44 protein-coding genes (2 of these 44 only partly in view) are annotated in these 57,671 nt (G+C 43.9%); 22 read left to right on the plus strand and 22 right to left on the minus strand.

Features of this window, described 5'->3' with window-relative positions; translation table 11 throughout:
* The 9 genes in view from MUY27_RS02550 to MUY27_RS02590 are tightly spaced (at most 19 nt apart) and all read left to right on the plus strand, a layout consistent with a single transcriptional unit that may run on beyond the window.
* Positions 1-343 carry the 3' end of a glycosyltransferase family 2 protein gene (locus MUY27_RS02550; protein ID WP_245128399.1) on the plus strand. 476 nt of this gene lie to the left of the window's left edge, so 343 of the gene's 819 nt are visible here — the last part of the coding sequence; its start codon lies beyond the left edge, outside the window; it ends in the stop codon at positions 341-343.
* 19 nt (positions 344-362) lie between these two features.
* Positions 363-1,241: a glycosyltransferase family 2 protein gene (locus tag MUY27_RS02555; protein ID WP_262918270.1), complete on the plus strand. Its 879-nt coding sequence runs from the start codon at positions 363-365 to the stop codon at positions 1,239-1,241.
* Positions 1,242-2,288 (plus strand): glycosyltransferase family 4 protein, encoded by a 1,047-nt coding sequence (locus tag MUY27_RS02560; protein WP_245128401.1) that lies wholly within the window; start codon positions 1,242-1,244, stop codon positions 2,286-2,288. It begins immediately after the preceding gene.
* 2 nt (positions 2,289-2,290) lie between these two features.
* Positions 2,291-3,334 carry a polysaccharide biosynthesis protein gene (locus MUY27_RS02565; protein WP_245128402.1) on the plus strand — a complete coding sequence of 348 codons (1,044 nt, stop codon included), beginning with the start codon at positions 2,291-2,293 and terminating at the stop codon, positions 3,332-3,334.
* A 5-nt stretch (positions 3,335-3,339) separates the two neighbouring features.
* Positions 3,340-3,771 carry a cupin domain-containing protein gene (locus MUY27_RS02570; protein ID WP_245128403.1) on the plus strand — a complete coding sequence of 144 codons (432 nt, stop codon included), beginning with the start codon at positions 3,340-3,342 and terminating at the stop codon, positions 3,769-3,771.
* Between the two features lie 17 nt (positions 3,772-3,788).
* The gene (wecB, locus tag MUY27_RS02575) at positions 3,789-4,913 is read left to right on the plus strand and encodes a non-hydrolyzing UDP-N-acetylglucosamine 2-epimerase (RefSeq protein WP_245128404.1); all 1,125 of its coding nucleotides are present in this window, start codon (positions 3,789-3,791) and stop codon (positions 4,911-4,913) included.
* Complete coding sequence (locus MUY27_RS02580) at positions 4,901-5,770, plus strand: dTDP-4-dehydrorhamnose reductase family protein (protein ID WP_245128405.1); 870 nt, start codon at positions 4,901-4,903, stop codon at positions 5,768-5,770. Before wecB ends, MUY27_RS02580 begins: the two co-directional genes overlap by 13 nt.
* A gap of 3 nt (positions 5,771-5,773) precedes the next feature.
* A complete protein-coding gene (locus MUY27_RS02585) occupies positions 5,774-6,985 on the plus strand; it encodes a glycosyltransferase family 4 protein (RefSeq protein ID WP_245128406.1) in 1,212 nt (403 codons plus the stop codon).
* Positions 6,982-7,884: an NAD-dependent epimerase/dehydratase family protein gene (locus MUY27_RS02590; RefSeq protein ID WP_245128407.1), complete on the plus strand. Its 903-nt coding sequence runs from the start codon at positions 6,982-6,984 to the stop codon at positions 7,882-7,884. Before MUY27_RS02585 ends, MUY27_RS02590 begins: the two co-directional genes overlap by 4 nt.
* 31 nt (positions 7,885-7,915) lie before the next feature.
* Here the strand turns inward: MUY27_RS02590 and MUY27_RS02595 are convergent, their stop codons facing one another.
* The 5 genes from MUY27_RS02595 to MUY27_RS02615 form a co-directional block, all read right to left on the minus strand.
* Positions 7,916-8,284 (minus strand): DUF1304 domain-containing protein, encoded by a 369-nt coding sequence (locus MUY27_RS02595; protein WP_262918260.1) that lies wholly within the window; start codon positions 8,282-8,284, stop codon positions 7,916-7,918.
* A 174-nt stretch (positions 8,285-8,458) separates the two neighbouring features.
* Positions 8,459-8,683 (minus strand): hypothetical protein, encoded by a 225-nt coding sequence (locus tag MUY27_RS02600; protein WP_245128409.1) that lies wholly within the window; start codon positions 8,681-8,683, stop codon positions 8,459-8,461.
* Positions 8,680-9,477, minus strand: a complete 798-nt coding sequence (locus MUY27_RS02605; RefSeq protein ID WP_245128410.1) for a sulfite exporter TauE/SafE family protein — start codon at positions 9,475-9,477, stop codon at positions 8,680-8,682. The genes MUY27_RS02600 and MUY27_RS02605 overlap by 4 nt, the downstream gene beginning before the upstream one ends.
* 56 nt (positions 9,478-9,533) lie before the next feature.
* Positions 9,534-10,196, minus strand: coding sequence for a Crp/Fnr family transcriptional regulator (locus MUY27_RS02610; protein WP_245128411.1), 663 nt, complete (start codon positions 10,194-10,196; stop codon positions 9,534-9,536).
* Between the two features lie 319 nt (positions 10,197-10,515).
* Positions 10,516-10,893: a hypothetical protein gene (locus MUY27_RS02615; protein WP_245128412.1), complete on the minus strand. Its 378-nt coding sequence runs from the start codon at positions 10,891-10,893 to the stop codon at positions 10,516-10,518.
* A 310-nt stretch (positions 10,894-11,203) separates the two neighbouring features.
* Between MUY27_RS02615 and MUY27_RS02620 the strand changes: the two genes are divergently transcribed.
* The 4 genes from MUY27_RS02620 to MUY27_RS02635 all read left to right on the plus strand — a co-directional run bounded on the left by MUY27_RS02620 (position 11,204) and on the right by MUY27_RS02635 (position 13,976).
* On the plus strand, positions 11,204-11,797 hold the full coding sequence (locus tag MUY27_RS02620) for a hypothetical protein (RefSeq protein ID WP_245128413.1): 594 nt from the start codon (positions 11,204-11,206) through the stop codon (positions 11,795-11,797).
* Positions 11,798-12,163: 366 nt separating this feature from the next.
* Entirely contained in the window at positions 12,164-12,496 is a 333-nt protein-coding gene (locus tag MUY27_RS02625; protein ID WP_245128414.1) for a hypothetical protein, read from the plus strand.
* Complete coding sequence (locus MUY27_RS02630) at positions 12,493-13,275, plus strand: sensor histidine kinase (protein ID WP_245128415.1); 783 nt, start codon at positions 12,493-12,495, stop codon at positions 13,273-13,275. The genes MUY27_RS02625 and MUY27_RS02630 overlap by 4 nt, the downstream gene beginning before the upstream one ends.
* Positions 13,276-13,304: 29 nt before the next feature.
* Positions 13,305-13,976 carry a response regulator transcription factor gene (locus tag MUY27_RS02635; RefSeq protein ID WP_245128417.1) on the plus strand — a complete coding sequence of 224 codons (672 nt, stop codon included), beginning with the start codon at positions 13,305-13,307 and terminating at the stop codon, positions 13,974-13,976.
* Positions 13,977-14,125: 149 nt separating this feature from the next.
* On the opposite strand, the gene MUY27_RS02640 is transcribed toward MUY27_RS02635, so the two are convergent.
* Complete coding sequence (locus MUY27_RS02640; protein WP_245128418.1) at positions 14,126-16,681, minus strand: phosphocholine-specific phospholipase C; 2,556 nt, start codon at positions 16,679-16,681, stop codon at positions 14,126-14,128.
* Positions 16,657-16,854, minus strand: a complete 198-nt coding sequence (locus tag MUY27_RS02645; RefSeq protein ID WP_245128419.1) for a hypothetical protein — start codon at positions 16,852-16,854, stop codon at positions 16,657-16,659. Before MUY27_RS02645 ends, MUY27_RS02640 begins: the two co-directional genes overlap by 25 nt.
* A 475-nt stretch (positions 16,855-17,329) precedes the next feature.
* Here MUY27_RS02645 and MUY27_RS02650 point away from each other — a divergent pair, with 475 nt between their 5' ends.
* A complete protein-coding gene (locus MUY27_RS02650; RefSeq protein ID WP_245128420.1) occupies positions 17,330-20,101 on the plus strand; it encodes a TonB-dependent receptor in 2,772 nt (923 codons plus the stop codon).
* Between the two features lie 4 nt (positions 20,102-20,105).
* Positions 20,106-21,518, plus strand: coding sequence for a hypothetical protein (locus MUY27_RS02655; RefSeq protein ID WP_245128421.1), 1,413 nt, complete (start codon positions 20,106-20,108; stop codon positions 21,516-21,518).
* Positions 21,519-21,606: 88 nt separating this feature from the next.
* Here MUY27_RS02655 and MUY27_RS02660 read toward each other — a convergent pair whose 3' ends face one another.
* From MUY27_RS02660 to MUY27_RS02680, 5 genes are all read right to left on the minus strand, one after another.
* The gene (locus tag MUY27_RS02660; protein WP_245128422.1) at positions 21,607-22,707 is read right to left on the minus strand and encodes an NADH:flavin oxidoreductase; all 1,101 of its coding nucleotides are present in this window, start codon (positions 22,705-22,707) and stop codon (positions 21,607-21,609) included.
* A gap of 124 nt (positions 22,708-22,831) precedes the next feature.
* Positions 22,832-24,064: a CehA/McbA family metallohydrolase gene (locus MUY27_RS02665; RefSeq protein ID WP_245128423.1), complete on the minus strand. Its 1,233-nt coding sequence runs from the start codon at positions 24,062-24,064 to the stop codon at positions 22,832-22,834.
* A 19-nt stretch (positions 24,065-24,083) separates the two neighbouring features.
* Complete coding sequence (locus MUY27_RS02670; RefSeq protein WP_245128424.1) at positions 24,084-25,157, minus strand: phosphatidylinositol-specific phospholipase C1-like protein; 1,074 nt, start codon at positions 25,155-25,157, stop codon at positions 24,084-24,086.
* A gap of 68 nt (positions 25,158-25,225) precedes the next feature.
* Complete coding sequence (locus MUY27_RS02675) at positions 25,226-26,818, minus strand: RagB/SusD family nutrient uptake outer membrane protein (protein ID WP_245128425.1); 1,593 nt, start codon at positions 26,816-26,818, stop codon at positions 25,226-25,228.
* Positions 26,819-26,838: 20 nt separating this feature from the next.
* Positions 26,839-29,826: a SusC/RagA family TonB-linked outer membrane protein gene (locus MUY27_RS02680; protein ID WP_245128426.1), complete on the minus strand. Its 2,988-nt coding sequence runs from the start codon at positions 29,824-29,826 to the stop codon at positions 26,839-26,841.
* A gap of 596 nt (positions 29,827-30,422) precedes the next feature.
* On the opposite strand from MUY27_RS02680, the gene MUY27_RS02685 reads away from it, so the two are divergent.
* The gene (locus tag MUY27_RS02685) at positions 30,423-31,997 is read left to right on the plus strand and encodes a glycoside hydrolase family 43 protein (protein ID WP_245128427.1); all 1,575 of its coding nucleotides are present in this window, start codon (positions 30,423-30,425) and stop codon (positions 31,995-31,997) included.
* A 36-nt stretch (positions 31,998-32,033) separates the two neighbouring features.
* Complete coding sequence (locus MUY27_RS02690) at positions 32,034-34,196, plus strand: alpha-glucuronidase family glycosyl hydrolase (protein WP_245128428.1); 2,163 nt, start codon at positions 32,034-32,036, stop codon at positions 34,194-34,196.
* A gap of 55 nt (positions 34,197-34,251) precedes the next feature.
* Here MUY27_RS02690 and MUY27_RS02695 read toward each other — a convergent pair whose 3' ends face one another.
* The 6 genes from MUY27_RS02695 to MUY27_RS02720 form a co-directional block, all read right to left on the minus strand.
* Positions 34,252-35,583, minus strand: a complete 1,332-nt coding sequence (locus MUY27_RS02695; protein WP_245128429.1) for a glycoside hydrolase family 43 protein — start codon at positions 35,581-35,583, stop codon at positions 34,252-34,254.
* A 79-nt stretch (positions 35,584-35,662) separates the two neighbouring features.
* Positions 35,663-38,257: a xylan 1,4-beta-xylosidase gene (gene xyl3A, locus MUY27_RS02700; protein WP_245128430.1), complete on the minus strand. Its 2,595-nt coding sequence runs from the start codon at positions 38,255-38,257 to the stop codon at positions 35,663-35,665.
* Positions 38,258-38,301: 44 nt separating this feature from the next.
* The gene (locus MUY27_RS02705; RefSeq protein WP_245128431.1) at positions 38,302-39,648 is read right to left on the minus strand and encodes a family 43 glycosylhydrolase; all 1,347 of its coding nucleotides are present in this window, start codon (positions 39,646-39,648) and stop codon (positions 38,302-38,304) included.
* A gap of 196 nt (positions 39,649-39,844) precedes the next feature.
* Positions 39,845-40,150: a hypothetical protein gene (locus MUY27_RS02710; RefSeq protein WP_245128432.1), complete on the minus strand. Its 306-nt coding sequence runs from the start codon at positions 40,148-40,150 to the stop codon at positions 39,845-39,847.
* Between the two features lie 161 nt (positions 40,151-40,311).
* The gene (locus tag MUY27_RS02715; protein ID WP_245128433.1) at positions 40,312-40,668 is read right to left on the minus strand and encodes a cupin domain-containing protein; all 357 of its coding nucleotides are present in this window, start codon (positions 40,666-40,668) and stop codon (positions 40,312-40,314) included.
* Positions 40,669-40,725: 57 nt separating this feature from the next.
* A complete protein-coding gene (locus tag MUY27_RS02720) occupies positions 40,726-41,088 on the minus strand; it encodes a chorismate mutase (protein ID WP_245128434.1) in 363 nt (120 codons plus the stop codon).
* Positions 41,089-41,481: 393 nt separating this feature from the next.
* Between MUY27_RS02720 and MUY27_RS02725 the strand changes: the two genes are divergently transcribed.
* Both MUY27_RS02725 and MUY27_RS02730 read left to right on the plus strand, forming a co-directional pair.
* Positions 41,482-42,606, plus strand: a complete 1,125-nt coding sequence (locus MUY27_RS02725) for an endo-1,4-beta-xylanase (protein WP_245128435.1) — start codon at positions 41,482-41,484, stop codon at positions 42,604-42,606.
* Positions 42,607-42,732: 126 nt separating this feature from the next.
* The gene (locus MUY27_RS02730; protein WP_245128436.1) at positions 42,733-44,781 is read left to right on the plus strand and encodes an NPCBM/NEW2 domain-containing protein; all 2,049 of its coding nucleotides are present in this window, start codon (positions 42,733-42,735) and stop codon (positions 44,779-44,781) included.
* A gap of 400 nt (positions 44,782-45,181) precedes the next feature.
* Here MUY27_RS02730 and MUY27_RS02735 read toward each other — a convergent pair whose 3' ends face one another.
* Positions 45,182-47,098 (minus strand): RagB/SusD family nutrient uptake outer membrane protein, encoded by a 1,917-nt coding sequence (locus MUY27_RS02735; RefSeq protein WP_245128437.1) that lies wholly within the window; start codon positions 47,096-47,098, stop codon positions 45,182-45,184.
* An 11-nt stretch (positions 47,099-47,109) separates the two neighbouring features.
* Entirely contained in the window at positions 47,110-50,124 is a 3,015-nt protein-coding gene (locus MUY27_RS02740) for a SusC/RagA family TonB-linked outer membrane protein (protein ID WP_245128438.1), read from the minus strand.
* 742 nt (positions 50,125-50,866) lie between these two features.
* Between MUY27_RS02740 and MUY27_RS02745 the strand changes: the two genes are divergently transcribed.
* Positions 50,867-51,679, plus strand: coding sequence for an SDR family oxidoreductase (locus MUY27_RS02745; RefSeq protein ID WP_245128439.1), 813 nt, complete (start codon positions 50,867-50,869; stop codon positions 51,677-51,679).
* An 83-nt stretch (positions 51,680-51,762) separates the two neighbouring features.
* Here the strand turns inward: MUY27_RS02745 and MUY27_RS02750 are convergent, their stop codons facing one another.
* Both MUY27_RS02750 and MUY27_RS02755 read right to left on the minus strand, forming a co-directional pair.
* Positions 51,763-53,685, minus strand: a complete 1,923-nt coding sequence (locus MUY27_RS02750; protein WP_245128440.1) for an alpha/beta hydrolase-fold protein — start codon at positions 53,683-53,685, stop codon at positions 51,763-51,765.
* Between the two features lie 38 nt (positions 53,686-53,723).
* Positions 53,724-55,703, minus strand: coding sequence for a family 43 glycosylhydrolase (locus tag MUY27_RS02755; protein ID WP_245128441.1), 1,980 nt, complete (start codon positions 55,701-55,703; stop codon positions 53,724-53,726).
* A 291-nt stretch (positions 55,704-55,994) separates the two neighbouring features.
* Between MUY27_RS02755 and MUY27_RS02760 the strand changes: the two genes are divergently transcribed.
* Together MUY27_RS02760 and MUY27_RS02765 are read left to right on the plus strand one after the other, a co-directional pair.
* Positions 55,995-57,575, plus strand: coding sequence for a GH39 family glycosyl hydrolase (locus MUY27_RS02760; RefSeq protein WP_245128442.1), 1,581 nt, complete (start codon positions 55,995-55,997; stop codon positions 57,573-57,575).
* On the plus strand, positions 57,572-57,671 hold the start of the coding sequence (locus MUY27_RS02765) for a glycoside hydrolase family 95 protein (RefSeq protein WP_245128443.1). Its footprint extends 2,354 nt past the window's final position; 100 of the gene's 2,454 nt are visible here — the first part of the coding sequence; the start codon lies at positions 57,572-57,574; its stop codon lies off the right edge, out of view. The genes MUY27_RS02760 and MUY27_RS02765 overlap by 4 nt, the downstream gene beginning before the upstream one ends.

A 57,671-nucleotide genomic window follows, 5' to 3' on the forward strand; every position in this document is an offset into this window, starting at 1 on the left:
TTACGTTACCGGATGCACAATTTTAATTAATAGTAAGGTGAAAGATATTGCTTTTTTAGATTTTACTAATGAAATAATGCACGATCATTGGCTTGCAATGTGTGTGGACTCATCAAATGGTGTAATAATTTCACTAACTGTTCCGACTTTGTATTACCGACAACATGGAGGAAATGTTATTGGTTCCAAAGTTCATCATAGTAAGTTTCCTACCTTAAGTAGATATTTTCATCTTCCTGATTTTGATTATTCTATCAAGCTATACAAGGTACTTAGAAAAAAATATAAAATGAATGCTATAAGTTATTTATTTTTTAGATTAACTTTTTACGTAACAAATTAAATACTTGAACTTGGAAGACTTGCAAGTTTCTGTAATCATCGTAAATTATAATACATGCTCAATGACTATTGAATGTATTGAAAGTATTGTAAGATTTACTAAAAACATCTATGAAATAATTGTAGTCGATAATGCGTCTACTGATCAAAGTAAAGAAATGTTTTCATCAGATAGTCGTATCAAATACATCTATCTTGATGAAAATATTGGTTTTGGCGGTGCAAATAATCTTGGAATAGCAGTTGCTAAGGGAAAGTACATTTTTTTGCTAAACCCAGATACAATTCTTCTTTATGACATTATAGAGAAACTTTATCTATTTGCTGAAGATCATCGGGATCATAAAATTGGTGCGATTGGTACCTGTCTAATCAATAATTATAAAGCTGACATGATGTCTTTTGGAGAATTTATTTCAGCTAAAAGAATATATAAGCGTTTATTTGAGAAACTACCAACAGCAAAAAGATCTTATGAAGCGGATATTTATCAGATATTGAATGCAAATTACTATGCTAAAGTTGATTTTGTTTCAGGTGCCGATTTATTTATTCCTCGAAAGGTCCTTGATCAGGTCTCAGTATTTGATCCTGGATTTTTCATGTATTATGAAGAGACTGATTTGCAAAAAAGGATGCATGATTTGGGATATAGCAATTACGTGATAAATGAAAGAGGAATTATCCATTTGGAAGGCGGAAGTTTTGATAGTATAATGAAGTTTGAAAGAAAGTTGATTATCACCCAAAGCCTTAATCTTTATATTAAAAAGCATCTTTTTGGTCTAAAAAAATTTCACTTACTTCTACTTTCTTTTCTTGTTCTAATAAAAGATCTATTAAAATCCAGGTACTCATTGAATCATAATATAATATTGCTTAAGGCACTTTTAAAATAAATGAAAATTGCTTTTATACTACCATCCTTGATTAACAAAGGGCCTGTTATAGCTGTTAATAATTTAATCAAGTTTCTTGACAGTAAAGTAGAAGTTGTCGATGTATATTATTTTGATGAAGTTAAAACACCTTTACCTTTTAAATGTAGCGTTCGGAAAATTGAAAAAAATGAACCGATTGATTTTAATAATTACGATATTATACATAGTCATACTTTAAGAGCAGACTTATATCTTTTTAAGTTTAGGAATAAAATTTTTAGTTCAAAGATTGTTAGTACCATTCATCAAGATACATTCACCTGTTTCAAGATTAGATATAACATAATCGTAGCATTCTTGTTGACATCATTTTGGATTCGTTTGCACAAAAGTTTTGATGGAGTCATAACAATCTCAAACGATTTAGAAAGAAGGTATAAGCGTTTCTTACCAAAGAAAATCACAACAATCTATAACGGTTGCAGTATTGACAATTATCAAATCAGCGATTCTCTTAAAACAAGTATTTTGAATATTAAAGAAAGAGGCTTTAAGGTTCTTTGTTCATATGCCACTATAACTAAGGGAAAAGGACTATCGCAAATAATAGAAGTTTTAGAACAATTGGATGATTTTGCATATATAATAATTGGAGAGGGCCCGTACTTGAATGAATTGAAAAAATTAGTTGACAAATTAATTTTAAACAATCGAGTGTTTTTCTTCCCTTACATCCCAGCCCCGTACTCTTACTTACGTTTTATTGATGTTTATATGATGCCGTCTTATAGCGAGGGTTTCGGTTTAGCTATGGTTGAGGCAGCCTTGGAAGAAAAGTCTATAGTGTGTTCCAGCATACCATCTTTTCATGAATTGTTTTCCGGTGAAGAAGTCACTTTTTTCAACCTAAATGATTCCCGTTCTTTAATTCAAGCTATTAAACTAGCTTTTATTGAAAAGACATCTAAAGGGAAAAGAGCCCATAGTAAGGCTAAATTAGTTTTTACTTCAGAGATAATGGCAGAGGGCCATATAGAATATTATAAATCATTATTAAACAAATAGGTATGTCGGTTTTTGACGGAAAGACTTTATTAATTACCGGAGGAACAGGCTCATTCGGTAATGCGGTTCTAAAACGCTTTTTAAATACGGACATTAAAGAAATCCGCATTTTTTCGCGTGATGAGAAAAAGCAGCACGACATGCGCGTGGCCTTGAACAATTCAAAGCTAAAATTTTATATAGGTGATGTGAGGGATTACCACAGCATTGAACGGGCTATGCATGGCGTGGATTATGTTTTTCACGCTGCGGCGCTAAAACAGGTGCCATCATGTGAGTTTTTTCCATTGGAAGCAACAAAAACCAATGTTTTCGGTACGCAGAATACATTAGATGCAGCCATAGCAAATAAAGTGAGCCGGATTATTTGTTTAAGTACAGATAAGGCTGCCTATCCTATTAACGCCATGGGCATATCTAAAGCGCTGATGGAGAAGGTAGCCATTGCCACCTCGAGAAATATCCCCAATGATACCACTACCGTTTGTCTAACACGCTACGGTAATGTAATGGGATCAAGAGGTTCTGTTATTCCCCATTTTTTAAATCAAATTAAGCAGGGAGAAGATATCACGGTTACAGACCCTGCCATGACCCGCTTTTTAATGTCGTTAGACGAGGCCGTTGACCTAGTGATTTTTGCCTTTACGCATGGCAAACAGGGAGATTTGTTTGTAAATAAAGCTCCCGCGGCCACTATCGGCGATCTAGCGCAGGCTTTAAAAGAAATCTGTAATTCGAAATCAGCCATAAGAGTAATCGGTACAAGGCATGGCGAAAAACTCTATGAAACCTTATGTACAAGAGAAGAAATGGTTAAGGCCGAAGATCTGGGCGAATTTTATCGCATACCTGCAGATAACAGGGATTTAAACTACAATCAATATTTCTTCGAAGGCCAGGAGGACGTTTCAACAGTTGAAGACTATCACTCACACAACGCCAAACGCGAAGATGTTACAGGAATCAAAAATCTTGTTGCCAAAATCTCTTTTATTCAAGACGATATTGCTGCAGCACAAAGTGCAGCGGCTGCTGGGTTTTAAAAGTAATGGAAGAACAAAATATCCAGCTCTTTAAGGCGGGCCAGCATATCGATGTGCGTGGTGTTTTAACTTATTTTAACGATCTTGATCTACAAGGCATCAAAAGATTGTACATCATAGAACATCCGGACACTAGTATTGTAAGAGCCTGGCAAGGGCATAAACGTGAAAATAAATGGTTTTTAGTCTTAAATGGAGCATTTAACCTCTTGACGGTACAACCGGACAACTGGGATAACCCTTCGACTGATTTAAAACCGGCTTTAAACTTATTAAAGGCAACAGATGTAAGCATCCTTCATGTACCGGGTGGGCATGCTACCGGAATAACCGCCCTTGAATCAGACTCCAGGTTATTAGTATTCTCTGATTTAAGCACCGAAGAAAGTCAAAAGGATGACTTTCGTTTCGATAAAAATTTATGGTACCAGTGGTAGTATAATTAGATAAACCGATGAAAAAATTAAAAGTAGCAACTGTTGTAGGCACCAGGCCCGAGATTATAAGACTTTCAGAATGTATAAAGAAATGCGATAAGTTATTTGAGCATCTCTTGGTCCATACCGGGCAGAACTACGATTATGAGTTGAATGAAATTTTTTTCGAGGATCTCGAACTAAGAAAACCAGATTATTTTCTAAATGTAGCTGGCGAAAACCTGGGGCGTACAATAGGAAATGTAATAGCCAATTCATTCGAAATTCTACAGAAGGAAATGCCCGATGCATTATTAGTTTTAGGAGATACTAACAGTGTATTATGTACAATTGCGGCAAAACGGTTAAAAATACCAATTTTCCATATGGAAGCAGGCAACAGGTGCTTTGACCAAAACGTACCGGAGGAGATTAACCGGAAAATTTCGGACCATATCAGTGATATCAACCTTACTTATACAGAACACAGCCGCCGATATTTATTAAGCGAAGGGTTTAGAAAAGATCATGTATTCGTAACTGGATCGCCGCTGAATGAAGTGCTTTTAAAGCATAAAGAAAAAATCGCCAATTCCGGTATATTGACAAAATTAGGATTAACTCCACAACAATATATAGTTGTAAGCGCCCATCGTGAGGAGAATATCGATCTTAAGAATAATTTTGAACAATTGGCGAGGGCATTGAACAGCATAGCCGAAAAGTATAAGTTTCCCATCATCTTCTCAACACATCCGCGTACCAAGAAAAGAATTGAACAGAAGGGCATTAAATTCCATGAACTGATCAAAAACGTCAGCCCTCTTGGCTTTTTTGATTACGTAAATTTACAGCAAAACGCTTTTATTGTACTTTCGGATAGTGGTACCATAAGCGAGGAATCTGCTATGATGGGATTCCCGGCGGTAAGTATCAGAACAAGCACAGAGCGTCCGGAAGCTGTAGATGCAGGTACGATAGTTTTAGGAGGCATTGATACTGATTCCATTTTGCAATCTGTAGAAGTGGTAAAATCAATGGAAAGCACGGGCACAAATAAGCAATTGCCAGCAGAATACACAGTTACAGATACTTCAGAACGAGTTGTAAGGGTTATACAAAGCTACACCACAATTGTCAACCGCGTTATATGGAACAAGTAAAGAAAGTGCTTATAGTAGGTTCTAAAGGGATGGCAGGCCATGCTATTTACTTTTACCTTAAAGAAAACACCACTTATAAAGTGGTGGATGTTGCCCGGGATTCAAGTTTTTTTACTCCCAAACATGAGGCGGATATCAGTAATGTCCAAGTGCTTGAAGAAATATTACTTAAAGAAAAACCCGATTTTGTTATCAATTGTGTAGGGCTACTGAATCAGGAAGCTGAGAGTAATCCCGATAAGGCGATTTTATTGAATAGTTATTTACCTCATTTCATTGCAAGAAAAGGCGCTCTGATTGGCTATAAATTTATTCATATCAGCACTGATTGCGTTTTCAGCGGCAGTACGGGTGCATATGTTGAAACTAGTTTTAAAGATGGCAAGGGATACTATGCCCAATCTAAAGCGTTGGGCGAAGTTACCTATGGTAATAATATAACGTTACGAACGTCAATTATCGGCCCTGAGTTAAAAGCTAACGGTATTGGCCTCTTCAATTGGTTCATGAACCAAACAGGTGAAGTAAATGGCTATATGCAGGCTTATTGGACCGGTGTGACCACGTTAGAGCTTGCTAAAGCTATAACTAAATTATTAGAGCAAGAGGACATAACCGGCCTGCACCATCTAGTAAACTCGGAAAAGATCAATAAGTTTGATCTGATTACTTTGTTTAAAAAAGTATTCAACAAAAAAGATATTAACATTTCAAAATATTCAGCTTATACAGTAGACAAGTCTCTGATAAGAACAAATCATAGTTTTCAATATACGGTTCCGGATTATGAAGCTATGATTATACAAATGAAGGAGTGGATACAGAACCATCCTCATTTATACAAATACAAATTTTAGTCGATGCGCATTCTTATTGTTTCACAATACTTTTGGCCCGAAAAATTCCGAATAAATGATTTAGCCGTGGGATTAAAGGAAAAAGGCCATGAGGTAGAGGTTTTAACAGGCAAGCCCAATTATGGTAAAACAACTTTTTATGAAGGCTACTCTTTCCTTAACAAATCCCGAGAAACCTGGAATGATATCAAGATACATCGCGCGGCGTTAATACCACGTCATAAAGCCAACAATATCGACTTGGTTTTCAACTATCTTTCTTTCGCACTTTTTGGTTCAATAAAAGCTTTTTTCCTAAAGGGCCGATATGACAAAATATTTGTCTTTGTTCCATCACCCATCATATCAGGAGTGCCGGCTATAGTTTTAAAGCGAAGAAAAAAAATCCCCATCTATTTTTGGGTACAAGATTTATGGCCCGAAAGTGTGACTGCTACAACTGACATTAAGAACAAAAGAATTATCAACTTTTTAGAATCAGTTACACATTGGATTTATAAAAATTGTGATAAAATACTTATCCAATCACAGGCATTTACCCCAAGCATTTTACAACGCGCTAATGATGAAAAAAAAATAATTTATTATCCCAACTCGGTTGAAGCGCTTTATAAGGTTGTCAGTCCGTTAGGTGAGTTTAAGCGGCAGCTGCCACAAGGATTTACAGTGATGTTTGCCGGGAACATAGGTGAAGCGCAGGATTTTAATACATTATTAAATGCTGCTTGTATAACACGGGATCATAATAAAAACATTAAATGGGTAATTATCGGCGATGGCAGAAAAAAGCCGTACGTTGAACAAAAAATTGCAGATAACAATCTGCAGGATGTGTTCTTTTTGTTAGGCGAACGCCCCGTTGAGCAAATGCCTAACTTTTTTGCTTGTGCCGACTGTTTATTAGTAAGTTTAAAAAGCAATTATATATTTAGCCTTACGATACCCTCTAAAGTGCAATCGTACCTCGCTTGCGGCAAACCGCTTATTGGGGCATTAGACGGGGAAGGTGCCCGCATCATAAAAGATGCTAACGCTGGATTGGTTTCGGATGCTGAAGATTCTGTTGGCCTTGCCAATAACATTGAAAAAATGTCTAAAATGTCTGTTTCTGAACGGGCCAAATTAGGCAACAACGCCAGGGCATATTTCGAACTTGAGTTTGAGAGAGAAAAGTTGCTGGATAAACTGGAGGATATCTTTAAATCAGATTTATGACCTTACATATCACAGGAGGCACAGGTTTTATTGGACAAAACCTAGTTACTTATCTTCAAGCTGATTATCAGTTACATAAGCTGACTCGCAATGAGTTGTCTAATGCAGATAAAACATCATTTGAATGCGTTGAAGCCCTCATCCACCTCGCCGGTAAGGCACATGATTTAAAAAACGTTTCTGATCCTAGGGAATACTACGCAGTTAACTTTGAGCTAACCAAAAAGCTCTACGACGCCTTTTTAGTATCTGCTGCTAAAAAATTCATTTTTGTAAGTTCCGTAAAAGCAGCGGCAGATAGTGTTAATGGAACGCTTACTGAGGATGCAACTCCTGATCCTAAAACCGATTACGGCAAATCAAAACTGATGGCTGAGCAGTACATTCAAAGTCAGCCATTGCCAGAAGGAAAGTCGTATTACATCTTAAGGCCTTGCATGATTCACGGGCCGGGCAATAAAGGGAATCTTAACTTACTTTACCAATTTGTCAAAAAAGGTATTCCTTATCCTTTAGCAGGTTTTGAGAATAAAAGGTCGTTTCTTAGTGTCGAAAATTTATGTTTTATCATTAAGGAGCTGATCGAAAGAGATGACATTACTTCAGGCATTTATCACGTTGCGGATGATGAACCGTTATCAACCAGCGAGGTCGTAAGCATTTTATCCGCGTCAATAAATGAAAAGCCGAAACTCTGGAAAATACCTCCGGGTTTGATTAAATCAGTTGCAAAATTAGGTGACAAATTGCATCTTCCATTAACTACAGAAAGATTGAATAAGCTGACCGAAAGCTACATCGTCAGCAATCATAAAATCAAGCAGGCAATCGGTAAGGATTTACCCTTAACTTCCAGAAAGGGTCTTGAAATTACTGCTGCTTCCTTCGGCGGTAAATAGTGTCCTTTAGTGATGGTTGTTTTTACAGCTCTTATCTGCTTAACAAGGTAAATAACATAGCCAACAGTGCTGGTATTGCCTGTATTATAAAAATTTTTCTAGAAGCCGTAAATGCACCGAAAATGCCGGCGACGGCTACGCATCCTAAGAAAAACAAACGGATATTAATTGTCCATTCAGGATTTTCAATCAAGAAAGACCAAACCAATCCTGCGGCGAGGAAGCCGTTGTAAAGCCCTTGATTGGCAGCCAAACGTTTTGTTGGCGTGAACAACTCTTTTGGCAGAGAGGTTGAAAATGCTCTTTTGCCCGCAGTTTCCCAGGCAAACATTTCCATCCACAAAATGTAACAGTGTTCGATTATTACGACGATGGTCAAGATAACGGATAAATAAACCATAATATTTTAAAGTGTTTAAGTTGGCGGTTACAAGGGTTGAATTTAAGCTTTTCGTTTATTTTAAAAGTAGCTCTGCTATAAAAAGCAGGTGCTTTTGTTGGCAAATTTGAAGGGGCGTAATGTTTATGTGATTAAGCTTTCAAGGTGGGCTCTTTAACGAATCAACTCAGCCTTTCACAGGCGCTGTTTCCTTGAGGTGCGGTTGGGGATTGCACATGCCCCCGCGGTACAGCCGGTATTGGATAATGCCTGGTAAAGTGTGATAATCCCTAACATGAAGAACAGCCAGTTTCTTTCTTCAAAAGATAAATAGATCACTGTGCTGCTTATCAGTAGCCTAAGTACTCTGGCCAGGTTCCATCTGGTAAGTAGCTGCTTTTTGAGATATTTCCTGATCATTTCAGTATCAGTTCTTTAATGATAATATAGCTGCCCATCATCAGCACAAACCAACCGAACCCTTTTTTTAATTTCTGGCCATTGATCTTTCTGCTTAGCGCTCCGCCTGCAAATATTCCGGAGATCGCTATCGTTGTAATTTTGAGCAGGAATATCCAGTTGATTTGAAAATGACCAATGTCTCCTGTAAAACCGATTAACGAATTCAGGGCGATAATCAGAAGTGAGGTACCGATGGCTTCTTTCATCGGCAAGCCAACTAATAGCACCAAGGTTGGTATCAATAAAAAGCCGCCGCCTGCGCCAAGTATGCCCGTAGCCAGGCCGATTGCAATACCTGTTATTAGTAGTTTAGGAATATGTAATTCTTTTTCGGGAGTGTTATTCGGTTCTGTTTTATTTCCGCTGCGGATCATGGCAGATGCCGCCACTATCATCAGCACGGCAAACAGCACCATAGTGACGATATTGCGTGTTAGGGTGAAACCGCCGATGGTAAAAAGATGATCGGGGATAAGCGGGATCAGGTACTTGCGGGTGATGAATACGGTTGTTATGGAAGACAAGCCGAAAAGCAGTGCCGTTTTGATACTTACCAGCCCTTTACGATAATTGCTGATCGCACCAACCAGACTGGTGGAGCCAACAATAAAAAGCGAATAAGAGGTAGATAAAATCGGGCTGATGCCGAATAAATAGACCAGTACCGGTACTGTTAATATGGAGCCGCCGCCGCCGATGAGCCCGAGGGAGATGCCGATTAAGGCAGATGCGATATAAGCTATTGTTTCCATCTGTGAAATTCTTACTCAAAGATGGAAGTCTGATACTTTAAAGACGGTGACTTAGGTCACACATCGTCAGGCCCGAGCCATTCTATGGCGTTGCGGTGTAGTTTGACATCGCCCCGCTGCTCCATTTTTTTCAATAATCGTGAAATTACCTCGCGCGACGAATTCAGATCAGCTGCTATTTCACTGTGCGATATTTTCAGTTCCCGCGATTTTAACTGCCGATGTTGTTTTTGCAGGTAAAAAAACAAACGTTCGTCCATAGAGCGGAAAGCCACATCGTCAATAACCGTTAGCAGTTCTTCAAACCTGGCGCGGTAAGTTTCCAGCACAAAATAATACCAGGTTTTATACTGGCGCATCAGGTTGTCCATATAGCTGATGGGAATCATCAACGCTGTAGTATCTTCCACAGCTTTTGCCATTACCTCACTGGTTTCTTGTTTGGTGGCGCAGATCATGGATAATGCGCAGGCGTTACCTGCCTCCAGGTAGTACATAAAAAACTCGCCGCCGTCTTCTCCCTGCCGGTATAGTTTAACCCTTCCCGCGGTGATTAACACAGTAGCTTTCATATACTGCCCAGTTTGCATTAATATATCCCCTGCTTTAAACTGCTTTAATCTGGCATGTTCGGCAATGAAACGGCAAAGCGCTGATTCAAACTGGGGGAACAACCCGGCAACGTATTGCTCATCGACAATAATATCAATATCGCTCATGATAAAATGTAATAAAACAGCTCGCCCGGAACTGTTAATGTTTTTCTATTTCACAGAAGATTTTAAAATGCGTGGCAATTTAACTCAAAAATTAACACGTGCGAAATTCAGAATATTCGCTAAGTCGCTTTATGCCGGGGAATGTGATGGGAATGATAGCATTAAAGCTAAATGCTAATTGAAAAGTTGCCCACGTAAGAAGTATGTCGGACAAGGCAGACGGCGCGGTTTTCAAATCCGCGTCCGAAGGCGTCTTCGTGAATTTAGCCAGCCGTACACCTTTGGTCGGGTACGGCTGGCTGTTGTGATAGCGATCTGCTTAAGCAACAGTGAACGCAATCGGGGCTGAATTATACACAAGCCCATCACCATTTTGTGAGTAAGGTAAGGAGTATGTTTGACCGTTAAATGCGATAGTAAATTGCTGCGGGCCACCCCAGTTTACACCCATCAGCAGAAGGCTGTAACTGCCCGGAGATAGGTAGACATCATAGGTGCCGCTTAAAGCAGAATTGACGCCGTTCAGGACAATTGGCCCGGAGTATTGTCCGTTAGCGATGTTGATGTTTACATTAACAGGATTAGTGTTGCCACTTAATATCCTCATTAATTCAAAGCTGCCGCCCCACTGGTACGCCAGGATGATTAACTCATTGTCACACGCGGTAACATTAATTGTGTTGGTGTTGGTTGCCATAAAATTATTGTTGTTTCCTACTCTATTGGCTTTTCGGAATTTCGCCCCATGTTTTCCTGTATGGGCAGGCCGTTTTTTTAAGCGGGTTCTGCTCCGCCTCAAAAGCTTTTGATTTTGTAAAGTTGAGCTATAATTATTTGGCGGTTAACAGCATAAATAAGCATAATGCAAACCAGGTACTTTTATCTGTTTATGAGTATATAAATAGGTATAAATATCTGTTTGTAAGTGTATTATGATGGATGTCGATATTGAGATGGATTCTTTTCGATAATATTGTAACAATAAACTCAACCAAAACTTTAACATCATGAAAACACCCCGCAAATTCATTATCCCTGTACTTCTTTTAGCAATAGTAGTTTTGAGCGTTATACTTGTGTTTAAAATAAATTGCCGTAGCCCTTACGTTATCCAGGGCGCAATTCCTGCCGATACGATTAACCACCGTCTGACGGGTTATAATGTTGTTCAAGCACAGAAAAATACATTTGATAGTCTTTCCAGGACATTTTTTAAGGCCGTTCCGTATAAAGGAGCTGTTATCAACAGTGCTGATTTATTACTTGCGCTTGGTCTGAACGATGACTATTTATACCGATACATCCAGTGCGAGAAAATAAAGTTCAAAACTCAACTCGGATTGGTAAATGATAGCATCAAAGTTTATGTGCACCCTATTGATATTTCTTCGCCGAAAAACCCAAAAGATCTGTTTTTTAATAAAGAAGGTAACTTATGCTATAAGGACGGAACGCTATGGCAGAATCCGTGTAAGGCATGTTTTTTCTGCAGTATATTTTCATCCTCCAACCCACCTGCACGTAAATTAAATGATGACCCTGACGGGGTTTATTATATAGATTTAAATAATCCCTGCCCACCCTGCTCAACAGAAGATTGATCGAACGGATTTACAGTTGTTAATTGCTGAAGCAAATCGAAGAAGATGTCTTTTGTGCGTTTTTTATTACTGTTGTCAAACCTCCCGCCCCTGGTGGCGGGTATTTTAACACTGATCTATTTTAATAAATTTGATCAAAGGCTATATTCATTCAGATTGTTTTTGCTTTTTAACAGTATTTTGCAGATAGTACAGCTAGTACTTTCCAGTTTAAAAATTAATAACTTATTTCTGCTGCACATTGCAGTTCCAATCGAGTTTACGCTGCTGGTCCACTTTTATTATTCTTTTCTTAAGCAGTACGTTGATAAGCGGATATTCTTTTTTCTGATTTCTTTATTCGTCATTTTCTCTTTAATCAATAGTTTGTTCATACAGCCTATTGATGCGTTTAATTCTAACGCGTTGATCGTAGAAGCGCTTGTACTGATCATCTTGTCTGTATTTGCCTTTATCGTACTGATGGATCCCCGTTCGGGCATGCATAAAACGTCCATTGGACAGACGCTCAACTTAATTAACTCCGGCAGTTTTATTAATCTTTTAACCACCTTGCTTATTTACTATTTTTCAAATTCGTTGATCAAGAACGCCAGTAAGCAGATGGTAAACTATATTTGGGTATATAATGACCTGGCCTCCGTAGTGATGTATACTTGCTTTATTATAGCAATTTGGAAACACGTTAAACAAAAGTGAATATCACCGAAATAATAATTCCGTTTACCGTAGCGCTTTTTATTATAGCGGTTGGGGTGGTGTTATTATACCAGAACTTTCAGCGAAACCTGATAGAACTGGAACTCGAAAAGTCTGAATTAAAGTCGCTACAGCAGGACGAGCTTTTAAGAAACAGTATTCTGGTGCAGGAAGAGGAAAGAAAGCGTATAGCCGGTGACCTGCATGATGAAATTGGTGCAGTGATATCGATAATGAAAATGAACCTGATGTTGATGAAGCAAAGTGCAGAAGATAATCAGACATCAACCGCTTCCGTAAAGGTGATACAAAACCTCATCAATTTATCTGATAACGCAATAACCAGTGTAAGAAGCATTAGCCACCAACTGATGCCACCGCAATTAGAAGCTTTTGGATTAGTAAAGACAATAGAATCTGTTATTGATCAGATTAACGCGAATGGTAAGATTACTTTTTACTTTACCATAAGGAATGAATGGCCGCCGGTTAATTGGCCGGTAGCATTAGGCGTTTATAGAATTGTGATGGAGTTGTTTAATAACACCATTAAACATGCGAATGCTAGATGCGTTTTCTTAACATTCGATTATTTCGATAACTACCTGATAGTTAGTTTTGAAGACGATGGCGATGGGTTCCCCTCGCAAACAAAAAATTACCACGGGCTGGGGTTAATAAGTATGGAGGCCAGGGCACAGGCTATGAATGCCCTGTTTGAATGTACCAACGGCACCAGCAGAGGTGTTAAAGCGACACTGAAAATTCCGGTTGGCTGATTTATCCAATTGAACTGAATCCTGTATCTATGAATCAGAAGATTAACGTAGGCATAGTAGAAGATCAACTACTGTTTAGAGAAGGCATAAAAGCCATCCTGACTAATTGGGATATTTTTGATGTTATTTTTGAAAGTGCCGATGGCTTTTCGGTTATTGAGAAATTAGCGCAAGCCCCCCGGCTGCCGGATATTCTATTGGTTGACCTGTCATTACCGCCGCTTGGTAAGACAGAGTATAGCGGCCTGCATCTGACTGTAGCTTTAGCCGACAAATTTCCGGAAATAAAGATCTTGATACTTTCTGTACACAATGATGAAAATTTTATGGCAGAACTGATCAAAAATGGTGCGCATGGATACCTCGTTAAAGATTGTGACCCGCAGGAGGTTTACCAGGCAATTGTATCTGTAGTTGAGAAAGGAACTTATATTAACAGCCGCGTATTGAAAGCTATCCAAGATAGAATGTCAAAGAAGTTGAAGCCCGGCAAACAACTCATGACAGGTATATCCGCAAGGGAGGAAGATGTATTGAAATTGACCTGCCAGCAGTTTACAGCCGAGGAAATCGCGGAGAAATTATTTATCAGTGTGAAAACTGTTAACGGTCACAGAAATAATTTACTACTGAAAACCGGTTCGCGTAATGTAGCCGGTCTGGTTCTTTTTGCCATAAAGAACCACATCGTAGAGCTATAGGTCTTACAGTCTTATTCTTTTAGATATCCGGTTAATATAGCCGCATTCAGCTCTTAATTCAATATATATATAACAAGCACGAAAAGCGACTTCTATCAATCGCTTTTCGTGCTTGTTGGTAAACTCTAAATTATGTTATCGGCTTTCTTTTAAGCAAAGGTACCGCCCATCAGCGGATCGCTTTGGGTGTGCTTGCCGGTCTCTACCCGGCCAGCATAACGTTTTTCAAACAAATGTGCCCCGGTTACTTTAATACTGAAATCGTACCACTGGTGGCTTTTTCGGGTATCAACCAATAATGTTACGCTTTGCTTTGGTAACACTTGCACGTGCTGAGCGATGTTTTTATAGCTATTATCGGTTAACGCAACCTGGTGGGGCCGACTATCAGTATTGTGAATAGTGACCAACAGGTTGCCAGTAGCTACCTTGTTATTCAGCTTGTTCCGTTCATAATGGATAGTGGTGTGAACGCCGGGATCGTTGGCGGCTCCGGTAAACTCACGGTAAAAACCGTTGGGTCCATACAAACGCAGGTGATAGGCTTTGTTTTCAAATGCTGCCAATTGCCATTGTTCGCTAAGCATATCGCCCGGCTTTACCGCGTAGGACCAGTTACGGGAATCTTCAAATACCGCCGGGTTGCCGAAGCTTTGGTAACGGTTTACTGCATAGATATTAAAAGGTGATCCGGCAGAGGCTTTGCCGAACAGCTCTTTGCCGACAGAAAGGTCCAGCCTAAAGGCCTGCTTGTCAGGGGTTAGAGCGCCGTCGGCATAAAGCTCATAGGGTAGGGCGCAAGAAGGTCGGGTGCCTTTTTCCTGTTGTGGCCGGTAGTCTGTTGCGTGTGGGTTGTCCCTGATCTTGACTAATTCTGCTTCAGAGAATAGTTTAAAATCAGTAGGCGAGTTTTTGAATTTGGCTTTATGGATGCTGGCTAAAAAGTCGTTTTTAGCAACTGGTTTAGGGTAGCCGCTTTGCTGTCCGCCCTGCGGTTTGAAAACCGAAGTCAGATCGCCGCAGACAGTACGCCGCCAATCCGAAATATTTGGTTCGGTGATCTTCTTGCCTGTTTTTTGGGATAGGAACCGTTCTAAAAATTGCAGGGTAGAGGTATGATCAAATACTTCTGAATTTACAAAGCCGCCCTTTGTCCACGGAGATGCAATGATCATGGGGACGCGATAGCCCAGGCCGATTGCGCATTCGCGGTCGTATTTCGTAGGGAAATCATGTCTGTCTTGTTCCTGCTGAAGCGTAACATAATCAACACGTGTATCTATACCCGCCGAAACTTTGCCCATACCCGGTTTATGCGAATGCGGCGGTGTAAACGGGGGCACATGGTCAAAATAGCCATCATTCTCGTCATAGGTAACAATCAGAATGGTTTTTTTCCATACTTCGGGGTTTTGGGTCAGAATGTCCAGTACTTCTGATACATACCAGGCGCCGTACCAAGGGGCAGAAGGGTGGTCAGAGAAGTTTTCAGGCGCAGTTACCCACGATACGGTAGGCAGCGCACCGTTTTTAACATCCTGTCTGAATTGGTGCAGCACATCGCCCTTGGGCACTTTCATCGTACGTTTCTGACCGTTATCATCATAGCTCAGATCGGTCAGTTCATGATAATGCGGGTCATTGGTGTTAGTTACAAAAGCTTTGCGGTGCAGGTTCTTCTCGCGTTCGCTAAGCTGGTCGAATGTTTTTCCTTTTACTTTTTCCAGCCTTTCGTTCACTTTACCAAGCTCTTGCCTGTGTGCGTGTAACTTGTTCTTAAGCGTATCTGCCATACTGCCTGATGCGGCTGCCAGATCTTTTTCAGTTTGGCTGATGATAGCATTAAACTCTGCCTGCTGTTTTTGCAGCTGCGCGATATGTTTCTGGTGCAGGTGGATGTTGTATTGGGCAAAAAACTCCAGTGGGTTATCCTGAAAGTTGGACAGCCATGGATCTTCTTCACCTTTAAAGCCAACATCAATACTCATCTCGTTCTGATAACACTTCCATGAGATGCCATGGTCTTCCAGCCTTTCGGGGAAGGTGGGCCAGTTTAATGTGCCGTAATCCATATCATCATTCCAGACCAACGCGCGTGAATTCTCGTTCTGCTCGGAACGGATAGTTCCCGTCCAGAAGTACAACCGGTTAGGGTTGGTCCCGGTTAACGAAGAACAGAAATACTGGTCGCAGATGGTAAACGCATCAGCAAAGGCATAATAAAAGGGGATATCTTCACGGGTGTGGTAGCCCATGGTGAGGGGCATATTTTTATATTCGGGGTAGCCTGAATGTTTTTCATCCAGCCATTTATCATATTTACCATCGTTGCGGGCATTCACCTGGTTAGACCATGAATGGGGCAGCGAGTGCATCCAGGTAGCTTTGGTGTTTTTAATATCTAACCGGAAGGGTCCGTAGGTTTCGCCCTTTGCATTGGTTTGGAGCCACACCGGGTTCTTATCGGGCAGGGTGATCGTCCGCGGATCATTGTAGCCCCGTACACCACGCAAAGTGCCGAAGGTATGGTCAAAAGAACGGTTTTCCTGCATCAGGATAACTACGTGCTCGGCATCCATGTATGTACTGCCTTCGGCAGCGTTAATAGAAAGCGCATTTGCGATAGAATCCGGCAAGGCAGCTGCTATTCCGCTTGCGCTGGCCAGTAAGGCTGCTTTTTTTAAGAAATCTCTTCTGTTATCCATTTTAAAACTTCAATAGTAGGTAAGGGGATTAAATTGCAACTGATGGTTTTTAAAATATTGTTAAAGGCGCTTGGGATAAATACATTCAGGATCGCATTGCCGATGATAGCAATAACTATAGTATATCTTGTAGGCTTACCTCTCGAAACAGCCCAACAGGAAACTTTTTGCATCAGCTTATTCATATGTAAATCCTGCGAAAACAGACGGGCAATAATACTTTGTAATTATGAATCTTGCCGGAATTTTTAGTTAAGTAAAAATTAAGTGTTGGGAGGAAAGGGCAATCATAAGAAGTGTTTTAAGTTAATGGCGTTTTCATTCGTCATACTTAGTTTATCTCTTTGATCACCTTTCGATCCGATTTTATGGAGGATTACAACATTGTTTCGCTTACTGGGGGTTAAATTACCGCGATTGTATAATGGTTTTTGTTTTGTTTTAACCTGTTACATATGAGGTGATTAGGGTTAGTTGTGTGTTTTGGAGAAGTTAGCTGAACGTTAATTTATTGTGATGAGTGAAAGGTGTAATGTGTCTGATTTTAAGTGAATATTAACATTTGATTACCATATAGAATACAGCGTCATACTTCAGTTTTTCTTCAATTTTCGGACGAAATCTTTGCCGCAAATTAGTCCCTAAGAGATGAAACACCCTTACCCCTTAAAAAAACTATGCTTTTTAATTTTATTACTATTTTTTGCGGTTACTACGTCATTTGCCCAGGTTATCAAGGGTAATGTGATTGATGGCGCTACCAAAGAACCGTTGATCGGCGCTACGGTGACCATTAAAGAAACCAGAAAGAGCCAGGCCGTACAGTTAGACGGAAACTTCATCTTCCGGAATGTTAAGCCGGGCGACTATACCCTCGAGTTCCGTTTCGTTTCCTATCGCTCTAAAACGGCAAAGGTAGTTTTAGCTACCGGTAAAACGGTCGCCATGAGCATTGCGCTTTTGCCTGATAACAAAACATTAAACGAAATTAATGTGACAGGCAATAATGAATCTACCGACAAACGGGCACGTACCATAGAAATGAAAGCCAACCAGGTGATCAATGTGGTATCTGCGCAGAACATAACGCTCTCTCCGGATATCACCGTAGCCAACGTAATGCAACGTGTTTCCGGGGTTACTATTGAAAGAAGCAGCTCTGGCGAGGGCCGCTATCCGATTATCCGCGGTATGGAAAAAAGGTACATCAACACATTGGTTAACGGTATCAAAATACCCAGTCCGGATAACAAAAACCGGTTTATCCCGCTTGATCTTTTTCCTGCCGAACTGCTGGAGCGCCTGGAGGTAAGCAAAACCTTAACCCCTTCTATGGAAGGCGATGCTATAGGTGGTTCTATTAACCTGGTGATGAAAGACGCGCCGAATACGACACTGGTACAGGCTAATTTTTCTTCCGGATACAACACCGTGTTTTCGGGCCGGGATTTTCAGGCATTCAGTCGGGCTACGGTAAGCAAACGCTCGCCTTCGGAAGTCAATGGAAGTAATTATGCGGCTGTACCGGCAGATTTCCCTGTCGCTAACCTTAAATTTATTCCTAAAAGTACCCCCATCAATACCAATTTTGGTGTCACGATAGGTGACCGTTTAGGTGCAGATAAAAAGCTGGGCTTCATCTTTTCGGGTAGTTACCAGAATAACTATACCGGTAATAATTCTACTTTCTTTTTGCCGAATGCCCAGCCTGCACTTAATAACGTTCCGCAGTTTATAGATCTGGAGGCGCGCAGCTATTCGCAGCAAAGCCGCCGTATAGGTGTTAATAATAAGTTTGACTATCGGTTTAATGCCAACAATAAAATATCGCTGGTAAACGTCTATGTGCGCTTGGATGACTATCAAACCCGTCTCATCAGTGATACCATTGCACTTAACTCGTTGGTTGATGAGGCACATCGTACCCGATGGCAATACCAAACCATCTACAACTCCACCCTTCAGGGGCTGCATCAGTTAACGGGCCACACAAAGCTTGACTGGTCTTTAGCTTTTTCTCAGGCCGATAATCATATTCCTGACCAGGCAGAGTATACGCATGAATACCCGGTTGTTAAAACAGCCAACAGCGTAGATATCCTGCAGACGATGACCCGTATGTGGAACCATAACAGTGATCGCGATTATTCGTCTTACCTTAACATTACTAACCGTTTTAAATTCTTAGACCGCGATTTTGAATTGAAGATTGGTGGCGTTGAACGTTATAAGAAACGCAGCGCTTATTATAATAGTTACTCGCTCAGCCCGTACCTGGGTACCAACAGCATACAGGTTTACAACGGTATTGATAATGCCAGTTACATCTTTAAAAATACAGGCGCTTCTTTATGGGTGCCCGATGGTAACACTTACAATTTTGACGAAAATGTGGCTACAGGTTATGTGCAAGGCAAATGGCGGCTTACCAGCCGTTTAGAAGCGTTGGGCGGCCTGAGAGTAGAAAATACGCATCAGCAATACGACACGCAGTTACCAGCTTCTGTAGATTACAAATCTGGCACGATCACTTATACCGACTTTTTGCCAAGCGGTATACTAAAGTATGCACTGAAAGATAATGAAAATTTGCGTTTATCCTATTATCGGGCATTGGCTCGTCCTGCTTTTTCTGATATGATCCCGGACGGGATACAGGGCGAGGTTTTTAAGGAAGCGGGTAACCCTGCAGGCCTGAACCATACCACTGCCGATAATATTGATTTTCGGTATGAACTGTTCCCCCGGAATGCCGACGAATTATTACTCGGTATGTTTTACAAGCGTATCCAAAACCCGATCGAATACGCAGCTGTAAAAACCGGGGTTACTTCACAAACCTTAATACCGCAAAACTTCGGCGATGCGCGCAACTTTGGTTTGGAAGCAGTTTTTACCCATTATTTCGGCCCATTCGGGGTAATAGCCAACTATACCTATACCAGGTCTAAAATAACAACAGACAAACTGTTTTCTTATCGGAATGATGCCGGGCAGGTAACCTCACGCATACAGTCTGAAACCCGGCCATTACAAGGACAGTCAGACCATGTGGGCAACCTGGCGCTGATCTATCGTAATCAGAAGATGGGCCTTGATCTGCAAGCCGCATTTGTATATACCGGTGAGCGCATTGCTTTGGTGAGCCCATATTATGGGTTAGACTATTGGCAGGCACCAACAAAGCAGCTCGATTTTTCAGCAGAAAAGAAATTTGCACGTAAGTTCTCATTGTTTGCAAAAGCTAACAACCTAACTAACACGCCTTATGTGCTGGAATTGCATCAGTCATATAATAATTATTTAAATGCACCCGGCGCACGTGCACTGGCATTACAGACCGATGCCGACCATAAAATATATGTACAAAAAGATTATTTCAAAACTAACTTCTTATTAGGCATTCGCTATAAACTGTAATCATATGAAAAAGATATTCTATTTATTACTGATTACCCTTGTTTCATTGGTATTAGGGTCGTGTAAAAAAGCGATTGATGATAAGGAGCTTTCGCTTGCCGTTGTACAAACAGCAGCTCCTATCAGCGATGCGGGTTGCTTGGTGCCGCCGCAGGGAGCAACATCCCTCGCGGTAAAAGGAACCATGCTAGCTGGGAAAACTTATAGTATTTGCGGAAACCTGATGGTGAACAAAGGCGATACACTGACGATACAGGAAGGCGTTACTGTTAATTTTAACGGTAATTACGGTATAGGTGTAAACGGTACTTTGTTATCGCTGGGCACTAAAGCAAAACCAATATATTTCACGTCTCCAGGTGTGGTTAAAACAGACCAGATTGGTGCAAATCCGGCAACAGACCCTGCCTTTGCTGGTAAATGGACGGGAATCATCGGCGGGCCTAGTTGCAATAAGATTATCATCAAATGGACACATATTGATTTTGCAGGCGGTAAGCCCAGCGGCGATATTGCTGTACTTTCTTCGAGCCCCTATCCTGTCTATTTCCAAAATCCGTATGGTAGCCTGGTGTTAGAAGATTCATGGATTTATGGCAGCGTGGATGATGCTATACGAACCGTCGGCGCTAAAATTGAAATGTTCAGAAATACGTTTGAAAAGTGCGGGTATACCGGCGGAGAATCATTAAATGCGAAGGCCGGCACCATTGGTGATTTTGCTTACAATGTTTGTATTGGCATAGCCACCAATGGGCCGAAGCTTTCGAACGCGGGTGCATTAACCGGTGTCCCGGGTTCTAACGTACGGATGTATAATAACACAATTGTTAATTGCGGTTATCGACGGGCAGCGGCGGGTCGTGGCGGTTCGATCAACTTTGAACAGGATGCCGCAGGTATGGCTTATAATAACCTGATGGTGAATTGCAAGTTTGGTTTGCGCGTGGTACAGAATCCAATAGCCGACACCGCCAACCTGAAATATGGTTATAATTTCAGCTATGCAGATTCTGCTGCAGTTGCCAACCAGATTTACCCGTCAAAGGCAGTAAGTACAGCTATTACCAGGGCGATGGCTACTGATATCCCGGCGCCTTCAACATTTTTGCCTGCTGGTTGGAATCCGGGTGATGTTTACACGGCGAATACAGCAGTATTAGGGGCAAATAACCCGCAGTTTATTAACGGGCCCGTACCTATGCCTGCTGGTGCTAAATTGCGGGATATCGCTACGGTTGGCAGTTATAACCTGGCGCTTAAACTTACTTCGCCCTGCGTTGGAAAAGGTTTTACCGGATTTACACCGAGGGGTGATGTGATCATAGATCCAAGATTTGGCGTTACCGAACTGACGCCGCCAGGCAAAGATATCGGCGCCTACCAAACAAACGGATCTGGCAATCAGCACTATTAACAAACGCGTATAAAACATTCAAGGCAGCCATTTGGCTGCCTTGAATGTTTATGAAATGTCAATTGATGGTTTTTGATGATCGCCGGGATTATACCAGCTGACCTAACAACTCGCGCGAAAATCCTTTAAGTTCAGCATCGCGGCCTTCATGGATCTTCTTCGCCCAATCCGGGTTGGCTATTAAAGGGCGGCCTACCGCTACCAGGTCGAAATCGCCACGGTCAAACCTACGCAGTAATTCGTCTATTGAACTTGGATCGGAACTTTCGCCCTGGAAACCTGCAATAAATTCGCCGCTTAAACCAATAGAACCTACAGTTATCGTTGGTTTGCCGGTTACTTTCTTGGCCCAGCCCGCAAAGTTTAAGTCTGATCCTTCAAACTCAGCTTCCCAGAAACGGCGTTGCGAACAATGGAAAATATCTACGCCTGCATCTGCCAGAGGGGTAAGCCATTGTTCCAGTTCTTCAGGATTTTTAGCCAGTTTATTGTTAAAGTCGGCCGGTTTCCATTGCGACAGGCGAATGATCAGCGCAAGTTCATCACCCACCTGGCGGCGCACTTCTTTAATCACATCTACTGCGAAGCGTGTGCGTGCTGCGATGGTGTTGCCGCCGTATTGGTCTTGACGCTTATTGGTACCCTCCCAGAAAAACTGATCAATTAGGTAACCGTGTGCACCGTGTAATTCTACACAATCAAATCCAAGGCGTTTTGCGTCTGCGGCAGCACGGCCAAACGCTGCAATGGTATCGGCAATATCACTTTCTGTCATGGCTTTACCGTTGGCAAAACCCGGGCGGTTAAATTCGGAAGGGCCTTCAAAGGGAACTGAAGGTGTCCAGCCGGAATGGTGATTATCCATAATGCCCATGTGCCAGATCTGTGGACCCATTTGTCCGCCTGCCTGGTGAACGCTGTTAATTACATTTTGCCATCCTGCAAGTGCTTCTTCACCATAAAAATGAGGTACGTTGGCATCATTAGATGATGATGGGCGATCAATCACGGTACCTTCTGAAAGGATGAGACCAACCTCACCTGCGGCACGGCGTGTATAATATTCAGCCACATTTTGCCCGGGTACACCATTGGACGAGAAAGAACGCGTCATCGGAGCCATTACAATGCGGTTACGCAGGTTTAATGTCTTTAGTTGGAAGGGGTGAAATAAAATATCTGGTTTCATAGTTAAGATCAATTGTTTATCCGTTGCGAAACTAAACTTAACTATTAAATAGGATAATGGGCCCACTATGTTTGACAATCTGATGAAAACAATTTGACAATGCCTTAGCAATAAGCGGCAGGTTTTAAAAGTTCGGGTCGAAGTTGAAGTAAATAGGGTTTGACAAGGCCACCATATTTCCGGTAAGCTTGGTTGATACCGGTACCTCGGGATAATCTGCCGGTCTGCCTTCTACCGTCACCCGGTAATACGTACGGCCAATTAAAGCTGGTGTATCGGTAAACTCTACTTTCGGATCTTTACCTGTTATTTTGTACGTGTTAAACGCATCGCCATTTTTAACTACTTTAATGGTGTAAGTAGAATCTGCAAAGGTTTTCCCGGTTAATACAACCCTGAATTTAACATTTTGGCCGGTTGATTTGATATTATCGCCCATCATCATGTCCGGCTTGCCGTCTTCGTTGGTATCCGCGTAGAATTCAACACGTGGCGAGTACGGGTTCGCGCTTACCGAGACGCGGCCATTGGTGAGGGCATCTATAACAGCCTGGCTGTTGCGCGCCGTTGCAAATACCCAGGTAGTAGGGGTGCCTACGTAGTTGGCTGTAGCTTCAACGGTGCTTTTACTTGGTTTCTCGTCGCCTTCAGGCACACCGTGATGCGCATCGCTTCCGCCACGCCCGGTTAGTTTCCGGCCTGAAGAAAGCATATCATCCCAGATCATCATGGCGTTGGCATTTTTTGACCAGATGGCCGAATTCCAAACTTCTACAGACTGCACAAGGTCATAAGAATAACCGAAATGATCTTTCCCGCTGGGGTGATTTGCTGATAGATGAACATTTAACCCGTTCTTCACCGCACCGATCACCAGATCGCGCTGGTCGCGCACCTCAAATAACCGTTGATGGTCATAAGGCTTTGCAGAAAACACATTACCATGGCCGCGGACTGTAGTCCATTCGGCGCTGTAGAGCAGTACTACAGATTTAGATTTAAATTCGGGGTCGGCCCAGGTGTTGTGCATTACGTCGCCGGCCACATGGTTGTCATGGTCGGTTATGCCGATATAATCCATCCCCACCTTATCGCAGAATCTCAAGATTTTGCCTATGGAATTATTGGTGGATTCTTTACTATGTCTAGAATGTACATGCAGATCGCCTTTCATCCACACACCTTTATCTAAACTGGCTACCGGCTGTATGGTGGTTATTTCTTTCGGTGCCCAGGGGTCTACATGCTGCTGCGCCATGGTAGCAGTGCCGGTAAACAATGCAAAAAGTAAGGTAAAAGCCTTTTTGCTTTTTACCTGTGTGCCTGAATTTGAAATGTCTTTATGGCTAATTATCATTGGGATGCTATTGCGTTGATTACTGATTTGGATGGGGAACAAGTACCGGATTCGGACGAACATATTTACCGCCTTCAAAGCTCACCGAGTAATCTGACGGGAAGTGCGTGCTTTTTAAATAATAATCTGTCGTGATGATTTGCGCGCCAGAATTGCAGGCGGCTGTAAAATCTGTACGGTCATTAGTGCGGGCCTGTTTGGTGTCAGAATCGGCGCGGGTACGGATAAAGTAGCCTTGTTTTACCAGTTGGGGTATTGACGGATCCTGCGGATCATTGATGATCATCATCGCAGCTTCGGGTGTTCCGACTGGTGCGTTAGCGAAAACCACACGCCCTTTTAGTGAATGATGGCCTGCAATATACCGCTGCATCTTTTCCTTTTTATCATCCAGAATAAAAGCAAACTTACCTTTAACAGCTTTCACCGTAGGCCAGCCATTATGGGTTATTGCCTCATTCAGCGTTTTATGTTTGCCCCTAACCAGATCCGGGGTGATCAGGTGTTCTCGGCCCAAGTCTGCCAGGATCACACTATCTACCTGGTCAAACGTTTTTTCGGTAAAGGGCTCGGGCTTTGTCCACGTCGGGTTTTTGGGTTCGCTGTCCTTGGGTTCAAGGGTAATAAATACCGGGCCGTGATCCGGGTGAGCGTCAGACCAGGCCCTTAAGGCTTTTAAACATTGCGAAAAGGTAAGATAATCACTCCGGAAGTCCAGCTCGGGTACGTGCAATATCTTAAAGCCTGGTTTTTTCATCACCCCTTGCTCGTCATAAGGTGGTTGGTTCTTTACCCAGTCCAATCCTTTAGGGTGCGCGTACCTGCCGCCTTTCTCATCGCTGTAGATGTCAATCTCCAGGTTTTGCAGACCCATGTTTAACTGGTCGATAATGGGAATGTGCTCATAATCCAGGGCATTGGCCGATTTAGGGTCCATTTGCTGAAAGACCTTAAATAATGCGGGGTCTATAGCCTTCTTATAGCTATTGTGCGAACCAATCACCTGTATTTTGTTGATGGGCAAGTTATCAGTGCTGTCTGTTTTTAACCAGGCTGCCGCACCGATCAGCAGCATACTTAAATAGTTTTTCATTTTGATATGTATGATAAACGGCCATTGTAAAAACAATGGCCGCTCAAGTTATTTAATATTTGTTTTAATTAATAACCGGTGTTCTGTACCAGGTTAGGGTTTGTTTTCAACTCGGTTGAAGGGATTGGGTACAACCGGCGTGTAACGTCTTTGTTCATGGTCAGTACGTCGTTCGGTAATTTGTACTCCACCTCGAACTGTCCAAAACGGATCAGGTCATTACGGCGCCATCCTTCCCATGAAAGCTCTCTGGCACGTTCGTCCAGTAAACCTGGCAGGTCAATAGAAGTTGCCTGGTCTGCACCGGCACGTGTACGCAGTTTGTTCACCAGTAAAAGCGGGGTTTGCAGTTCGCCATTGGCAGTAGTAACTGCTGCACCACGTAGTTCTGCTTCTGCTTTCATCAGGTAAACATCAGCTAACCTGAATACCGGTACGTCGTTACCATTTAAACGGGTTGACTGGATGATGTTCGGATCTGGATAGTATTTGATAGAACGCACACCTTCAGACTGGCTGGCGATAGTGTTACCTAAGTCCATTGGTTTGCCCGGTACTAATATCAGGTCTGGCGTGATCACTACTTGGGTAGTGGTGCCCGGATAATAAACCGGCTGACTGGTGAAGCCTCCGTTACCATCAGGGTAATATTGCGGGCCAACTAACCAGGTTTTGGTACGGAAATCGTTCGGAACGTTAAATCGTTTGTAAAACTCTGGTGTAGTGCTCATGGCAATACTCAGGTTCACGTTCATGCCGTAAGCCTGCGCCAGGTAAAAGAAGAAACCGAAACGGGTAAACTGGTTACCGGGGATCTGCTGGTCGTAAGGAATGGCAAAAATAGTTTCGTTGATTTGCGGACCGTTGGTAGGCAAGAAGATGTCGCGGTATTTAGCATCCAGTGTATAATTTTTATTGTTCTGCACGCTGTCGCACATGCTTACTACGTCCTGGTAACGTGCTGCGCCGGTATAAACTTCAGCATTGAGGTACATTTTAGCTAACAACGCGAAAACCATACCCTTGGTTGGCTTGCCATATTGCAGCGTATTGGTTGAAGCATTACTAGTTTTTGAAGGCAAGGTTTGTAATACGTCCTTCAGTTCGCTTTCAATAAAGCTGAACACCTTTGAACGTTGCTGTGTTGCAGGCGGTGTACTTACCGGGAAGTTAGTGATGATCGGCACGTTACCGTACAGGTCCATCATAAAGTAGTAGTACAACGCACGCATGGCACGGATCTCTGCCGTCGCGGCTTTTTTAGTAGCGTCTGAAGACGGCGAAGTGCTTACCACACTCAGCAAACGGTTACAGGTATTGATACCGCTGAAACCCCACTGCCACACGCCGATCACGTTCGGGTGGTCAAAGGTCCAGCTGTGGTAGTGCAACTGGCGGTACTGGCCGCCGTCGTCGAAGTTGCCGTCACGCGCAGGGATGATCGCCTCATCTGTAGACAGCTCCTGCATACGCCAGTAATTTACCGCATAGCTGGAAGACAGGTTAGAGTACATGGTACCCAGAAGGGCATTGTAATCTGATGCCGTGGTTGGGAAGTTTGATTTTACGTATTGCGATTCTACCGGTACATCAAGTTTAGTACAGGCGCTGAAAGATGCTACCGCAGCAACCCCAGCTATAATAGAAAGTATCTTTTTCATCGTTTAATGGTCGATTTGAATTAGAATGATGCGTTAATACCAAAAATGTAGGTACGGGTTTTTGGATAATAGTTGTTGTTGTCGATACCCGGTGTCAGGCCGCCCATGTTAATCTCAGGGTCTATACCTTTGTATTTAGTAATAACAAAAAGGTTATTACCAGCCAGGTATAATCTCAGCTTTTTAATAGCGCTAACGTTGGTCTTGATGGTATAGCCAAGCGTAGCGTTATCCAGGCGCAGGTAAGAGCCGCTTTCCAGGTAACGGTCAGATACCAGGTAAGCGTTGATGTCACTGAAAGATTCACCCAGCGTAAACCGCGGGATATTCTGAAGTTTGGCATCTGCCGGGTTGTTCAAAGAAGCAAGGGTACCGTTCAGGATCTTGTTGCCATAAACACCTCTTACCAGGAAGTTCAGGTCGAAGTTTTTATAATAGAACGTGTTAGACCAGCCGTACATCATTTTTGGCTGGGCGCTGCCTGCATAGAACTGATCTGTAGTAAGCGGCTGCGTAGCAATGGTATTACCCGCGGCGTTTAGGTAGGTACTTACACCCTTGCTATTTTTGCCCATGTAGTGCCACAGGTAAAATGCACCTACCGGCAAACCGGCCTGAATGATCTGGCTGTAGTTGCCTGATTGCCCTTTTCCGCCTAACTGCGCCGTATAAATGATCGGCTGGGTGGTAGATAGGCTTTCTACTACGTTTTTATTGTGCGAAACGTTGAAGGATGTTTTCCAGGTAAAGCTTCTGGTTTTAACGGCAGTAGCGTTCAACACCACCTCAATACCGGTATTTTTAACATTACCGGCGTTCACAGTTAAAGATGGATAAACGTATTGCGTTAAAGAAACCGGGGTATCATAGATCAGGTCTGAAGTTTTCTTGATGTAGTAATCTACCGAACCGGTTAAACGGTTCTGGAACAAGCCGAAATCCAAACCAATGTTAGTGGTAGCGGTGCTTTCCCATTTCAGATCTGGGTTTTCATTCTGTATCGGGCCAATTGCATTTACAATATTTCCGTTATAGTAGAATTTGCTGCTGCTTTGGGTACCATATACTACCAGTGCAGAATAAGCAGAGAAGCCGGTGCTGTTACCAGATTCGCCATAACCTACCCGCAGTTTCAGATCGCTGATGGTTGGGATGTTACGCATAAATTCTTCGCTGCTGATTCTCCATGCACCTGAAATGGCAGGGAATAAACCCCAGCGGTTGTTGATACCAAATGCAGAAGAACCATCACGACGTAAAGAGCCCTGGATCAGGTAACGGTCTGCAAATTGATACTGAACACGGCCGTAATAAGAGATCAGGCGCAGGATAGAGATTGGGTTGTTATCAAAAGCGATCTGCGAAACCGACGAAGGGTTAGAAAGGAATAAGTTGTTATAAGAAATGGCGTCGTTAGAAAAGTTCTGGGTTTGAACACCGAAACCATCGTTCACACGGTTCTGCTGATATGAGTAACCAGCCAGTAACTTGATGTTATGCTGACCAAAAGTACGGTCATAGTTGAAGTAAGACTCCAATACATCATTCGTGTTCAGGTATGAAGAACGTTTGGCCACACCATTTAAACCTACTGCCAGGCCAGACTGGCTGGTGATATAGCTGCCATAGTTATTCTGGTCGCGTTGGGTTGATCCGCTTAAGGTAAACTTCAAGCCATCAATGATATTCACCTCTGCAATACCGTTAATCAGCGTTTTTTCGTTTTTCTGCTGAATGGTGTTATTGTTCAGTAACGAAAGCGGGTTTAATGTACCGCTGCCAGTACGGGTATAGTTCTCTTTATAGCTGCCATCCGGGTTGAAAGGAGATACCGTTGGCAAATAAAACAGCATAGCCGGCAACACATAGCTTTGGGCGATGTCGTCTGAATTGCTTTTGCTGTCGGTTACGTTCAGGCTAAGTTTTAATCTGTCGTTAAAGAAGCGCTGGTTTACATACCCACGGATGATGATCCGCTCTAAGTCAGTACGCTTTAAGATACCATTGTTCTTAAAGTAGTTAACGCTTGCACCATAATCAGAGCTTTTACCTGCACCACCATAAGATATATTGTGGTTTTGTGAATAACCGGTACGCTCAATCAGGTCTTGCCATTTGGTGTCAGAGCCATCATCGTCTATCGGGTTTGCCAATGGTTTCTGGCCGTTGTCTGCTAAATACTTGCGCAGCTCTGGTGCGGTAAGCATGTCTATTTGTTTAGATACCTTGTTGATACTGCCGTAAGCGCTGTAATCTAGACGGGCCTGGCCAAGTTTTGCTCTTTTTGTAGTTACGATAATAACACCGTTAGCCGCTCTTGAACCGTAGATGGCGGTAGATGCTGCATCTTTCAATACGTCGATGCTCTCGATATCAGAAGGTGCAAGTACATCAATGGAAGCGCCGGGTACACCGTCTATTACATAGAACGGCTCCTGCGCGCCGTTGCCTGTTCTGAAAGTTGACGGGCCGCGTAGGATCACCGCAGGTTTTTGGTTAGGGTCGCCGCTTTGGGTTACGTTTAAACCCGCAACTTTACCCTGAAGTAATTCTGCAGGGGTGGTGATGACACCCTGGTTGAAGTCTTCAGATTTCAGTGAGGTGATAGAACCGGTTACATCCTTTTTGCTGGCTGTACCATAACCAATCACGACTACATCTTTCAATGCTTTAGAGGTAGTTACCAGTGTAACGTTAATTACGCTTGTACCTTCCACTTTTTTCTCAATGGCTTCTGCACCGATAAAAGAAAAGTGAAGTATGGCGTTGTTCCCGCTTACAGGAATGCTGTAGCTGCCGTCTGCTTTGGTAAGGGTACCTAAGGAAGTTCCTTTAATAGTTACGGTAACGCCGGGAAGCGGTGAATTGGTTTCGTCTTTTACAACGCCCTTTATCGTGCGGGTCTGGGCATAACCAGAGGGGCTTTGCACAAGCACGGCCAAAGCCACCATCGCTGCCATTGCGACGCTATTAAATGGCTTTTTAAGTAAATAGTACACTTTTTTCATGAATGATAATTGTTGGTGTTAACGCTGATTTATTGGATTTTGAAAAAATTAATAATGAGTATCCTGTGCAATCCACCGATTGCCGTATTTTTAATAGCAATTATTAAATGCCACGAACGCTGTACAGCGGATTCGCATTAACAATAACTGTAAATTGCGATAAGGTTAAAAATGCAGATTGAGCAATATCCTGAGCCGGAACTGAGCGCGTGGTTTGACTGGAAAAACAGGAGGATAGTCGGATATGATATTCTAAGCACACGTTTTTAGAACATTCGCGATCACTAATTTTTAAAGCACTGATTCCGGCATTCATAAACGCCTCAAAGATGAGGGTCTCTTATAACGAAAACTGTTATCTATTATTAAAAAATCATTAAAAGCTCTACTGTGGTGCGATAATGGTAATTATTATTAGTTAAAAATGAAATTGCTGTTAAATGATTGATTCATTCTGCCAGATAATCGAAATGAACATTTGATATAGTAAATTACACATTTGTGCTACAGATGATGTGGGTTATTCGGCATCTTAGCAACCGCTGCAATACCCACAAATTCTTGAATGAGCAGCAGACATTAATCTAATCAATGAGATGAGAAGAATAATACGCCATGCGGTACTTGCCTTATGCTTTTGTGTTACCTCGGTTTTGTGCCTGGCGCAAAAAGCGCATAATCCCGTGATATATGCAGACGTGCCGGATATGTCTATGATCCGGGTGGGAGACACCTATTACATGAGCAGTACTACCATGCATATGAGCCCGGGTGTGCCTATTATGAAATCAAAAGACCTGGTGAACTGGCAAATGGTGAGCTACGCCTACCAAACGCTGGACGACATGGATGAACTGAACCTGGTTAACGGAAAGAGCACCTATGGAAGAGGTTCATGGGCGAGTAGCCTGCGATACCACAACGGAACTTTTTATGTAAGCACCTTTGCGCAAACTACCGGCAAAACCTACATCTACACCACCAAGAATATTGAAAAAGGCCCATGGAAAGCCATTTCTTTTAAGCCTTCCATGCATGATCACTCCCTGTTTTTTGACGATGACGGTAAAGTGTATATGGTTTTCGGCAGCGGCCGCATTATGCTTGCCGAGCTGAATGATAACCTTGATGGATTGAAACCGGATGTTAAACCGCAGGTGATTATCGAGAATGCAAGCCTGGCGTCGGGCAGCAATATTGGTTTGCCTGCAGAAGGGTCTCAACTGTTTAAAGTAAACGGGAAATATTACCTGTTCAATATTACCTGGCCGCGCGGTGGAATGCGGACGGTGATCGTCCACCGGGCAGACCATATTACAGGCCCGTACGAAGGGCGGACGGTATTGCAGGACAAGGGTGTGGCGCAGGGTGGCGTAATCAGCACTCCGAAAGGCGATTGGTATGCGTATTTGTTCCGCGATAATGGCGCCGTTGGGCGAATCCCTTACCTCGTACCCATGAAATGGGAGGATGGCTGGCCGGTGATCGGCATCAACGGAAAGGTGCCGGACACGCTCGATCTTCCTGCCAATAGATCGTTAATTCCGGGTATCGTCAATTCTGATGAATTTACCCGCAAATCTAAAGATGCACCATTGCCGCTGGTTTGGCAGTGGAACCACAACCCGGACAACCAGCTATGGTCTGTTACTGAAAGGCCGGGTTATTTAAGGTTGAAGACAGGACGGGTAGATACTTCTTTATTATTAGCAAGAAATACCCTCACCCAACGCACCTTCGGGCCAATGTGTTCGGCGGTAACCGCGTTAGATGTAAAGGGTATGAAAGATGGGGATAGGGCAGGGCTGATGCTGTTGCAGAAGAAATACGGATGGATAGGTGTAAAAGCTGAAGATGGTAAAAAGTACCTGGTGGCAATCGACGCGCAGTCGGGTTCGCTGAAGGAAACCACAGGGGTAGAACTCAAATCTGAGAAGGTATACCTGAAGGCCGTATGCGATTTCAGGGACCGTACCGATAAAGGCTATTTTTACTACAGTCTGGACGGTAAATCGTGGACACGCTTGGGTGATACGCTTCAGATGGTATACACCTTACCGCACTTTATGGGCTATCGTTTCGGGCTGTTTAACTACGCCACAAAAACACCCGGAGGCTTTGCCGACTTTGATTATTACCACTTGAGCGAACGCCCCGAAGAATTGCAATAGATCATTTTACAAACTTAATCAACCTTGATATTAGCGATGAGAGTATCCCGCTTCATTTTATTTTTTATCGCAGCTTTCGCTTTTGCGAACACGCTTAAAGCAGATAACGGTTATGAGCTTTGGCTTAAATATAAACACATACAAAACCCTGCTGTTGAAACCCGCTATCGAAGCCAGGTGAACGGTATCTATTTTCCGTCTAACACAGATCGCCTGCTGGTTGCCCGTAAAGAACTGGTCCGTGGTTTGGGTGGCTTGCTTAATATCCAACCTAAATTTGCATCAATAGATCAAAGCAGCCTTATCGTGGGTACCATCCCTCAAACAGGCTGGGCAGGTCGTACAATTGACGCGTCTTCCATACAAACCATCGGTAACGAAGGGTACATCATCAAAACAATAAAACAAAACGGTAAGAGCGTTATCCTGATTGCCGGAAATACGGATACCGGGGTGCTTTACGGTACTTTCGCTTTCTTGAAGTTAATGCAGACGGGTAAATCACTGGATAATCTAAATATTGTAGACTATCCTAAGACATCCTATCGCGTATTGGATCATTGGGATAATCCTGATCGCTCTGTTGAACGGGGATACGCCGGCTTCTCTATCTGGAACTGGCATAAATTGCCGGGATACATCGACCCAAGGTATATTGATTATGCGCGAGCAAATGCGTCTGTTGGGATTAACGGCTCTGTTCTGAATAACGTGAATGCGAATGTACAGATGCTTTCGCCGTTCTACCTGGCTAAGGTAAAAGCCCTGGCAGATGCGTTCAGGCCATACGGTATCAGGGTTTACCTGGCGGTTAAATTTAGCAGCCCGGTAGAGTTGGGCGGGCTAAAAACCGCCGACCCTTTAGATACTGCAGTGCAACGCTGGTGGAAGAGCAAGGCTGATGAGATTTACCGCGCCATCCCCGATTTTGGCGGCTTCCTGGTGAAAGCAAATTCAGAGGGGCAGCCCGGCCCGCAAACTTACGGCCGCAACCATGCCGAGGGGGCGAACATGCTGGCGGATGCCGTTGCTCCGCATCATGGTATTGTAATGTGGCGCGCTTTTGTTTATGACCATAAAGTACCGGATGACAGGGCAAAACAGGCTTATAATGAGTTTACGCCATTGGACGGAAAGTTTAGGCCAAATGTAATGGTGCAGGTAAAGAACGGCCCGATTGATTTTCAGCCACGCGAACCTTTCCACCCGCTTTTCGGTGCGCTGCCAAATACCCCAATTATGCTGGAAGTGCAGCTAACGCAGGAATATCTGGGCTTTTCCACCAACCTGGTTTATGAAGCCCCCTTGTTTAAAGAGGTACTCAATTCAGATACCTATGCCAATGGGAAAGGGACAACGGTTTCCAAAATTTTGCAGGGGAAATACAATCCTAAGCTGATTACCGGGATGGCTGGTGTGGCTAACATAGGTACAGACCTTAATTGGTGCGGACACCCATTTGCGCAGGCCAATTGGTATTGCTTCGGCAGGCTGGCCTGGAACCCGGATCAGACATCGGCAGAAATTGCTGACGACTGGTTAAAGATGACCTTCACCAACGATCAGCGTTTTGTAGGGCCCGTTAAGCAGGAAATGCTGCAATCGAGAGAGAATACAGTTAATTATATGACACCTCTTGGCTTGCACCATATCATGAGCGCTAATGGCCATTACGGCCCCGGCCCGTGGACGGATAACATCGGCCGTGCAGACTGGACAGCCGTTTACTACCATAAGGCAGATACGAACGGCGTAGGTTTCGACCGTACAGCTACAGGCAGTAACGCCCTGGGCCAGTATCGCCCGGAAGTTGCCAAGTACTATGGAGATCTTGCCACCTGCCCTGATGAGTATTTATTGTGGTTCCATCACTTAAGCTGGAATTATAAAATGCGGTCTGGCAAAACGCTCTGGGATGAAATGGTGCACCATTACTACGAAGGCGCAGATTCTGTAAAACACATGCAGCAGGTTTGGAACAGCGTGCAACCGTATGTCGACCCTGAATTGCATGACGAGGTAAAACAACTGATGGCCGTACAATACGCGGAAGCCATCAGATGGAGAAATTCTTGTGTGCTTTATTTTCAGACATTCTCGCGCAAGCCTATCCCGGCAGTTTACCCGCAACCCGAACATGACTTGAGCTACTACCGCAGCCTGCGGTTTATGAACGTACCGGGCCAGGGAACAAATTAACTACCCGGATCAAATAATAATGAAAAAGGCAATAAGCGCGGTTAATTAGCGGCGCTTATTGTTTAAACTGCCACCAGTCGAAGTTAAAAAGGTCTGTCCCTGTTCCTTTGAAAACAAAGTAAACGTCATGGATACCTTTTACTTTCTCTACAGTAGCTTGCTGAATGTTGTAAGTTTCTAAGCCACCAGTTGGCTGAATTTTGCAGGTACCGATCAGTTTTCCATCCTTCCCATCGATACGGATTTCTATCTGTCCGCCTTTCTCTTTTGCGGCAACGTTAGCGCTAAATGAACGTGCGCCGTTGCGGAAATCTAAACTTCTTACTTTGATATAATCGCCGTTGCTGATGTCGGTCACAAAGATTCTTCCTGCATCGTTGCGGCCAATTTCAATGCCCTCTTCCCAGGCAATGGTTTCTGCCTCGATGCGCCGGTAAGGGTTCAGGTTCGAAACACTTTTTATAATCCCTTCCGTAGTAGGGGTAATTACCGGGATGCTGCCATCCGGGTTGAAATGGATTTCTTCTGCACAAACAGACCTGTCGAAACCTCCGCCACCAGGCAAAGCGCCATTGTGATAGAACAGGTAGGTGCGGCCTTTATAATCTATCAGGCCGGGGTGGTTGGTAAATGCGCCGCCTTTTTTAATCTCGTGCATAATGGTATCCCGGTATATCCAAGGGCCTGTAGCGCTTTTGGCAGTTGAGTAAGCCAAGTGTTCGGGTACACCTCCAGCGGGGTAAAGCAGGTAGTAAAGCCCTTTGCGTTTGTATAACCACGGCCCTTCTTCATAGGCCGACGGTCTTTTATCTGCATTCTTAATCCGGAAGTGGAAGCCTTCCTTCGTTAAAGGGACTTTTATAATTCCGGTTTTTTGATCAAACGAGGTCATGTCGGGGTTTAGTTTCACGTACCATAGATCAGGGTTGCCCCAATAAAGGTAAGCCTGACCGTCATCATCAATAAAAACAGTCGGATCGATGTCGCCGCCGCTGTTCGATACTAAGGGCTTACCCAGGGCGTCTTTAAATGGGCCGGTCGGGCTATCAGATACGGCAACCCCAATAGCCATTCGGTTGGTCGTTTTTTCTTTGGTGCAGATGTACCAGTAAAACTTCCCATTCCTTGGGATGGTTTGTGCAGCCCAAGCGTCACCTTTAGACCATTCGAAGGTACCAGTAGACAGCGGCGAGCCGCGATCCGTCCAGTTCACCATATCTGTAGTAGAGAAGATGTGCCAGTCTTTCATGGTAAACCAGGTAGATTTATCTTCATCATGCCCGGTGTACAAAAAAAGCGTGTCTTTATAAACCATTGGTGCAGGGTCTGCAGTGTAAATGGTTTGTATGATAGGATTTTGTGCAAAAGCAGTTGCTGCTGCGAACATAGCGGAACAGGTTAATGCAGTTGACCGGAATATTTTAATCATATCAGTTAAACAGGATATGTTGTGTAAAAGGTAAATGTTATTTAATAGTGATTTTAACAGATTTCAAATCTTTCGGATCAGAGCTGTTGCCGTAAAGCAGTTCATACTTTCCGGGCTGTACACTTAAACCACCGCCATCTTCATTATAAGTTTCGAAGCTTTTATAGGGGAGATCCACAACTAAGTTTTCTGTTTTGCCCGCGGGCAGCGGTACTCTTTTAAAGCTTCTTAATGTTTTGGAAGGGCCTGCTGTGTCACCCTCCTTTTTGATATAAATTTGGAGTACTTCCGTACCGTTAACCCTACCTGTGTTTGCAACAGGGATAGTTAAATGGACGCCCTGGTTTTGTGTGATAGTGCTTTGATCTAACCTTGCGGTACCGATGTTAAACTGTGTGTAGCTAAGGCCAAACCCAAACGGAAAAAGCGGTTTCTCGGTCATGTAGCGATAGGTTCGGCCCTTCATAGAATAGTCGCTAAAGTCTGGTAGTTGTTTCAGGCTGGTATAGAAGGTAACCGGTAATTTGCCGGAAGGGTTATAGTCGCCGAATAATACATCGGCAATAGCCTGCCCACCTGCCTGACCTGCATACCAGGTCTGTAAGATGGCTTCGCAATTTTCGCTTTCAGGCACCATTGCAATGGCAGATCCAGAGCAGTTTACGAAGATTACTTTCTTACCGGCTTTTCTCAGCGTATCTATGCAACGGCGCTGGATGGAAGGCAATTCGATATCGGTACGGTCGCCGCCTTTAAAACCGGGTAGCTGAACAGGCATTTCTTCGCCTTCCAGTCTTGGCGAAATACCACCGGCAAAGATCACCACATCCGCATCTTTTACCTTGTTTAATAAAGCACTAAACGTTACCGGTATTTCTTTCCCGAAATTAAAGCCAAGGTTTGCCGCCCAGTTATTCAGTTGCTTGTAACGAAGTTCTATTTTATAGCTCTTGCCAGCCTCTACCGGCAGGTTGATCTTTGAAGGTAATGAGCGCCAGCTACCGTTTTTAAGCACCGATTTGCCATCTACAAAAAGCTCTGAGAAGCCTGTCGCTTCTAATTTAAACACCACTTCCCCGCTGAAAGAGGGTTTATAAACGGTTTCGTATTTGGCGGAGAAAGCTTCGGTGTTAACGCCCTGCGCAAACTGGTGTGCGCCAAAGGTGGTCAACGCAATAGGACCGGTGATCTGGTCCGTTGCAACGGGTGTGCCTTCCATATTACGGTTATTCCAGTAGGTAGCCTTAACGCCGGTTTTGCCATCGAAATTACTTTCTGCCACGCCGGTTTCGGTTAGTTTGTCTTCTGTCAGGTCGCAGCCTTTATCGTAGATCAACTGATTGGGGCTGAGTTTTGATCTGATCCCTTCAAGGATATTGACGGTTTTTGCGGGTGTGCCATTATAGTTGCCCCACAGCATTTGTGAATCATCGGCATTGGGGCCGATAAGCGCTACTTTTTTTAACGACTTGCTCAACGGTAAAACATTGTTTCGGTTCTGCAGCAGCGTAATGGTTTCATGGGCCATATCCAGCGCCAGCTGCTGATGCGCCGGGGAGTTCACCACCGATAGTGGGATTTTTGCCCACGATACCAGCTTATCGTCGTCCATTTCGCCTAATTCAAAACGTTGGGTCATTAGGCGTACCACACTTTTATCAATTTCTTTTTCTTTGATCAGCCCGCGCTTTACGGCATCAGGGATTTTATCGAAAGCGTAACCCACACATTCTACATCCGTTCCGGAAAGAACGGCTTTAGCGGCGGCATGGGTAGCATCGGAAGAAGAATGGTGCGAACGGTAAAAGTCTGTAATAGCACCGCAGTCAGAAACTACCAGGTACTTAAAGCCCCAGTCTTCGCGCAGTATTTGCCCTAATAAACGGGTACTGCCGCAGCAGGGTTCATCGTCCAGCCGTTGATAAGCACACATCACCTCGCGCACGTCTGCTTCCTGTACTAATGCCTTAAAGGCCGGGGTATAGGTTTCCCAAAGGTCGCGCGGGTTAACATCGTTCACATTCATTTCGTGGCGGCTCCATTCCGGCCCAGAGTGCACGGCATAGTGTTTTGCACAAGCCAGCAGCTTACGATATTTCGCGGTCGACGGCCCCTGTAATCCTTTTACTACCGAAATCCCCATCCGCGAAGTCAGATACGGGTCTTCGCCGTAGGTTTCCTGCCCGCGGCCCCAGCGCGGGTCGCGGAAAATATTCACGTTCGGCGTCCAGACAGAAAGATCATGGAAGCGCTGGCTTTCTCCTTTCTTACGGTAATCATTGTTTTTAGCGCGGGCTTCGTCTGAAACCGCATCAAATACTTTAAATACCATCTGGTCATCAAAAGAAGCCGCCATGCCTATCGGTTCGGGGAACACGCTTACCGGCCCCTGGTTGGCGTAACCGTGCAGCGCTTCGCTCCACCAGTTAAACTTCTTGATGCCTAATCGCGGAACAGGGTCAGAAATATCTTTCATCAAGCCCACCTTTTCCTTTAATGTTAGCCTTTTTACCAGGTCTTTCGCCCTTGTTTCAGATGGCAGGTTGGGATTTTGATAGGGAAGCTTTTGAGCCGTAGCAGTCAAGCTGCACAGCAGTATCAACGAAGTGTAAAGGTTTATACGGAGTTTCATGGGATTTATAATTGGTTAAAAAGATAGGTTGTTGATGCGGTTTCTTATTCGAATTTAATCCAGTCTATCGCGACCGGTCCTTCGCCTTTTAGCACCAGGAATAGATCATGTGTGCCTTTTAATCTGGCGTTCAGTTTTGCGGCGGTGATCTGCCAGTCAGTGTCCTCTTTCAATTCTATGGTAGCTAAAGGTGCACCACCCATTTTATCAGCGTAGAGTTCTACAATTGCCTGGTTTTTCTGGTTCGAGGATACTTTCAAGGTGTTGAATTTTCCTTTGCCAAAGTCAACCTTATTATACCTCACCCATGCTCCAGGATTACTAAGCATTACTTTCCAGCCCTTCATGGTATGGGCGGTATCGATAAAATCAACAGAAACGCCGCTTTGGCTGATTGCGCTGTACCGGTCTACCTGGATTTCTTTTCCTGCCGGGGTGATACCAATACCGCGAAGTGTCGGGATTACTTTTTGAATGGTGCCATCGCTATTGAAAAACAAGCTGTCTGCACGGATGGATCTGCTTTTGTCGAATTTGGGCGAAAGCTGGTCGTCATGGTAAAATAAATACCATTGGTTACGGAATTTAATAATAGACTGGTGATTGGTCCAGCAGCCGGACGGCGATTCGTCCATGATGACGCCCGTAAACTTAAACGGCCCGAGTGGACTGTTTGAGGTGGCGTATTCCAGCCGCTCTGTCTTGTTTGCTGCGTGGGGATAGGTGAGATAATAGGTGCCGTTGCGTTCGAAAAGGTAGGGTCCTTCTTTTAATCCTTTTTCTGGTAGTTCTTTTAGGATCTGCGGTTCGGATGCAAGTTCCAGCATATTCTCTTTCAGCTTTGCGCCGTAAATATTTCCCTGCGCCCAATAAAGGTAGGCCTGCCCGTCTTTGTCGATAAATACGTTGGGGTCTATACCGTGAACGCCTGCAATAGGCTTTGTTTGGGGAATGAACGGACCATATGGTTTATCTGCCACGGCCACACCGATGGAAAATCCGCGGTTACCTTCGCTGGCTTTTGCCGTAGCGGGGAAATAGAAATAATACTTGCCTTTGCGGTAAATACAATCTGGTGCCCACATACTGTATGCAGTACTATCAGCCCATGGAACGGTAGTCTGGCTGACAATTGCGCCTTGATCTTTCCATTCCGTCAGGTTGGCCGACGAAAATACGTGGTAATCTTCCATGCAGAACCAACCTACCCTACCATGCCCCGGCCTGGCTAAAATGTCATGGGATGGATAGATGTACACACTGTCGCCAAAAACGCGTGCAGACGGATCTGCCGTAAATTGGTTAGTGATAAGCGGATTCTGTGCCTTCACCGATAAGGTAAAAAGGCAGCTGATGGCGCAAAATAGCGTGCTGGATTTAGGAAATTTCATATGCGATTGCGGCAGTACACGGTCTGGTTATTCCCGGTACTTTTCGTTCCCTAATTTCACCTACGCCGTTTATTCTAAGGTGTAATTTTTGACAAAAACACACCACATATGTTTACGCCAACGCGCAATTACTAAGGTTTGGACAGCAGAAGCATAAACGGTGGTATTTTAGCGCTTTCGATTATTACCTAAAGTATTAAACTGCAACTGCTCGTTGCCTGGCAACCAACTGGAAGAAAATAGCCGGTAAAAGGAGGATACCTTTTTCACCGTTATCAGTTTCTACCGTATGCACATATTTATACTGCAGAAATAATCGGTCATAAATCTGGTCTACCAGTTTAATAGTAGTAGCAAAAGGTTTTGTTTCTATCTCAGTTTGAAGCGACCGGAGGTTTTTACCCTTGGTTAGTGCGAAGTCTGAAGTATAGCCCGCCTGGTGTAGTTGGGTAACCCTTTTGGTGAGCAGGCTGTTGATCTTTGGTTTTAATGTTTTTGTCATGATACTGGTTTTGTAGGATCATACCAAAATCAACGCCATTTAAGTTAATGATTGTATATCAGTTACTTGTAATAATTAAGTTATATCCGTTCTGACGATATTTCGAAGATTCACGATTCATAATAGAAGGTGACGGAATAAAGAGTGGAACAGATTGACCATCAGGCTAATGTAATGAATAAGGAGTTTCGTACGGCTTGTTTAACGTTCCGGCTCCGATGCCCTTTACCGGTGATATCTTCCATCAACAATATTTCGCCGGCTTCAAACGTGCGGGTTTCCCCGTCAGAGGTTTGAATTTCTACCGCGCCATCCAGCAAAACAACAAACTGGCGGGCGGGAGCAGTGTGCAGATCATCGTAAGTAGCCATCACTTTTCTAAAGGTTAATTCCTTCACCGGCACCTTCTCTGACAGATAGCCGAGCGGGCCGTTTTCCGGAAGCTGATATTGGTGATCTTCAAAATGGCTTTCGCCCTGCTCGTCGGCAAATACCCGCGTTACTTTAAAGTATTCCATGTTTTAAAACTAAGGAAAATCTGTAACTAGCCCTGACTATTTATGTGGCAAGGAATCTTACTTATTTTTCAGTTCCTCTTCTATCCGCAAACTTTCCTTGTGAACGGCGTTCATCAGTTCCGTCACAAAATCGGCCGATAAGCCCTGCTTTGCACCTGCTTCGATATTCTTATTCAGTACCTGCTGAAAGCGGGCTGGCTGCAAGGGTGGAATATTGTTCTTTGATTTGTAAATGCCAATTTCGCGTACTACACGCTCGCGTTCGCCCAGTAATTCAATCAGCTTTTTATCAAGCGAATCAATTTTCTTGCGGTTTACCTCCAGGGTTTGGTCGGCCTTTACAGGTGTAGTTTGAGCTTTCAGTATGCTTACCGAACATAGTAAAAAGGCGAATGCTAGGCAGCAGATAGTATATTTCATAAAACAGGATTAAGTGAATAATGCGTAGAACTATACTATAAGCTGATAGTTTAATTTTTAAAATATCCGTTAATGGCAAATATAGTGTGGTCGGCTTAGACGGGCGATCATTTCAGTTTTAAGTTTTTGTTAACAAGCTCGGACAACCAACAACAAACAAGTTTGATCCCGAATTTCAATCGATTGCAAAATATCGTCACAAATCAATTACTTACCTGCAAGTTTCGAAACTTTATCGTAACATTACTTTACCAATATCTTCCTCATAAATCGTTAAAAACTTTACTACCTTAAATTATGATCCACCAGAAACTAAAATCTTCTTTACTGCAATCGATTGCTGTTGTTTTATTGATTGTCTTTTGCGGATTCACTTTGAAACACCCTTCTCCAATGGAGAAATTACCCCACGCGAAGCATAGTGCTGGTAAGGTAAAAGGGTTGAAGGATTATTATAAAAAATACTTTCCTATCGGTGTGGCGGTAAATATGGCTGCACTACACGGTCCGGATTCAGCGCTCATCGTGCAAGAGTTTAACAGTGTAACACCCGAGAACGACATGAAGATGGGGCCAATTCACCCTGAAGAAAACCGGTACAACTGGAAAAATGCGGACGAGATTGTCAGCTTCGCCGAACAACATCATATTAAAGTGCGTGGTCACAATTTGCTGTGGCATGCCCAGGCGCCTGCCTGGATGTTTAAAGACAGCGCTGGGAATCAGGTAAGTAAAGAAGTTTTGCTGCAACGGCTGCACGATCATATCCAAACCGTAGTGAAGCATTATAAAGGGAAGATCTATGCCTGGGATGTAGTGAACGAGGCCATAGATGATGATAGTACGAAGTTTTTACGCAATTCGATGTGGTATAAGATCTGCGGAGAAGACTTTATCCCGAAGGCCTTTGAGTACGCCCACGAGGCCGACCCATCTGCCAAGTTGTTTTACAACGATTATAACAGCGAGCACCCGGGAAAGCGGGAACGTATTTATAAACTACTTAAGCAACTGGTAGATGCACATGTGCCGATTGATGGTGTAGGCTTGCAGGCGCACTGGAAATTGAATGATCCTTCACCGGAATTACTGCGCAAAGCGTTGGATGAATATTCGTCGCTTGGATTGAAAATTCAAATCACCGAACTGGATATTACCGTCAGGGCGCCGATTCCCTGGCCAAGAAGAAACCCTAACGCGGTACAAACTCAACCGGCTGCAATGCCTGCACCGGTAGCTGTACCTGATTCTGGTTATACCGCAACTATGGAGCAGAAACAGGTAGCCCAATACAAAATGGTGTTCGATATCTTCAGGGAATATAAAAAGGTAATCACCGGCGTAACGTTCTGGAACGTGTCTGACCGCTATAGTTGGCTGGATGCCCGTGGCGGCGGTCTTGCCGGCGGTGCGGCAGCTACACAAGCCGTAGGGCGAACCGTACGAAAAGCCTATCCGCTGCTTTTTGACGAAAACAGGCAACGTAAAAAGGCCTATTATGCCGTTGTGGATTTTTAACCGCCACTACTGATATTTTAGTGGCAAATAGTTGGAGGTATAAATCCGGTAAATTATATTTTTACAGGTGATATTCCTACAGCTACATCGTTGATTTACACTTTTAAGTTCAAATAATTGAAAATAATGATCAAGCCTTTGTTTTTTAAAAAGCTCGGCATCTTGTCGGCGATATTGCTATGCTCCAATTTATCTCAAGCAGGTAAGATTTATAACGACGTGGTATGGCTGGACCAGCTCGATTTGAGTGCCGCTACCCAGGGCTATGGTGTGCCTAATAAGAATAAAACTGTCGATGGGAGGACCATGACGATCGCCGGGAAGGCTTACGAGCGTGGCTTCGGTACACATGCGGAAAGTTCGCTGTTAATTCAGCTGAACGGAAAAGCGACGAGTTTTAGTGCTCAGGTGGGTATTGATGACGAGATAAAAGGGCACGAGCCTGCCGTAGAATTCCTGGTTTATGCAGATGGTAAAGTGATCTGGGCAAGTGGTGTAATGCACCTTGGCGATCCTGCCAAACCGTGCGCTGTTTCGCTTTCTGGTGTTAAAAAGCTTGAATTGGTGGTAACAGATGGCGGCAATGGAAATTATTACGACCATGCAGATTGGGCAGATGCCAAATTCGAGGCAGATGGCGTTAGCACGTTTCAAACCATCAATCCGATAGCTGTAACCCCTTATATTCTTACCCCCGTTGCGCCCGAAACACCAAGAATTAACGGAGCGAGTGTGTTTGGTGTGCGTCCGGGTTCTCCGTTTATGTACCGCGTACCTGCAACAGGCAAACGCCCTATGAGATTTGCTGTACAGGGACTGCCCGCCGGGCTGACCATTAACCCGCAAACGGGTTTAATTACCGGTAAATTGACCAGGAAGGGAGATTTTAAAGTTCAGCTGATGGCTACGAACAGCAAAGGGAAAGCTTCTAAAACCTTTCATATTATTTGCGGTGACCGCATCGCTTTAACACCGCCGATGGGATGGAATAGCTGGAATTGCTTTGCCGACCAGGTATCGGCAGATAAAGTAAAACGTGCCGCGCAGGCGATGGTAAAAAGCGGCCTGATCGATCACGGCTGGACCTATATCAACATCGATGATTTCTGGCAGAACCACCGCGATCCGAAAGATCTGGCGTTGCATGGCAAATTTAGGAATGATGCGGGATACATTCAGCCGAATGGGCGTTTCCCGGATATGAAAGGGTTAGCGGATGATATTCACCAAATGGGATTAAAAGCAGGTTTGTATTCCAGCCCTGGCCCCTGGACCTGCGGCGGCTGCGCCGGAAGCTTTGGTTACGAAAAGCAGGATGCTGAAAGTTATGCAAAATGGGGTTTTGACTATCTGAAATACGATTGGTGTAGCTATGGCGGCGTAATTAATGGAATGGCCGATAACGACCCGAATAAAGTGCCGTCGCTATCTTACAAAGGTGGTAATGACCTGGAAACAGCCATTAAACCTTACAGGTTAATGAGCGATTACCTGCGTAGCCAGCAACGCGATATCGTTTTTAGTCTTTGCCAGTATGGAATGTCGGACGTATGGAAATGGGGCGGTTCTATTGGTGGTACATCTTGGCGTACGACCAATGATATTACCGATACCTGGGCCAGTGTAAAAGGTATTGCCCTGGTGCAGGATAAAGCAGCAGGCTATAGCAAACCTGGTAACTGGAATGATCCGGATATGCTGGTATTAGGCGTAGTGGGCTGGGGTAATCCACACCCGACAAAGTTGAGACCTGACGAGCAATACCTGCACTTTAGCCTTTGGTGTATGTTCTCTGCACCGCTGCTCATCGGTTGTGATATGGAAAAGCTCGACGATTTTACGCTTAGTTTGCTTACTAATGATGAGGTGATTGCGCTTGACCAGGACGCTTTGGGCAAGCAGGCCACTTGTGTTCAAACCATTGGTGATTTACGTATCTATGTAAAAGAGCTGGAAGACGGCAGCCGGGCGGTGGGATTTTGCAACTTCGGGCTGGAAAAGGCAGCGTTAAACTATAACGACTTTAAAAAACTGGGCATCGCAGGCAACCAAAAGGTTCGCGATCTCTGGCGGCAGAAAACATTGGCAACCATCAACACGCAATCAGATAAAATAGCGGTTAATGTTCCTGCACATGGCGTATTATTGTATAAGTTTACCCCAGTGAAGAAATAATTATCGTTTCAAAACCTGCAACAGCTGCGGCTGCGTTTGCGCAGCGATCAAAAATGGTATTACAAAAGATCCTCCCCTAAAAGCGGAGGGTTTTTTGTTAATCACCCATTCAGCATCAACTGTTAGCCATTATAAAAACGCACTCGTTGCATTATAATGTAGCGGATGTAGCTTTGTGCTTATTCATCTACCTTTTTCTATTGCAATTGATTAATCTTGCCTTCTCAAAGGATACTATTGAATCGCCATTAATGTGCTAAGTGCCTTTGATAATAGAAAGGTGCTTTTTGACCTTTATTTTCTATTTACCTGTCAGCGTGAATAAACAGCAGTACATTATATAAAAGAAAAGGCTGCCCGCGTGGGCAGCCTTAGTAAAACCAATTATGAATGTACTAAATTAATAGCCAGGATTTTGATAAGCGGCTTTTTCAGCAGGTGTCATATCGAAAGAATCGATAGTACTTTGCGGAATCGGACGCAGATAGTGGAATGGCTGAATAGTGCGTGTAAACTTTTGCGGGTTATGGTCGCCAAAGGTTGGTCCGCAAATGGTATAAGTAGCAGCAATGTCAGACCAGGTTTGCGTACGGATCAGGTCGTACCAACGGCCGCCTTCACCATAATATTCGCGTGAACGCTCTGCAAGCAGATAGTTGAGGTCGATAGTTGCAGGTGTAGCAGCAAGCATAGCCTGGCTGTCGTCTTCAGTTTTTACTTTATTTCCGTTGTTGTCAAAACGCCATTTACCTGCACGGGCACGGATAACGTTGATCAGGTCTCTTGCTGATTTTCCGGCTGTAGTATTGGCACCTTTTATTGCAGCTTCCGCAGCAATAAAATAAAGCTCTGAAAATTTAGCAATCGGGAATGGACGGGTGCTGCCTGCATTAGGCTGACCTAAACCAGTACCGTTATCTGTACGGTAAGGACCTAATTTCCAAATACCAGGGTACATAATCCGGCTGATACCGCTTGGGTTAACCACCCAGTCTGAACGGTTCGGCAGTACACCCGCACCCACGTTACCGTTAGAAGCAGCGTATGTTACCGCATTGTTGTCGTCATTCAGGAACGTTAAAACAGCATCACCAGGCGATACCGGAAGTCCGTTGGCATTTGCAACAGTTTTAGAAGTGCTGCCACCTTTTGGCCAGTTACCGCGGTAAACTGTGGTAAAGGTTCCATCGTAACGCGAATCATTTGTTTTATCAGCAAAGGTGTTTTTAAATACTTCTATGGGTGGTGCCATACGTACCCACGGACGGCCTAAGTGCTGATCAGCTTCACGTAAAACGAGATTTTCGGTTGTTCTGATGTTCGGATAGTTCCAGGTTAACATCCAACTGGCAAAGTTATCCGGAGCACCACCGCTACCAAAGGTAAGGCTTGATCCATTGTATTTTTCGCTAGTCTGGGTGTGATCTGCATACAACACAATTTCGCTGTTACGATCATTAGAACCTACGTTTACATCATAATAGGTAGGCTGTAATGCAAATGGTCCCGGATCATTGATCGCAGCAGTTGCCAGATCATAAGCAGCTTGGAAATACCAGGTCGCGTCATGACCATTCGGATCAGTACGGTTGGTAACCGGATACGTAGGAATGTTCTTAGGGTTTTGTAACCACCATGCATAAGTAAGATATGCTTTGGCTAAGTATAAGCGCGCTGCTGTTTTGGTTACACCACCAACAACACGACCAGTAGCTGGCAGGTCGTTGATTGCCTGTAACAGGTCAGGGAAGATCGCTTTGGTATATACTTCCGGCACGGTGTTACGTTTAGAAGTACGGATAGGGTTGATGTTAAATTTCAACAAACCGGAACCAAGATCGAGCGGTACACCACCGTAAGTTTGAACCAGCAGGAAATAATCAAACGCCCTAAAGAAGCGTGCTTCTGCAAGCAATGGAGCAGATACCCCGGCCGCGGTGCCATTTTCAATTACACCGCTGGCGGTATTAATTGCCGGGAAGGCTTCTCCCCAGGGGATACTGCTTGGAAAAGTGTTAGACTGGAGGTTGCTTACACTGGTATAATCGTAATCTTTAAAGTTACCATCAGCACTTTGGCCCCAGGTAGCTTCATCTGTGCCTGTTACACCACTGTTGTAATAGTAAGCCTGGCCGTAAATATTACGTAAATGGTAATAAAGATAGGTTAAACCGCCTGTTACGCCCTGCTCTGTCTTAAAATATTCTGGTGTAAAGGTAGAGCGTGGGTTTTCATCCAGGATCTTTTTACAACCGGTGGTTAAAAGGCCCACTAAAAGCGTGCCTCTTAAGATGTTTTTAGTTATATTCCTTCTCATTGTCTATATGATTAAAATGTCACGTTTACGCCAAGTATGTAATTTCTGGTAGACGGTGCGTTGGTACCTATGGTAAGGATACGTCTTAATTGGTAAGAAAGAGGTACTGCGGCATTTTCATTACCCCCAGAGTTGGTTTCCGGATCCATACCAGACATTCTGTGGTAAGGAGAGAAAAACACGAACGGGTTTTGTGCGGTGAAATAACCACGTAGTCTTATGCCACCTTTTTTGCTTACCAATTTGCTGAAATCATAACCTAACGTAATAGTGCGAATTTTTAAGTAAGAAGCATCAAAATAACCAAGAGTGCTTCCATAGCGTGGATTATCGCCGTCCTGCACGCCACCAGGTTTAGGGAATCTTGCTCCTGTATTGGTTGGTGTCCAATAATCTACTTCAACGTTATTTCTGCGACCTGTAAGCATGTTCAGATAACCGCTTGAGCCGTATAGCGTACTATTTAATAAGCCGCCGTATTTAAATGCCGCTACCATAGATAAGTCGAATCCTTTGTAGGCAACTCTTGTGTTAAAGCCACCTTGTAGTTTGGGGTCTACATCCAGAATTTGGCGGTCTGCAGATCCGATAGCTCTTGTTGGCTTTCCTGTAGCATCATAAGTGCCCGTATAAAGTACCTTAATCATACCCACGTTGCCACTTGGTTCAAGCGTAGTTAAATAAGGGTCATTTTGTTGCCACAAACCGATTCTTTTATAATCGTATATGGCGTTGATGTTATGGCCCACAAACCACCAGTTGCCTTCATCTCTGGTTGCACCGTTAGCCAAGGCTACCAATTTATTGCGGTTAGCATACAGGTTGATGCCCACATCCCAAGTCCAGCCGCTGACATTATTCAAAATAGTACCGTTTAGGCTTAGTTCGATACCTTTATTTTGTGTTCTGCCAACGTTAGCTGTGTAGTTATTGAATCCATTTGTAATCGGAATTTGAACATTTAGCAACAGGTCTTTGGTATTGGTTTTATAAGCCTCAATAGTACCCCAGATTCGGTTTTTCAATATGGAGAAATCTAAACCTAAGTTATAAGTTTCAGAATACTCCCAACCTAATGTGGGGCTTGGGGCTTGCGTTACATAATATCCAGTTTGGTAATTGCTGTCGCCGAAATTGTATTGACGAGGGGTTAAAACACCTAAGGTTTGATAAGGATTTACCGCCTGATTAGAGGTTTGGCCGTAACCAACACGTAGTTTTAACCTGTCAATCGCGTTAATACCCTTCATGAAGGATTCATTAGTAATATTCCAGCCTGCCGAAATTGCAGGGTAGGTATGCCATTTGTGCCCAGGGGCCAGGCGCGAAGAACCGTCAGAGCGTAAGGTTGCAGAGATCATGTAACGGTCATCATAAGAATACATTACACGGCCCATATATGATTGCAACCCTGTTAAGCTGTAATTGCCTGGATTGATTGTCACCTCACCTGTTGCAGCGCCCAGGTTGTAAAATTGGAAAGCATCTGAAGGGATATTTTTTGCACTCATTGAAGAGCTGTTATACTTGTTTTGCTCTGCAGAGTATAAAGCAACCACGTTGATGTTATGCTTTTGTGCAAAGGTGTGATCGTAAGTTAACAGGTTTTCGATAGTCCAGTGATAGGTTTGTGCATTGTTAACTGTCGCCGTAGAAGGTGTAGTTACGGTAGTGCTGTTAATACCGGTGCCGGTATAATTACCGTAGTTGCTTTGAATGAAATCTAAACCAAGGTTTACACGATATTTCAAGCCATCAACCCATGGAATTCTAACTTCGCCATAAGTTGAGTTGTAGGTGGCAAAGCCCCGTGTTTCATCAAGCCATTGATTGTGCAAACCATTAACTACATCTTTAGTTAGGATGAAAGTTTCATCTAACGGCATTTTTACCGTTCTTTTCAGCGTGCCATCTGCTTTATATGGATTGGCAATAGGAGTGGTGCTCAGCGCGCCGTAAATGCCTACCTGGTTACCTTCTGTCAGGTTGTAATTACTATTATTGGTAAAGCCTATTTTTACATATTTACCCACCTGCTGGTCAACAGATCCGCGCATAGAATAGCGGGTATATTGCTGGGTAGGGATTAAGCCCTGGTTTTTGTAATAACCACCGCCAAAGTTGTAGCTACCGGTTTGCGTTCCACCAGAAACACCAACATCATTACTGGTTACCATACCATCGCGGTACAACAATTTCTGCCAATCAGTGTTTACATCGTTAGATTCATCGCCTGAAACATTATACAAACCTGCTGCTTTACGCAATGCAACAAATTCAGGTCCGTTCATCATTGGGTATCTGGCAAATAACTTTTGTTTACCGTAATAAGCGTTGTAGCTGATTTTAGCAGGTGTATTGGCCTGGCCTCTGTTGGTAGTGATCAGGATTACACCATTAGCGCCACGTGAACCGTAAATAGCGGTGGCAGACGCATCTTTTAGGATGTCGATACTTTTGATGTCGTTCGGGTTAATATCACCAAGCGAGCCAGGGAAAGGAATTCCGTCTAATACAACCAAGGGGTCATTGCTGGCGTTAAGTGAGCGTGCACCGCGGATCAGGATCTGCATGTTGGCGCCTGGCTTACTGTTATTCTGCGTAATCTCCACACCTGGAAGGCGTCCCTGCAAAGCCTGGCTGATGTTAGGTGAAGGTACATCACGTAGTTTATCGCCTCCTATGGATGAAACAGAGCCTGTAACAGCCTCGCGTCTTTGCGTACCGTAACCAATTACCACCACCTCGCTCAGGTCTTTAGAGTTTTTAGCAAGGGTAATGGTACCCAGGTTACGGGTAGCGTTAATTGGTTTAGTTTGTTCTATGTAACCTACAAAGGAAATGGAAACTGCTTTTGTGGTTGCAGGTACGTTAAGGGTGAAGTCGCCATTAAGGCCTGTAGAAGCAGCAGCAGAGCCGCCAACGGCTTTAACGGTCGCGCCGGGAAGCGGCTCGCCTTTTTCGTCCACCACCTTTCCGCGCACAGCAACGGTTTGCGCATACGTTACAATAGAAACTATGTTCAATAAGAATATTGATAAACATAATTTCCAGCATGTTAAATTAAATAGTCGAAGTTTTCTCATGTTATTGGATTTATCAATTGACGTACAAATGGTTCTAAATGTCCGGCTATCCTTGATAGCCGCTGTTAATGAAAGGAGCTAAGTTTTCATCGTACTTAAATATTTTAGGTCTTTCTGCTATTGGTACAGACGTTTGGTTGCTTACTATTCTTGATGCATCTTTTAATGCAATCGATTTCATAATAGGAGCCGACAAATGGTGTCTTTACTTTCAGCTTATTGGTTTAATAAAAAATGGTATTGGTTTATAGCTTAGTTGGGCTAATGTAACAAATTTATAGCCTTTTGCAATGTTGCTAAGTTCTATTGTTTGTTACACTTAATGTAACAAATTTCGTTAAAAACATACTACAAATGTTTAAAAAGTGCCTTTAAAACCGTTATAATAAACATTCGTGATACGACTGGAATTAGCAACTTTTTAGCAGTATGTATTATTTTTTGATACATTTTTATTTTTCCTGCTCTATTAATTAAAAAACATTTTTGTTAAGGCGGTTTTACTGCAATATGTATCTTGTGCGGGTGAAATCACTTGTAAAAAATCTTTTTTTGTAAAAGATGTTACGATTTTTTCAAGTATAATTACAATCGATTGCGTAAGGTTATCGAGGTCATGAATAACGTTCAATCACCAATAAGCCTGACATAAATAACAATATAGATTTAGTATATAAATAATATGAACAGTTTTTCACTTGAAAATAAGGTGATCATGGTAACCGGCGGAACCGGCATTTTAGGGCAGGCATTCATCAAAGCTATTGCAGAAGCAGGCGGTACTGTTGCGGTATTGGGCCGAAACCAGAAAGTTGCAGAAGAACGTGTAGCCGAACTGAAGGCTACAGGCGCCAAAGCAATTGCGCTTATTGCTGATGTTACCAAAGAAGACGAACTAAAAGAAGCCCGTAAGCAACTGCTGGATACCTACGGCCGCATCGATGGCCTGGTAAATGGTGCGGGGGGTAACATGCCTGCTGCTGTGGTACAGCCAAAGGACGATATCTTCTCTTTAAATATGGAAGGTTTAAGGCAGGTAATGGATCTGAATCTTTTCGGTACGCTACTGCCTACGCAGGTATTTGGTGAGGCCATGGCGGGAAATGAGACCGGCAGCATTATCAATATCTCATCTATGGCTTCGCAACAGGCGGTTACCAAGGTTTTGGGGTATAGCCTGGCCAAGGCAGCGATAGATTTATATACCAAATGGTTTGCGGTGGAACTGGCCAACCGTTACGGCGATAAACTACGGATGAACGCCATCGCACCGGGATTCTTCCTGACAGAACAGAACCGTACACTATTAACCAATACCGACGGTTCGTACACCGAACGGGGCAACCTGGTGATTGCGAACACGCCTTATAAACGTTTTGGTGATCCGCAGGAGTTAGTAGGCGCGTTAATCTGGCTGCTGAGTGATGCTTCTAAGTTCGTTACCGGAACAGTGGTGAACGTAGATGGTGGGTTTTCTGTATTCAGCGGGGTTTAATCTTAATTATATAATATCGCAAAAGCCGGTATTGCTGAGTGCGATACCGGCTTTTGCGTTAGATATTATGTAGGATTTATACCTTAATTCTTAAATATCAAAGGCACGAAGTTATATAGGTGATTGCGCCAAACCGGCCAGGTATGGCCTCCCGGATATTCATAGTAGGTATATTTTAACTTCAGATCATCAAATTGGTGCAGCATGGTCTGGCAGTTCTTGTAGGCAATATCTTCCTTTCCGCCCATGGCAATCCATAACAGGCTTAGATTGTTTTTAATCTTTTCCTGGTTTTTTCGCAGAAAATCATACTGTGCATCGGCAATAGCGCTTTGTGCCGGCTGTATCCAGCCAGAGCTAAATACGCCCAGGTAAGAGAATAAGTCTGTATTATAAATACCGCTGTAAAGCGTTTGAATACCGCCCATAGATAAACCGGCTAATGCCCTGTTTTTGGCATCGGTTTCTGTGCGGTAATTGTGATCTATAAAAGGAATAATGCTTTTCTTTAAATCTGCTTCAAACATCTTTAATGGATTATCACTGAAGGCGCCGGTGCCAATATTTGCATCAGCCATAACGATAAGCATTGGGCGGGCTTTCTTTTCGGCTATCAGGTTATCCAGGATATTGTCAGTTTTCCCTTGCGTGGCCCATCCGCGCTCATCTTCGCCGCCGCCATGCAGCAGGTATAAAACAGGGTATTTCTGCGATTGGTCTACATCATAACCCGGTGGGGTGTAGATGAAAAGCCTGCGCCAGCTGTTGGTTACTGTCGAATAGTAATTCTTAATCCGGATGTCGCCGTGTGGTACGTCTTTCAGATCGTAATATCCGCCACCGGTAAATGGTATCTCAATACCACTTGCCATTCTACCCATCCCGTAAAAGGTTTCGCTTGATGGATCTGCCACAGGCAAGCCATCGATGATAAGCGAATAGTAATGAAACCCTTCGCCGATAGAATCTGTCGTTACTGTCCAGAATCCTTCTGCATCGCGGGTCATGTCGTACTTTTTGCCTAAATCTATCTGCATCTTCTGGGCATTCGGGGCTTTGATACGGAAAGCTACCCGATGATCAGGAAGTATCTGCGGATATCTTGAAGAGCGGATATTGGTAGTAGCCGGGATGCCCAGAACGGTCATTTTTTGAAAAGACGCGACATTAACCGGCTTGAATAGTAATTGCGAAAACATATACAAATCGTTCTTCCAAACTTTAAAGTCATGTACGCCGGGCTCAATGTAGAAAATGTGAGGTACGGCGTACTTGTCCAGGTAATCATGGGTACGTTTACTGAACGAGATTAGGTTGTCGTTATCCCCGCAAGAGATCCAAAGCAATTTAAGCTGTTTTTTAGCAGCGGCTGGGTCGGGTAATAATTCTTCAGGCCTTTTGGTGTTTGGTGCAGAAGAAAATCCGCCGATCCAGGCGAATTTATCCAGGTTCCCGAGGCCAAAATTTAAAGATTGCCCGCCCCCCATAGAAAGTCCAGCTACGGCCCGATGCTCGCGATCCGTTAGTGCAGGGTACTTTTTCTGGATGTAAGGGATCAGGTCTTTAAGCAGGTCCTGCTCAAAGGTTGCAAATGCCTGTACCTTATCCGGCGCCATAATATTACCGGTCGCGCGATCATTCTTCATCGCCCTACCATTGGGTAATACCACAATCATAGGCACTAGCTTACCTTCGGCATAAAGGTTATCCAGTATCCTTTCCGGGTGCCCATTATTCAGCCACTCAAATTCGTCGCCGCCTATACCGTGCAGTAGGTAAAGCACCGGGTATTTTTTACTTTTTGAATAACCTGGTGGCGTGTAAACCAACGCCCGGCGGGTGGTATCCACCGTTTTAGAGGGATAGGTAATCGTGTCAATCTTTCCGTGGGGAATATTGATACGAAGCGAATCAAACCCGGCAGGAGAATGTTTAGCCATATCCTGCGCGCCGGCTCCTGTGGCGAGGCCGATGACGGCCAATGCGGTAAAAATTAATCTTCTCATGGTTTATGGTGATAAGTTTGTTTTAATTCTATAAGCAGTTACTTTTTATCGAACTTTAAGCTTTTGATAAAGAGCGAACCAGGTTTGCCGGCCGCAAATTTGATGAATACATCGTGGCTGCCTGATACCGCTTTTATCGCTTTTGAAATATTTTGCCAGCTACCGGTTTGTTTGGCTTTCAGCTCTGCAACAGCAATCAATTTACCGTTTTTTGTTGTAATGTCATCCAGCCATATTTCTACTTTTTGATCTTTTGATACGGCTGCTGTTAATTGTAACCCAGTAGAAGGCGAATTTACTGCGCCCAGGTTTACGCCAGAGATCATTAACCAACCGCCCAAAGCAGAGGTATTGGTCGCAGTTTTTTGATTTAAATGTTCCACCGTTTCCACACCGTAGTAATTGCTGTAGCCGTAGGCCGGTATTTCAGACTCGCCATCCTTGCAGGAGAAGAAGTCAAAGTCAGCAGGTTTGCCTTCTGCAAATAAGCCCAGGCTGGTACCCACCCAAGAATTGTAGTTCGGCTGAACCTTGTCAAGCGGCCGGGCATCTATTGGTGAGCCGACGGACATCCAGTTTTTACCATCAGCGCTGTAGTAAGCACTTAATGTATGCCAATTACGGGTGATTTTTAACCAAACGGTATTACCCGCTTTGTTAGGCACAACACGAACGGCGGTATCCAATGCAAAAACAATTTCTTTTTGCTGGTTAAAGGTAGTAAACAGCCTTACGTTTACCTTTTGATTACCGCTGGTTAAATAAATACCGGCTTTGGCAGCCGTATCTGCAGCGTTAAAATCTACTTTGGTTACAGCGGTATAGTAATGATCCGTTTCTTTCTGAACAACATGGGTACGGCCGTTTTGCGGTGTCAGCCTGATCCAGCCTTTGCGTGCGATAAGCGAGTAATTGGCGGCGGCGCTGCGGGTAAGGAAATGCCACGGTAGACCTAAAGAATCGCCGTCGAAATAGTCAGGTAATACCGCTCTCCAATGTAAGCCAGATTGTGGCAAGTTTGGCCGTTCTTCGGGTTTGCTGGTTGGCGCCACACCCCAGGGGCGGTCGCCTTCCCAAATCACACGATATAAGGCGGTTTGCCTGCCCATACCAGACCAATCATCCTCACTGTTCCGTTGGTAGCTTTGACCTATCGTCCACCAGGTGCCGTCGGCAAGTTGGACAGGTGCGGCAATGTGGTTAGGGCTGCGAAAAGTAGCTTTCGGGTCCGTAATGGGTTTAAAGAATTTGCCCAAACGCTCCCATTTGGTAGAATCTGAGGTGAGTGCGGTAGCACGTAGTACGTATTGCCCGCCGGAAACGTCGCCTGCAGGGAAGTAGTAATAATAACCGTTGCGTTTACACATTACCGGTCCTTCTGCCCAGCTGTATTGCAGGTTCCCGTTAATCCAGTCGAGGTTAATCACAGCATCAGTAAGCTGTCCGTCCTTGCCGATGGCTTGCAAACGGTTCACTTTCTGGCCGTTCTTGATCACCATATAAGGTTTGCCATCGTCATCCACGAAGATCGAATTGTCGTATCCCAGCGGACCTGTTGCCTGCGGGGTTTTCACCTGCACCGGGGCAGACCATGGCCCACGAGGGGATTTTGCCTTACTAAACCATTGGCCGTTCGACGAAAAATAAATCCAGTAAGAGCCATAGAAATACGTGATTGCGCCCTGCCAGATACCCGCTGAAGGGCGGTCTGTTATTTTTTCGGAATGTTTAGCCGGAACTACCCTGCTGATGATCTCCCAATGTACCAGGTCTTTTGAATGATAGACGGGCAGGTAAGGGTTAAAGTGAAAGCTGGATCCGCAATGGTAAAAATCATCACCTACTTTAAGCAGCGTAGGATCGGGATGGTCGCCGGGTAATACCGGGTTGACAAATGTTTTTACGCTATTGTAATAAGCGGCAGAGTCTGTAGTGGCTGCCTGCCCATAACTGATGGTAGATAATTTAAAAAGCATGGCAAGCGAAAGTCCGGCCAGCCGATAGTAGAAGTATCTCATTTTTTGATGATAAATAAATAGGCATTTTAATGCTGTTAAAAGCGCAGGTTTACACACTTACAGCACAGGTTCCTTTTGATAAGCAATCAGGTCTAAATTAGTGCAGCGGCGATGCTGGTGCGGGTACAAATCGTTTTTTTAATGCTACGAATGTTTAAAATAGATCATTGGTCTTGTGCAGCCCGGCAACATTTGTTTTTTTCGTTAAAAGGAAAGTGAAGTACGCCGTGAGTTGGTCGAAAAATCTTTTGATTTCACAGTCTTCAAACCAAATCTGTACCTGAATAAAAAATGATGAAGAATTTTAATAAACGTTTTTTTGCGCTTTTAGCAGCGGTGTGGATTACCCTAACGGTAAGCGCACAGCCTGCTAAAACAAGGGAAATTAGTGCCGATTTTAAACAGATTAGCGGTCCGCTTAATCGTAACTTCTTAAAATGTGTTGGCGCAGGCCGGGCAAACGAAGGTTTGCGGGCCGACTGGCAACGGCAGTTGAGGATGGCGAAACAGGAATGTGGTTTCGAATACATCCGCTTTCATGGTCTGCTGGCAGATGATATGGGGGTATACCGTGAGGAACGCGGACGGCCTGTTTTGAACTGGCAGTATATAGATGAATTGTTCGACTTCCTGATCAGTATCAAAATGAAGCCATTTGTTGAAATCGGCTTTATGCCCGCTGCGCTTGCAAGCGGCGATAAGACGATATTTTGGTGGAAAGGGAATATCACCCCGCCGAAAGATTATAATAAATGGAACGATCTGATTAGAAGCCTTGTAAAGCACTGGACAGAAAGATATGGCCGGGAGGAAGTAAAAACGTGGTATTTTGAGGTTTGGAACGAACCTAATCTGAGGAATTTATTTTTCAGCGGCAGCCATGAAGACTATTTTAAACTTTACAGGGAAACTGCCTCGGCAGTTAAAAGCGTTGACGCAGTGTATAGGGTAGGCGGCCCTGGCAGCGCCGGAAATGCCTGGATCCCAGATCTGATCAATTTCTGCTCTACCAACAAAGTACCTATCGATTTTATCAGCACGCATGATTACGGCGTGAAACAAGGTTACCTGGATACTTCCGGTCGTGTTGGCACTATTATCAATCCCAATAAGAACAGCGTAGCCAATAACATGGCGCGTTCACGTAAGGCCATCAGCAACTCTGCAATTCCGGGCCTGGAACTGCACTATACAGAATGGAGTACATCTTACACACCGTCAGACCCGATACACGACACGTACGAAGAAGCAGCTTACATTTTAAATACCGTGAACCGTGCGGCTAACGACGTTAATTCGATGTCGTACTGGACATTCACCGATATATTTGAGGAACAGGGGCCACGCGCTACACCTTTTCACGGAGGGTTTGGGCTGATCAATTACCAGGATATTAAAAAGCCGGCCTATTATGCGTATAAATTTCTTAATGAATTGGGCGGGCAACGGTTAGCTAATGCCGATTCAAGCGCGATTATTTGCAAGGATAAAAGTGGAAATGTACAGGCCTTACTGTGGGATTGCACCATCGATCATCCGGGCGATTCTACCAATAACCAGGTTTTTTATAAACGGCTGATCCCGGCTAAGCCAATTGGCAGTACACGGTTAAAGTTGCGCAACCTGCCCGCCGGGAAATACCGCGTTGAGGTTTACCAGACCGGTTACCGGGTGAATGATGTTTACGCCACCTATCATGATCTTGGTTCGCCATCGCAACTCACCCTGCAACAGGTAGCAACGATCAAAAAGAACAACAGCGGCGCTCCGCTGATGGTTAGCACGGTAACTATCGGCTCAGGAGGTACTTTCGAAAAGGTATTGAACATGAGGCAAAACGATGTTTACTTTGTTAAACTGATAAAGCTATGAGTTGCAGAAATATTGGGTTTATCCTGTTGTTTAGCTTAGCCTTTGCATCTGTGGGCAATGGACAAGGGAGGTACAAACTTTGGTATACCAAACCCG

It is taken from the genome of Mucilaginibacter straminoryzae, from assembly GCF_022953055.1.
Classification (GTDB): domain Bacteria; phylum Bacteroidota; class Bacteroidia; order Sphingobacteriales; family Sphingobacteriaceae; genus Mucilaginibacter; species Mucilaginibacter straminoryzae.

Excerpts from the sequence above, each read along its gene's own strand:
- MUY27_RS02585 (WP_245128406.1), top strand. The coding sequence starts at position 5,774 with ATGCGCATTCTTATTGTTTCACAATACTTTTGGCCCGAAAAATTCCGA.
- MUY27_RS02655 (WP_245128421.1), top strand. The coding sequence starts at position 20,106 with ATGAAAAAGATATTCTATTTATTACTGATTACCCTTGTTTCATTGGTA.
- MUY27_RS02760 (WP_245128442.1), top strand. The coding sequence starts at position 55,995 with ATGATGAAGAATTTTAATAAACGTTTTTTTGCGCTTTTAGCAGCGGTG.
- MUY27_RS02605 (WP_245128410.1), bottom strand. The coding sequence starts at position 9,477 with ATGGAAACAATAGCTTATATCGCATCTGCCTTAATCGGCATCTCCCTC.
- MUY27_RS02610 (WP_245128411.1), bottom strand. The coding sequence starts at position 10,196 with ATGAGCGATATTGATATTATTGTCGATGAGCAATACGTTGCCGGGTTG.
- MUY27_RS02665 (WP_245128423.1), bottom strand. The coding sequence starts at position 24,064 with ATGATAATTAGCCATAAAGACATTTCAAATTCAGGCACACAGGTAAAA.
- MUY27_RS02600 (WP_245128409.1), bottom strand. The coding sequence starts at position 8,683 with ATGATCAGGAAATATCTCAAAAAGCAGCTACTTACCAGATGGAACCTG.
- MUY27_RS02695 (WP_245128429.1), bottom strand. The coding sequence starts at position 35,583 with ATGTTCGCAGCAGCAACTGCTTTTGCACAAAATCCTATCATACAAACC.
- MUY27_RS02710 (WP_245128432.1), bottom strand. The coding sequence starts at position 40,150 with ATGACAAAAACATTAAAACCAAAGATCAACAGCCTGCTCACCAAAAGG.
- MUY27_RS02755 (WP_245128441.1), bottom strand. The coding sequence starts at position 55,703 with ATGAGATACTTCTACTATCGGCTGGCCGGACTTTCGCTTGCCATGCTT.
- MUY27_RS02680 (WP_245128426.1), bottom strand. The coding sequence starts at position 29,826 with ATGAAAAAAGTGTACTATTTACTTAAAAAGCCATTTAATAGCGTCGCA.
- MUY27_RS02670 (WP_245128424.1), bottom strand. The coding sequence starts at position 25,157 with ATGAAAAACTATTTAAGTATGCTGCTGATCGGTGCGGCAGCCTGGTTA.
- MUY27_RS02725 (WP_245128435.1), top strand. The coding sequence starts at position 41,482 with ATGGAGAAATTACCCCACGCGAAGCATAGTGCTGGTAAGGTAAAAGGG.
- MUY27_RS02705 (WP_245128431.1), bottom strand. The coding sequence starts at position 39,648 with ATGAAATTTCCTAAATCCAGCACGCTATTTTGCGCCATCAGCTGCCTT.
- MUY27_RS02620 (WP_245128413.1), top strand. The coding sequence starts at position 11,204 with ATGAAAACACCCCGCAAATTCATTATCCCTGTACTTCTTTTAGCAATA.
- MUY27_RS02690 (WP_245128428.1), top strand. The coding sequence starts at position 32,034 with ATGAGAGTATCCCGCTTCATTTTATTTTTTATCGCAGCTTTCGCTTTT.
- MUY27_RS02735 (WP_245128437.1), bottom strand. The coding sequence starts at position 47,098 with ATGAGAAGGAATATAACTAAAAACATCTTAAGAGGCACGCTTTTAGTG.
- MUY27_RS02635 (WP_245128417.1), top strand. The coding sequence starts at position 13,305 with ATGAATCAGAAGATTAACGTAGGCATAGTAGAAGATCAACTACTGTTT.
- MUY27_RS02590 (WP_245128407.1), top strand. The coding sequence starts at position 6,982 with ATGACCTTACATATCACAGGAGGCACAGGTTTTATTGGACAAAACCTA.
- MUY27_RS02570 (WP_245128403.1), top strand. The coding sequence starts at position 3,340 with ATGGAAGAACAAAATATCCAGCTCTTTAAGGCGGGCCAGCATATCGAT.
- MUY27_RS02615 (WP_245128412.1), bottom strand. The coding sequence starts at position 10,893 with ATGGCAACCAACACCAACACAATTAATGTTACCGCGTGTGACAATGAG.
- MUY27_RS02685 (WP_245128427.1), top strand. The coding sequence starts at position 30,423 with ATGAGAAGAATAATACGCCATGCGGTACTTGCCTTATGCTTTTGTGTT.
- wecB (WP_245128404.1), top strand. The coding sequence starts at position 3,789 with ATGAAAAAATTAAAAGTAGCAACTGTTGTAGGCACCAGGCCCGAGATT.
- MUY27_RS02730 (WP_245128436.1), top strand. The coding sequence starts at position 42,733 with ATGATCAAGCCTTTGTTTTTTAAAAAGCTCGGCATCTTGTCGGCGATA.
- MUY27_RS02720 (WP_245128434.1), bottom strand. The coding sequence starts at position 41,088 with ATGAAATATACTATCTGCTGCCTAGCATTCGCCTTTTTACTATGTTCG.
- MUY27_RS02645 (WP_245128419.1), bottom strand. The coding sequence starts at position 16,854 with ATGCAAAAAGTTTCCTGTTGGGCTGTTTCGAGAGGTAAGCCTACAAGA.
- MUY27_RS02650 (WP_245128420.1), top strand. The coding sequence starts at position 17,330 with ATGAAACACCCTTACCCCTTAAAAAAACTATGCTTTTTAATTTTATTA.
- MUY27_RS02675 (WP_245128425.1), bottom strand. The coding sequence starts at position 26,818 with ATGAAAAAGATACTTTCTATTATAGCTGGGGTTGCTGCGGTAGCATCT.
- MUY27_RS02580 (WP_245128405.1), top strand. The coding sequence starts at position 4,901 with ATGGAACAAGTAAAGAAAGTGCTTATAGTAGGTTCTAAAGGGATGGCA.
- MUY27_RS02750 (WP_245128440.1), bottom strand. The coding sequence starts at position 53,685 with ATGAGAAGATTAATTTTTACCGCATTGGCCGTCATCGGCCTCGCCACA.
- MUY27_RS02745 (WP_245128439.1), top strand. The coding sequence starts at position 50,867 with ATGAACAGTTTTTCACTTGAAAATAAGGTGATCATGGTAACCGGCGGA.
- MUY27_RS02595 (WP_262918260.1), bottom strand. The coding sequence starts at position 8,284 with ATGGTTTATTTATCCGTTATCTTGACCATCGTCGTAATAATCGAACAC.
- MUY27_RS02565 (WP_245128402.1), top strand. The coding sequence starts at position 2,291 with ATGTCGGTTTTTGACGGAAAGACTTTATTAATTACCGGAGGAACAGGC.
- MUY27_RS02660 (WP_245128422.1), bottom strand. The coding sequence starts at position 22,707 with ATGAAACCAGATATTTTATTTCACCCCTTCCAACTAAAGACATTAAAC.
- MUY27_RS02640 (WP_245128418.1), bottom strand. The coding sequence starts at position 16,681 with ATGGATAACAGAAGAGATTTCTTAAAAAAAGCAGCCTTACTGGCCAGC.
- MUY27_RS02560 (WP_245128401.1), top strand. The coding sequence starts at position 1,242 with ATGAAAATTGCTTTTATACTACCATCCTTGATTAACAAAGGGCCTGTT.
- MUY27_RS02715 (WP_245128433.1), bottom strand. The coding sequence starts at position 40,668 with ATGGAATACTTTAAAGTAACGCGGGTATTTGCCGACGAGCAGGGCGAA.
- xyl3A (WP_245128430.1), bottom strand. The coding sequence starts at position 38,257 with ATGAAACTCCGTATAAACCTTTACACTTCGTTGATACTGCTGTGCAGC.